Source organism: Halomonas sp. AOP7-E1-9, from assembly GCF_052376035.1.
In the GTDB taxonomy this organism is placed as follows: Bacteria; Pseudomonadota; Gammaproteobacteria; order Pseudomonadales; family Halomonadaceae; genus Vreelandella; species Vreelandella citrativorans.
The window spans coordinates 1-46,035 of the sequence record NZ_JBQSVC010000030.1; the positions used below are offsets into that span (position 1 = coordinate 1).

Here is a 46,035-nt window from a genome sequence, read left to right on the forward strand (position 1 = left end):
GCTGGAGGCGACGAAAACGACGCATCATGGATAACCAGGTATATGTTATCCTTTTAAGTTCAGCAGACAATTTATCGCAATGATGTGTCTAGCCACTTGCGACTACAACTCATCCTGAGTTCGACCAACTTTATGCCCAACTTACCTACCTACTGCTTCTTAAAAGTACATACTTCACACCAAGGCATATAACTTACAATTAATCGTCATCACTAACATATAACCATCAAAACCTTCAACCTCTACCTTTAACTACTCTCTTAAACCTTACCTTTTAAATTCAATTTTCTAGAAAGTAATTCGAGAAACACTCAACACTTTAATCCTACATGAAGGAAAGTAATTAAAAAAAATAATACTTCAACACTCACCAATACTACTTAGACGTTCGGCATTACGACCTATTATTACCGGCTTCAATATCAACCTTTATCCTGGTTCAACCTATTAGATACTCCTATACACTGAATATACACGTTTTTCTTAGCAATAGCGTTTGCTACTACGCCTCAGTGTAGGAATAACACTATGCACGGTCATCCTCGCGCCTTATTACCCATTTGCTTATTCGCTTGTTTAAGCGTAGATACGGTGTATGGGCAAACCACTATAAACGCACAGCGGGAAGCCCTGGTTATAGAGGCACGCCAGGGAGCACCGGGGCCGTCAATTGATGGCTTACAATCCCTTTATTATCGAACACAAAACAGTCGTGTTCGTGAGGATTTGATAGCCCTGCTGGTACGTGCAACAAGGTATGAAGAAGCGCTGGCAGTTTGCTCAGCGTGTCGACCCCAGGATTACAGCGACTCTGAACTTGCCAATCTGGGCAGTGCAGCGCGTAGTGCAGGTGATTACCCTAAAGCGCTCTCGCTATTTCAATCGCTTACCTATCGCAGCCCTACCTATGCAGAAGGTTGGCTTGGGCAAGCGTTAGTTCACACCGACACGGCTAATTATACCTTGGCCGATATCGCCTTACAGCAATATAGCCAAGTGGCAGGCACGACGACCGCCGGCCTGGAAGCCAAAGGCTATTTGGCCGCAAAAACAATGAATGCCGTTCAAGAGCTACAGGTTCGGCAAGCACTGGTAGAGCAAGACCCCGCCAATACCAGCGAGTTACAGGCACTCTACCGCTTGGCAGTGGGTTTAGGCGCCAGCTCCGCCGCCCGTAACATCATGCAGGACAACCCAACGGTTTTCTCTGAAAGTGATCGCCTTTGGCTTATCTACTACGAAGCAGTTACTGATATACGCTTGGGCATTCAGACGGATCAGCCACCCAGAACGCGCAGTGGCCTGGCCCAGCTAAACCAGGTACTGGATTCGCCAGCGGTCCCCCAGGAATTAGCCAAGCTTGCCGAATATGACAAAGTCGTCGCACTTGCCCAGCTAAGGCACTTTTCCGAAGCGGAGGTCCTCGCCGTTAGGCTCCAACATCAGCATGGCCCGTTGCCAAGTTACGTGAGCCGGGCCAAAGCGTACGCCTTGAATGGCCTGGGCACTGAGGCTGCATTTCAACCATTCATACGAATGCGTTTGGCGAGGAAATGCCAGTGAATGAACGCTTGCAGCTTCGTCTAAATCAGCGCTGTTCATTGACCTTATTTTCATTAAAAACCTCATCAATTTATTGATAGCATATCGGCTGCGACTAGCCTTTCAGTGCCAACCCTATTAGCCTGCTAATTCACTTTAAGGGTTTAGCATGCAAGAAACGACTTTTCGGCAGCGCTTGGCGGGTGTGCTGATTCTGCTTGGGTTGATCGCACAGATTCTTGGGTTTACCGGTCTGATAAACACGGCGCACGCAGTGAGCTATGTGTTGTGGCTCGCCGTGATATTGCTGTGGAAGGACATTCCCAAGCGCTCACGTTTTCAGGCCGGCGTGTTGATGGTTTTGGGCATATTAATGCTGCTGGTGGCGCGTTTTTATTACCATAACCACGTAGATTGGCCCGCTATGCTGCAGGGCAATGCTTTTGTAGTGGCCATGCTGGTAGGCGTCAGCTTTATTTCCCTGGTAGGTAAACAGCAAGGGCGAAAAAAAGCACCAGGCAAACGCTTAACGGGCAGTGGCGGCGTATTACGTACCTGGCTTGGCGTGCATTTTCTGGGCACGATTTTGAATATATCAACCGTTATTATGGTCGGTGACCGATTGGCACGAACGGCTCCTTTAACGATTCCACAGTACCTGGCATTGAATCGAGGGCTTTCAAGTGCCGCGCTGTGGTCACCGTTTTTTGCTTCCATGGGAATAGTGATCGCACTCGCACCGCAGATGCAGTACTCCTACGTGGCACTCTTTGGATTCCCATTAGCAATGATTTCCGGGTTGCTAACGACGCTTGAACTTGGCCGTCGATTTGATTTACGTGAGGTGTATGGCTTTTCTCTGGCACCGCGTAGCCTGCTAATGCCCGTGATCATGGCCTTGTTGGTCATGGTGTTTCATTTCTGGCTAACGCCCAGGCTCTCAATCGTTGGCATTATTACCTTTTTGATCCCGGCCATTGCCTTGATCTATAACCTGCGCGGAGGCACCGGCTATACGTTGTGGCGTATTCGCCAACACACCACCACACGGCTCCCGGCCATGCGAGGAGAAGTCTCACTGTTTTTAGCGGCGGGGCTTTTTACGCTGGGGCTTTCAGCACTTGTGGCTGCCGTAGCGGGCAATGATTGGACGCTATTCGAAACCTTTGGCGCGCAGCAAGGCATGATCAGTTTTCTCAGCATTGTGCTGAGTGCGCTGGTGGGGCTCCACCCAATTATTGGGGTATCGGTGCTGGCCTCTATCGTAAGTTTGCACGGTGGAGAGCACACTCTGTTTGCGTTTGTCTGTTTATGTTCATGGGCCGTGGGCACCAGCGTCGGGCCTTTATCAGGGATTAACCTAAGCCTTCAGGGCCGCTACGGGATCAACGGTTACCACATGATGAAGAACAATCTTCTTTATGCAGCGGTGATGAGTCTACTTTCGCTAGCCTCAATCACGGCGATGAGCTATCTGGTGACATAGCTCCCCCGCCTGCTGCATCACACGGAATTACCAACGCAACAGGGGCAGCACCCTCCGGCGAGCCCCTGCTCTGACCCGCCCTCGCTGCCCACACCGTTTGTTAGCGGTTAGAGAGATGCTCAGGTTTCGATAATCTTACTGGGAAACCGATAAAAGTAGCGATGACCACATTGATGGCAAGGCTCAAGGCGCGCCACATGGGGCAGCATTACCTGAGCATCACAGTGGACACAGGCCATCAAACCTGGTGCTGCCATTTCACCTTCGCAGTAATCTGCCCGAGCCGCCTCAAGATCGTCATCAAAGCGCTCACGCTCTACAATGCTTCGATCCGCGATGGAAAGTAGTGACTCCGCAACGCGACGTGAAAGCCCGCTGATATCGACACCCAACCAGGTAGCGACCTGCATCCCGGTATCTGCCAGGTAGTGGCGCATATCTTTTAAGTCGCGCTCAACCCAAGCTCGCAGCAGGGCCAGCTCATCTTTCGTGTACTCTTCAAGCTCCGCTTCAAAAGCGACTGCGTCGTCTAAATCCTTTTGCAGGTTGTCCCAGGTTAAGTCATTTGCGCCATGCTGCATGCGCTCCAGCAAGCGCTCATAGCCTTCGCGCAAGCGGTGGTCATTGTGTTGTTCACTCATGATGCCTCTCCTTTTGTCGACGCAGGTGTTTCCTATCATCAGCTTGCCGTTCAAGGATACCCCTTCATAGGATACAATCGACACTACTTATCTGACAGTCGTCATCTACCATTCACTTTGCGCCCTATTGGGCGAATACGCCAAGGCATTAAAAAAACCGATGGACGCACACTATAGCCCTCGTGAAATTGAACGTGACGCCCAGCAGTACTGGGACAAACATCAGTGCTTCAAAGCAGTAGAAGACGCGAACCGCGAGAAGTTTTACTGCCTATCCATGTTCCCCTACCCCAGCGGCAAGCTGCATATGGGCCATGTGCGTAACTATACTATCGGTGACGTCGTTTCACGTTTCCAGCGCATGCAAGGTAAAAATGTGATGCAGCCCATGGGCTGGGACGCGTTTGGCATGCCTGCGGAAAACGCAGCGATCCAAAACCAGGTGCCGCCTGCGGAATGGACGTACCAAAACATTGATTACATGCGCAACCAGTTGAAGGCGCTAGGCTTTGCCTACGACTGGAGCCGCGAATTCGCCACCTGCGATACCAGCTACTATCGCTGGGAGCAGTGGTTCTTTACCAAATTGGTCGAGAAAGGCCTGGTTTACAAGAAGATGTCCACAGTGAACTGGGACCCGGTTGACCAGACCGTACTGGCCAATGAGCAGGTCATTGACGGCCGCGGCTGGCGCTCAGGTGCGCTGGTTGAGCGTAAGGAAATTCCGCTGTGGTTCTTGAAGATCACCGACTACGCCGATGAGCTTTTGACCGACCTGGACAAAGTAGAATGGCCTGAGCAGGTCAAAACCATGCAGCGCAACTGGATTGGTAAATCGCGTGGTGTTGAGCTGACGTTTGATATCGAAGCAGCAGACGGTAGCGCGGCTGAACCACTAGCCGTTTACACCACTCGCCCGGATACGCTGTCAGGGGTTACCTACGTCGCGGTAGCCGCTGGCCACCCGCTTGCCAAACAGGCGGCAGAACAAAATACAGAGCTGGCAGCCTTCTGTGAAGAGTGCGCCAAAGGCGGTACCTCAGAAGCTGAAATGGCCACTAAAGAGAAACTCGGCATGGCCACCGGTCATGTCGCCATTCACCCGCTTAGCGGCGCTAAAGTTCCGGTGTTTGTGGCCAACTTTGTACTTATGGAGTTCGGCACCGGCGCTGTCATGGCAGTACCTGCCCACGACCAGCGCGACTGGGAGTTCGCCACCAAGTACGGTGTCGATATTAAACCTGTTATTGCCGATGAAAACGGCAATACGCCCGACCTTTCCGAAGCCGCGTATATTGAGCATGGTGCGCTGATCAACTCCGGTGAGTTCGATGGCTTGGAGTTTGAGCAGGCCTTTGACGCGATTGCCGCAAAACTTGCCGAAATGGGCCGTGGCGAGGTTAAAACCAACTATCGCCTGCGCGATTGGGGTGTTGCCCGCCAGCGGTATTGGGGGGCGCCGATTCCGGTTAAATACGGCCCGGAAGGCCAGACCGTTCCGCTGACCGATGAAGAGCTCCCGGTATCACTGCCCATGGAAGTGACGGTTGACGCCTCCGGCTCACCGCTCAAGAAAATGCCTGAGTTTTCCGACCTGGGCGATGGCTGGGTACGCGAAACCGATACGTTTGACACCTTTATGGAGTCCTCCTGGTACTTTGCGCGCTTCTGCTGCGCCGATAACCATGACGCCATGCTGGATGATCGCGCCAACTACTGGTTACCGGTCGATCTTTATATCGGCGGTATCGAGCACGCCATTTTGCACCTGCTATACGCACGTTTCTTCCATAAGCTGATGCGCGACTTTGGCCTGTTGGATTCTGATGAGCCCTTCCAGCAGTTGCTTACCCAAGGCATGGTCATCGCGGAAACCTACTATCGCCATACCGATAACGGCGGCAAACAGTGGTTCAACCCGGACGATGTCGACGTTCAGCGTGATGAGAAAGGCCGTCCGCTAAGCGCTATCCTGATAAGTGATGGTCAGCCGGTTGAGATGGGCGGCATCGAAAAAATGTCCAAATCGAAAAATAACGGCGTTGATCCGCAGTCGATGATCGACAAGTTCGGTGCTGATACTGTCCGCTTGTTCATGATGTTTGCGGCCCCGCCCGAGCAGTCGCTGGAATGGTCTGACTCTGGTGTTGAAGGTGCGCACCGCTTCATCAAGCGCATTTGGCGCCAAGTGAGCGAGCATCTTGAAGCCGGCACACCAGGTGAGCTGAAGGTTGATGCGCTTAATGATGACCAAAAAGCACTGCGTCGAAAAACGCATGAAACCATCAAGAAAGCCAGCGACGATATTGGCCGCCGCACCACCTTTAATACCGCTATCGCGGCAGTCATGGAGCTTTCCAACGCACTTGGCAAGTTTGATGACACCTCTGAGCTTGGTTTAGCGGTAAGCCGTGAAACGCTGGAAGCATGTATCTTGCTGCTTTCTCCAATCACTCCGCACGTGTGCCATCAGTTGTGGCAGAACCTAGGGCATTCAGAACCCGCTATTGAAGTGCAGTGGCCAGTGCTTGATGAAGCAGCGCTTACTCGCGATAGCATTGAACTTGTCGTGCAAGTAAACGGTAAGTTGCGTGCACGCCTGGAAGCACCGGCTAGTGCAGATAAAGCAGCCATCGAGAAACTGGCGATGGAAAACGAAAACGTCCAGCGCCACCTGGAAGACAAAACGGTCCGTAAAGTGATCGTCGTGCCAGGCAAGCTGGTAAACATTGTGGTAAGCGGATGAATCGACGCACATTTTTGACAACCAGCATCGCCGCTTCAGCGGCGGTGCTACTCAGCGGTTGTGGCTTTCATCTGCGCGGCCATAGCGCTATGCCCAGCCTGCCCGCACTGACGCTGGAAGGAGACATTAATAGCACCACGGCCCAGCAACTACGTGCACGCCTGACACAGTTAGGAACCGAGATTAGACCTGACGCGCCCTGGCGCGTCACGTTAGGCACCCCTTCCTTACTGGAGCGACGTATTGGTAGCGATAGTCGCGCCAGCCGTGAACACGAGCTGGTGCTAAGCACAACGCTCTCGGTGCAACAGCGCCAGACCAATGCCTATGCGCTTAACGGCAGTAACGTATCTGTCAGCAGAACCATACGTGTTAACGATGATGATTTGCTCAATCGTGAAACCTTGTTCAATGAAGCAGAGCGATCGCTTGCCCGGGAGCTAGCACAACGTATTGTGGAACGCCTGGTTAACATTAAGGGTGTTGAGTGAAGGTTTTTGCCGACCAATTGCCGGGTGCCTTAAGTAAAGCGCTGCCTAAGGTCGTCATCGTAGCGGGCGATGAGCCGCTCCAGCACCGCGATGCCTGTGATGCAGTACGTGCCGCCGCACGCCAAGCCGGTATTGAAGAGCGCGAAGTACTGGACGTAGATGCCAACTTTGCCTGGGGCCGCTTACTTGAGGCCGCCAGCAACCTTTCATTATTTGCAACCAGCAAGTTGATGGAAGTTCGCTTGGGCACCCACAAACTGGGCCAGGAAGGCAGCAAAGCACTAGCGCAGTACGCTGAAACCATCGCAAACAGCGACGACCTACTGCTACTCAGCATGGGTAAGCTGGATGGCAAACAGCAGAAAAGTGCCTGGTTTAAAGCCCTTGATAAGCACGGCCTGTTTGTCCCCGTATGGCCCGTAGATAATGCTCGCCTGGGCTACTGGTTACGTGATCGAGCATCAATGCATGGCTTGCAGATTGACCTTGAGGCTGCGCGCCTACTGGGTGAGCGCACTGAGGGGAACCTGCTGGCCGCTGATCAGGAGCTTCAAAAACTCTCGCTGATTCATCCGCAAGGTACCCGCTTAAACGTTGAGAGCATCGCCCAGGGCGTAGAGGATAGCTCGCGCTTTGATGTGTTCAACCTGGCAGATGCCTGCTTGAAAGGTGAGGTTAGCCGCGCCTCACGCATAGTGCAGGGGCTGCGCAGCGAAGGGGTCGAAGCGCCCATTGTGCTATGGGCATTAAGCCGCGAGTTGCGCACGCTACTCTCTTTGCATCAGCACCTGGATCAAGGGCAAAGTTTTGAGCACGCCTGCAAAACCCAAAAGCCAATGATTTTTGACAAGCGCCGCCCCGCTTATCAAAAGGCCATAAAGCGTCTTCCCATGAAGCGTTTGCACAAGCTGCTTTTGATGGCCCAACGGCTGGACTTAGCCGTTAAAGGGGCCGCTAACGTGCCCTTATGGCCAGGCCTTCATGACTTGGCGATGACCATGGCAGGCGGAAAAGGTATTCTTGCTGAAACAGCCTGGACCTATCGCATTAGTGCAAATAATTAGCATATTGGACAATAGACTTAAAGCCTGTCCTCTTTATTCCTATACTAGTGATTAGAGCAGCACAATGCTCGATACCCCTGACCAGTCTCTAAGGAAGAAGACGATGAAAACATTGCGCGCTTACCTCTCTACCCTCTTGATCGCGGCGCTAGTGATCACCAGCCTGCCCGTCGCTGCTGCGCCTGCCGCCCCCCAATCCATGGATTTAGTTTCAACTCAGTCTGTTTTAGCAGGTGATCGTGTCGGCGCTGACCGTGAGCGGATAAACGAAATTCTGGCCCGTGCCGATGTACAGGACCAACTGCTAAAGCAGGGTGTGGATCTTGATGAGGTAGACGCCCGCGTTGCCGCTCTGAGCGATGCCGAAGCACAGCAAATGGCTCAGCAGCTTGATCAGTTGACTGCCGGTGCAGGCGGCGGTGTTATCGGTGCCCTGTTTGCCGTTTTCATCATTTTGCTGATTACTGATATTCTCGGTTTAACCGACGTTTATCCGTTTACCCGCTAAGCCAGTCACTATGAAAACATTGCTACCCTACGCCCGCTTTGCGGGCGTTTTTATGCTCGCCCTACTGCTTTCTGCCTGTGCCCGCAGCCCCATTTTACTCGACAGCACCTACGAAGCCTTGACCCCTCAGGTAGAAAATCGTGCCGTGCCGTTTTTTGCCCAAAGCGAGTACCAGTGTGGCCCGGCAACGCTTGCCATGGTGTTGAACTACCAAGGCGTTGAGGTGGGCGTTGACCAGCTGATTCCGCAAGTATTCTTGCCAGGGCGTGACGGTAGCGTTCAACCTGAAATGCTGTCCACCGTTCGCCGCCACCAACAGCTTGCCTACCCCATTCGCGGTACCATGGATGCACTGTTAAATCATTTGGCTAACGGCGACCCAGTCGTGGTGATGCAGAACCTGTCACTGCCTATTTATCCCATGTGGCACTACTCGGTGGCTATCGGATTTGATTTGCCTGATGAAACGCTCATCCTGCGCAGTGGTGAACGTGAGCGACATATGTTGTCGTTTAGCCGCTTTGATGCGACCTGGGCGCGCAGTGGTCGCTGGGGATTTATTGTGGCCAACCCCGGCACTCTGCCGGAAGGCATTAGTGCCCCCGTAATGCACTGGAGGCTATTAGCGCTTACGAAGAAGCGCACGGCCCCAAAGAAGCTCTAAGCAGTTGGCAAGCCCTGGTTAACCGCTACCCAACTGACCCACTGGCGCAGTTTGCGCTGGGCAACGCGCTGTACGCCGACAGCCAGCCCAAGGAAGCGATGACAGCCTTTGATGCAGCGACCCAGCACGATGCACACATGGGGGCCGCTTGGCTCAACCTGGGTATTTTGCTGCTGCAACAGGATAAGCCCGACGAAGCACGCAACGCCTTGATGCAGGCAGCATCAATAGACGGCAGTTGGCAGGCACGCGCGCAGCAGTTACTGGATGAATATTAAGTATGCAAAAGGGGCCACGCAATTTCTGGTGGCCCCTTTCACACAGCGATGTATGACACTACACCTGCGCTTTACACTACCCAAAACGCGTTAAAACACTCTGTTCAAGCCATTTTGTGCTGCCACTCGGTACGCTTCTGCCATCGTTGGATAGTTAAAGGTTGTGTTCACAAAGTACTTAAGCGTATTGGCTTCACCCGGCTGCTGCATAATGGCCTGGCCGATATGTAGAATCTCGGAGGCCTGGTCACCAAAACAGTGGATCCCCAGGATTTCCAACGTATCCTGATGGAAGAGAATCTTCAGCATACCCACGACATCGCCGGTTATTTGCGCACGCGCGGTATCTTTAAAGAACGCTTTTCCGACTTCATAGGGCACTTTGGCTTCAGTCAACTCGCGCTCGTTAGGTCCAAACGAACTAATTTCGGGAATAGTGTAAATGCCGGTGGGTACATCGTTGACGAAGCGATACTCTTTATCGAGCAGCTCGTTGCAAAGGTTTAGCCCCTGGTCATACGCGGCACTGGCAAGGCTTGGCCAACCGATCACGTCACCGGCGGCATAAATATGCGGAATTGTCGTACGGTAGTGTTCATCAACGCTGAGCTGGCCGCGCCCATTGGCTTCTAATCCAATATTCTCAAGCCCCAGGCTATCGGTATTGCCCGTGCGACCATTGGCCCATAAGAACGCATCAGCGCGGATCTTCTTGCCCGACTTAAGATGCACGACAACGCCAGACTCATCACCTTCTACACTCGCGTATTCCTCGTTATGACGGATCAATACGCCATGTTTACGCAGGTGGTAAGAGAGCGCATCACTGATTTCATCATCAAGAAATGAAAGCAAGCTGTCACGGTTGTTGATGAGATCTACCTTGAGGCCTAATCCTGAGAAAATTGACGCATATTCACAGCCGATAACGCCAGCGCCAAAAATCACTAACGTACGCGGTGTATGAGAAAGGCTTAGAATGGTGTCAGAGCAGTAGATACGTGGGTGGCGGAAGTTGATGTCCGCGGGCCGATAGGGCCGTGAGCCGGTAGCAATCACAATTTTTTTGGCGACCAGCTCTTCCATTCCTTCATGCTGGTCGCGCACAACCACGGTATGCGCATCTTTAAAGCGCGCAATACCATGAAACAAGTCGATTCGGTTACGAGCATAAAAGGTAGTACGCATTTCTACCTGTTTATCAATCGTGCCGCGCGAACGCTCCATCACTTTAGGGAAAGAAAACCAGCGCGGCTCACCAATATCGCGAAACATTCGGTTGGTGTTAAACGCCATGATTTGCTTAACCTGGTGGCGCAACGCTTTTGAGGGAATAGTGCCCCAATGGGTACAGTTACCGCCTACCTGTGCCTGCTTTTCGATAATCGCTACACGCTTACCGTGCTTGGCGGCGTTAATAGCCGCGCTTTCACCTGCAGGGCCTGTACCAATAACCACGACATCGTAATTGTGAACCGCCATACTCTCTGCGTCTCCTCGTTCCCCAATAATAAGGCGCAGCTGATCTCTCGGCTGCGCCCTGCACTCTTTCTCTTTCCGATACGGTTACGGATTGTGCTAGCGCCGTGTAGCGTCGTAGCCCAAGTCCGCTCCGCGGCTTTCATCACTGCGGCGACGCACATTTCCTCGCTTGCGGTTCTCCTCTTCGCATACGTCATCTTTACCGCCACAAATATCGCAGCCGTCTTTCATACCAATCTGGTTTAAACCGCCACATGAACCTGCGATAGGCTTACGACCCATTAAAACGCCAACCGCCATTGCGCACATTATCAACGCCATAAAGCCAAATACCAGTAGCCAAATCGCCATGTTAACCTCCCCGCATTGCTATGGATGCACCACCTACCGACAACAGCTTAGGCAATTAGTGCCTTCCAGATACTCGCTATACCTTAATTGTACCTTAGCTGACACATACTTATTAGCTGCCACGTACTGATAACTGCCAAGCACTTATTCACCGCTCAGCACCTATTAGCGAAGGTAGCGTAGGCTTGAGTCTATTCAAAATAAATGGGGCCAACCTTACGGCCAGCCCCAAATGTGCCCGAAGGCTACTTTCGATTACCAGAGCGCTTACCCGCCGAAGTCATCCAGCATGATATTTTCAGGCTCAACCCCCAGATCAAGCAGCAGCTTAATCACGGAAGCATTCATCATGGGCGGCCCACACATGTAGTATTCACAATCTTCAGGCGCCGGATGGTCCTTCAGATAGTTTTCATACAGTACATTATGGATAAAGCCCGTCGGCCCTTCCCAATTATCTTCAGGCTGCGGATCAGAAAGCGCCAGATGCCATTCAAAATTCGGGAACTCTTCTGCCAACTGATCGTACTCTTCGTTGTAGAAGGTTTCACGCCAAGAGCGTGCACCGTACCAGAAAGACATTTTACGCTTAGACTTAAGACGCTTAAGCTGATCGAAGATATGGCTACGCATCGGCGCCATACCCGCACCACCACCGATAAAGATCATTTCGGCGTCGGTATCCTTGGCGAAGAACTCACCAAACGGACCCATTACGGTCACCTTGTCACCAGGTTTCAAGTTGAAGACGTAGGTAGACATTAGGCCCGGCGGATGACTGCTGCCTGGGGGCGGTGTAGCAATACGAATGTTGAACTTGAGGATACCCTTCTCTTCCGGGTAGTTCGCCATAGAGTAGGCGCGAATCACTTCCTCATTGCTCTTATGGGCAACCTTGAAAATTCCAAACTTGTCCCAATCGCCGCGATACTCTTCCTCGATATCAAAATCGGAGAATTTAATATCGTAAGGCGGTGCAACCAGCTGAACATAACCACCCGCGCGGAAGGCAACTTCTTCGCCTTCAGGCAGTTTTAGGTTCAGCTCCTTGATGAAGGTCGCGACGTTAGGGTTAGCGATAACTTCGGTTTCCCACTTTTTAACGCCGAACACTTCCTCAGGTACTTCGATCTTCATGTCTTGCTTAACGGGCACCTGGCAAGAGAGCCGCCAGCCCTCTTTCTTTTCACGCATGGTGAAATGCGACTCTTCAGTCGGCAGAATGGAACCACCACCCTCTTCCACACGGCATTTACATTGGGCGCAAGAACCACCGCCACCACATGCCGAGGAGAGGAAAATACCATTTGCCGCCAAGGTGTTTAAAAGCTTACCACCGGCCTGAGTCGTCAAGGTGTGCTCAGGGTCGTGATTAACTTCAATCGTCACGTCCCCGCTACTCACAAGCTTGCTGCGCGCTGCCAGAATGATCGCCGTTAAGCTAATAACGATGATCGTGAACATGACAACACCGAGCAAGATGACAGATGTATCAACCATGTCGGTTTCCTATTGCTGAGGTTTCCTGTAACCCGGCAGCGCAGAACGCCGCCGAGAAAAACCGGCTCCGTTTAGAGCTGAATGCCCGAGAAGGACATAAAGCCCAACGACATCAGACCTACGGTGATGAAAGTAATACCCAGCCCTTGCAAGCCACCAGGCACATCGCTGTATTTCAGCCTTTCACGGATACCTGCCAAGGCCGTAATAGCCAACGCCCAACCAACACCGGATCCAAAACCATAAACGAGGGATTCACCGAAGTTGTAGTTACGCTCAACCATGAACAGCACGCCACCCAGGATGGCACAGTTGACAGTAATAAGCGGCAGGAATACGCCAAGCGCGTTATACAGTGCAGGCACGTACTTATCCAAGAACATTTCAAGGATTTGCACTAGTGCTGCAATGACGCCGATATAGCTCAATAACCCAAGGAATGAGAGGTCAATGTTCTCAGCACCGCTAATACCGGTCCAGGAAAGTGCACCTTGCGCAAGCAGAAGGTTGAATACCAGGTTATTAACAGGCACTGAAATAGTCAGGACGACAATAACCGCAATGCCCAGGCCAAACGCGGAGGAAACCTTCTTGGAGACCGCGAGAAAAGTACACATCCCCAGAAAGAATGCCAAGGCCAGGTTTTCAACAAAAACCGAAGCGACGAAAAGGCTTAAATAGTGTTCCATTTTACACAGCCTCCTGTGGCTTGGAGTTTTCCTTCATCTTGAACTCAGTCTCTTCTACCTGCCCTGGATCGATTGAGCGCATAACCCAAATCATCAGGCCGATAATAAAGAAGGCGGACGGAGGCAACAGCAGCAGACCGTTAGGCACATACCAGCCACCATCTTGAACGGTAGGCAGGATAGTAAAACCGAACACACTACCCGCACCCAACAGCTCACGGAAGAAGCCAACCACCAGCAACACGAACCCATAGCCCAAACCATTCCCGATGCCGTCTAGGAAAGACATGCCGGGGGTGTTGGACATGGCAAAGCCTTCCGCACGACCCATTACAATGCAGTTGGTGATGATCAGACCCACAAATACCGACAGCTGCTTGGACATTTCATAAGCATAGGCTTTGAGGATCTGGTCAACCACGATTACCAATGAAGCAATAATCGTCATCTGCACAATAATACGGATCGAAGAAGGAATATGATTCCGAATCAATGATACGAAAAAGCTTGAGAGCGATGTTACGAAAATAACAGCTAACGCCATTACCAACGACACGCTCATGCTGGTCGTTACTGCCAGCGCAGAACAGATCCCCAATATCTGAAGTGCAATGGGGTTGTTCTGAAAAATAGGCGCTATTAAAACGCTTTTTGCATTTACGTCCGCCATGATTAAGCCCCCTCACCGTCTTCGAAGTCGGTATCGGTGTTGTCGGCATCTTCCGGATCAGCACCACTGCGGAATGTCGCAAGGTACGGACCAAACCCTTCTTCGCTTAACCAAAATTGCAGCATATTGGTCACACCATTACTGGTGAGGGTAGCACCGGATAACGCGTCAACTTCATTTTCGTTACTCGCGCCGCCTTTGGTTAAGTGGATGGCTGGCGAAAGAGAACCTTCTTCAGCGTAAATTTCTTTGCCTTCCCACTGCGCTTGCCAACGCGGGTTGTTCACTTCAGCACCCAGACCCGGCGTTTCACTGTGGTCATAGTAGGTAATACTGATGATAGTATTACCGTCACCTTCGATCGACAAAAAGCCCATCATCCGGCCCCACAGGCCTTGCCCACGAATCGGCAATACGATTTGGTCTGGGTCGTCTGCATTACCGACCAAATAAACAGTCGCGTAATTTTCAACCCGAGAAAGCCCGGCGATATCGCGGTCTCCGGACAGCGTGCGGCCGGTTGCCGGATCACGTGATGCTTCAAACCCATCAAACGTTTCAGGGTCAAACTCATCGGTATACTCACCGGTTTCAAGCTCAACCACACGCGCCGTAATTTGGGTCCGGAACGCTTCCTCTACATCCATTCCCGGCTCGTATAAACGCGCCACGTTAAGGATGTTGGTTTTACGATCTAATTCCTGATTGAGCTGCTGCGCAGGACGTAGTGCCACGGCGGCCGTCGAAACGATTACCGAACACACGATACACAATGAAAACGCGACAATCAGGATCTTCTTGATTGAGTTATTACCTTGTGCCATTAGGCAGTCTCCTCGGCCGGAACGCCAGTACGCTTGATACGGCGTTTTATATTGGCCTGGACGAAGAAGTGGTCAATCAATGGTGCAAACAGGTTAGCAAAGAGAATTGCCAACATGATGCCTTCGGGGAAGGCAGGGTTAACCACGCGAATCAGTACCGTCAGTACACCAATGAGCGCACCAAATATCAAACGGCCCTGGGTCGTCATGGAAGCAGAGACGGGGTCAGTAGCCATAAAGACCATACCGAATGCAAACCCACCTATCACGAAGTGCCAATACCACGGCATGGCAAACATGGGGTTGGTATCGGAGCCAATCAGATTAAACAACGTACTGGTGGCTACCATTCCAAGGAACACGCCAAGCATTATTCGCCACGAGGCAATACGCGTGTAGAGCAGCACCAATGCGCCGACAAGGATCGCAAGCGTCGACACCTCACCTACTGAGCCTGGAATAAAGCCAATGAAGGCATCCCACCAGCTAAACGCATTAGTGACTGCACCCATGCCGTCCTGGAACGCCATCGAAAGTACCGTTGCACCCGTATAACCATCAGCGGGCACCCAAATGGCGTCGCCGGAAATTTGCGCAGGATAGGCGAAGTAGAGGAAGGCACGACCAGTAAGCGCCGGGTTCAGGAAGTTTTTGCCCGTACCGCCAAAAATTTCCTTACCGATCACGACACCAAAGGTGATACCCAGCGCTACCTGCCAAAGCGGAATAGTGGCCGGAAGAATCAGCGCAAAGAGCACTGAAGTAACGAAGAAACCTTCATTAACTTCATGGCCACGCTTGATGGCAAACAGTACTTCCCAGAAACCACCAATGGCAAAAGTGACCAGGTAGATAGGCAGGAAGTACGTGGCACCAAGAACAAAGTTGGACCACAAGCTACCCGCATCATGCCCGCCAGCCAAGGTCATCAGGATCGCTTCACGCCAGCCACCCATGGAGGCATAGCCTGCATCAATAGCCACGTTGGCTTGCCAACCCGCGTTCCACATACCAAAGAACATTGCCGGGAAAGTACACAGCCAAACGGTGATCATAATGCGCTTCAGGTCGATACCATCGCGCACGAACGACGTTGTTTTGGCAACGCTTGGGGGTGAGTAGAAAATCGTATCTACGGCTTCATAAAGCGGGTAGAACTTTTCGTACTTACCGCCTTTATGGAAATGCGGCTCGAGATTATCGAGTGTTTGTCGAATACCCATTATCAGGCCTCTTTCTCGATCATGGCGAGGTTGTCACGCAGGATAGGGCCATACTCATATTTGCCGGGGCAAACGTATGTGCACAGCGCCAGATCCTCTTCGTCTAGCTCCAGACACCCAAGTTGCATGGCAACTTCAATGTCGCCCACGATCAGCGAGCGCAGCAGCTGAGTCGGCATGATATCCAGCGGCATTACCGTCTCGTAAGTACCAATCGGCACCATGGCACGTTCAGAGCCATTGGTCGACGTGGTAGGCGCGTAGTTACGCAGGCCTTTAATACGCGAGAGGTAAATACCCAGAATCGAGTGACGATCGGCCCCAAGAGAAAGCCAGCCTAACAAGGCACGCTTGTTGCCCTCTTCAAGCAAGCTAATCTGATTGCTGAAACGCCCCAGGTAGGTCAGGTGACCTTCCGCCGAGAAGCCCGAAAAAACCGAGCCGGAAATTACTCGGGTGTCATCGGGTTTGATGACTTCATCTGCCAAAAACTCTTGGGTACTTGCTCCCAAGCGGGTCCGCAGAAGACGAGGTTTTTCAGCGCGTGGGCCGCCAACAGCGACAACACGAGTTGTATGCAGCTTGCCTTCGGCAAAGAGCTTACCAAACGCGATCACATCCTGATAACCGATATGCCAGACTTGTTTGTGCAGCGCGACTGGCGAAAGATAATGGATATGCGTACCCACTAGACCCGCAGGATGCGGACCGGCAAAACTTTCGGTTTTCACACCGTCAATATCCTCGCCAGGGATATTGGCATCAGACCCCGTGCACAGAAAAACGTTGCCCTCGGTCAGGCGTGTTAGCACCTTGAGGCCGTCTTCAAATGCCTGGGTTTCTTCATTGATGACAATTGCTGGATCAGCGCTTAACGGGTGGGTATCCACGGCCGTTACAAAGATATCAGCAGGAATGCTATCAATAGCTGGCGTGCGAGAGAAAGGACGTGTGCGTAACGCTGTCCAAAGTCCCGACTCAACGAGCTGGTCAACGACCAACTGTCGGTCAAGCTGCGCTAAAGAAGCGCGATCATGAGAAGCAAATGCCATCGCTTCTTCATTCTCGTCAACTTTAATAACGACAGATAGCAGGCGACGCTTTTCGCCACGGTTAATGGATACTACTTCACCGCTTGCAGGTGCCGTAAAACGGACACCCTCAATTTTTTTATCGGTAAAGAGCAGCTGGCCCAGTTTGACCTTATCCCCTTCCTGAACTTCCATGGTTGGCTTCATGCCAACGTAGTCAGTGCCCAGGATTGCCACGTAACGCACAGGCTGCGCATCTTCAATACGCTGCTCGGGCGCTCCCGTGATGGGGAGATCCAGGCCTTTTTTGACTTCGATCATAGTCTCGCCCAGTTGATGGATCGGATATACGAAGGTAAGGGGTTCGAATGCTTATTTTCTGTTCAGTGAATTGTTGTTTTCTGTCAGATCGTTACCAGTCAGGCCCAAGCACGCTTGAACCACCCCGAAAAATCTACAACATTATAAAGATAAGCGCGGACAATGACCACATCCCTGATGCCCACATAAAGTGTTACATGCCATCCATGACACTTGATTTTACAATTAAAAACGCCACCCGAAGGTGGCGTTAAGCAATCCAGACGCGATGGAAAAAGCTATTCCGCAGCTAATTCACCGGCATAGAGGCACTATGCGTGGCGTGGCAGTTTTAAAAACTGTACGTTCGACATTTGCTGCAGGATGCGAATAACCTGGCAGCTGTAACCAAACTCATTGTCGTACCACACGTACACAACCACGTGATTACCGTTAGCAATCGTTGCTTTTGCGTCCACGATGCCTGCATGGCGGTTGCCAACGAAGTCCGATGAAACCACTTCAGCAGAGTCCACGTAATCAATCTGCTTCTGATAAGACGAATCAATGGACATACGGCGCAAATAGTCATTCAGCGCGGCAGCATCGGTTGGCTTATCTAATGCCAGATTCAAAATGGCCATCGAAACGTTCGGCGTCGGCACGCGAATCGCATTGCCCGTTAGCTTGCCTTCCAATTCAGGTAGCGCTTTTGCTGCGGCTTTGGCCGCACCCGTTTCGGTTAACACCATGTTAAGCGCCGCACTGCGGCCACGACGATCACCCTTATGATAGTTATCAATCAGGTTCTGGTCGTTGGTGTAAGCATGAACAGTTTCCACATGACCGGTGGTGACCCCGTACTGATCATTGAGCACCTTTAGAACGGGCACAATGGCATTGGTGGTACAGGAAGCCGCCGATACAATACGGTCATTCTCACCAATGGTCGCGTGGTTAACACCGTAAACGATATTTTTAATATCGCCCTTACCTGGCGCCGTTAGTAGCGCCTTGGCCACGCCTTTACACTCCAGGTGCTGACCCAAGCCAGCCTCATCGCGCCAAATACCGGTATTATCAACAATGACCGCGTTTTTGATGCCATAAGTGGTGTAATCGATTTCGCTGGGCGAGTCAGCGTAAATAACCTGAACCACATTGCCATTTACAGTAAGCGTACGCGCTTCGGCATCAACAGAAATAGTGCCTTCAAACGGGCCATGCACCGAGTCACGACGCAGTAAGCTGGCACGTTTTTCAAGGTCTTTACCCACATCGCCACGCCCACGCACCACAATCGCGCGCAAACGCAACAGGTTTCCGCCACCGGCTTTTTCAACCAGCACGCGCGCCAGCAGACGACCAATGCGCCCAAAACCGTAAAGCACAACATCCTGCGGCTCGCCTTTACTGGCTCCCGGCTGATAACCGCCAATAATATCCTGCAGTTCGTTATGCAAGAATGCGTTTACATCACCACCGCCCTGCTTTTTAAGCATGACCGCCAGCTTACCCACATCAACATGAGCAGGCCCCAGATTAAGCGCGCTCATCGCTTCAACGATGGGAAAGGTGTCCTCAACCGACAGTTCTGTCCCTTCAATTTTGCGCACAAACCGATGATCTTTCAGGATACGAATAACGGACTGATTGATCAGTGAGCGCCCAAACATGGTAGCCACAACATTGTTATGCCGATAAAGGCGCCCAACAAGCGGGATCATCTGTTCGGCCAGAGCCTGGTTGTTCTGCCATTCCTCAAAAACGTTTTCGAGAGCTTGCTGACTCACATGCGGCCTCATTGGGTAATGATAAGGTAGTGATAAAAGGTTTCAGGCGCATTATCCCGGCCTTATTAGCTACTCGCAATGGAAGGATGGTCGCACACGTTGTAGGGGTATTACAGGAATAGAGGTTTGACTACAAACACAAAATAGGCTCTCACAGTAACAGTAATGTTTTGGCCCTCTAACTGAAAGAGGCGATCGTGTATGATCCAATATCCGTTTCAGCGCAAAATGACCTGACTATGCCCTCATTCTCTCTGCTCGAACCGCCTCAGCCACACGGGGCCCGCGACACGCTTTTCTGGACCGCGCCCCCGGGTAGTGCGTCTGCACTGGCGTTAGCCCAGGTAGCTTCTAGCGCCCCGCTGCTGGTAATTACCCCCAACACGGCCAGCGCTCAACGCTTGGAACAAGACCTTGCGTTCTACAGCGATGTCCCTGTACTGCCATTCCCTGATTGGGAAACCCTCCCCTACGACAGTTTTTCTCCGCATCAGGATATCGTCTCAGCACGCTTGCGCACATTACGCCAGCTACAAGATGGTGTTCGCGGCATTGTATTGGTGCCTATTAATACACTAATGCAGCGCCTTCCCCCCGTCTCGTATATCGCAGGACGCGTGATGACGCTGAACGCGGGCGCCAAGCTTAATCGGGATACCTTTAGGGAGTCGCTTACCCGAGCAGGGTATCGCGCCGTTGAAACCGTGTACGAGCCTGGCGAATACGCCATACGCGGCGCACTCATTGATCTTTTTGCGATGGGAATGGATGAGCCGATTCGTATCGACTTATTTGATGATGAGATCGACACACTTCGTCATTTTGACCCCGGCAGTCAACGTTCAACGGACAAGATAGACACGTTGGAACTACTTCCTGCCCATGAGTACTCGCTTAGCCGCAGCGCAATCGCCTGCTTTCGCGAGCAATTTGAAACCCTGTTCGATGTCGACCCTCGCCAGTGCCCGCTCTATAACGACGCTCTTAAAGCCATCCCCTCGCCTGGGCTCGAGCACTATTTGCCGCTATTTTTTGACGAAACGGCGTCTTTATTTGATCACGTAACCGATGATACGCGGGTGGCACTGCTACCCGGCGTTTTTCAGGCCGCCGAACAACACTGGCAATCCATTGAGGCACGCTACATCAACCTGGGCGTTGACCCTACCCGCCCACTACTGCCGCCTGGCCGGGCATTTTTCCCGGTTAACGATGTCTTTTCAGCGATCAAATCACGCCCTCGCATTGAACTCACTGAAGACGAAGCGCATCGCCATGCCTTAATGCCGGAAGCAAAAGCGCTTCCGCCGCTGGCCATCAATGCACGCGCCAAACAGCCACTGAGCGAATTGGAAGGTTTTTTAAATAACGAACCTGATACGCGGGTCCTGTTTGTCGCTGAGTCACACGGGCGTCGCGAAGCATTAGAGGAAGTGCTTGCACCGCTCACCCTGTCGCTGCCTTATGTTGATAGCTTTCAGTCATTTCTTAAAAGCCAACACCCCTTCGCGATCACGGAAAGCCTGGTAGATAGCGGCTTATGGCTTACTGACCCTAGCCTTGCCATTATTAGCGAAACGGAACTGTTCGGCGAAGTCGTTCGCCAAAGCCGGCGGCGTGAAAAAGCCACTGATGATAATGAATTGGCGGTTCGCCACCTTTCGGAACTACGCGAAGGGGCACCCGTTGTTCATCAGGCACATGGGGTAGGACGTTACCTGGGGCTAGAAACCCTCGCAGCCGGCGGTCAGGCCAACGAATTTTTAGCCCTCTCTTACGCCGATGGCGCCAAGCTTTATGTACCCGTTGACAGCCTTCACCTTATTTCACGCTACAGCGGCGCTGATGATGAGCTGGCACCGCTGCATAAGCTTGGTTCTGATCAGTGGGAAAAGGCGCGCCGTAAAGCGGCCGAAAAGATTCGCGATACTGCCGCTGAATTGCTGGATGTTTACGCAAGACGAGAAGCCCAGCAAGGGGTTGTCTATGAAGCGCCAAACGATGAGTACGTGCGCTTTTCCGCCAGCTTTCCGTTTGAAGAAACGCCTGATCAACAAGCGGCCATTGAAGCCGTCATTGAGGACATGGTTTCTCCGCAGCCCATGGACCGCGTGGTATGTGGTGATGTTGGGTTTGGTAAAACCGAAGTGGCCATGCGTGCCGCGTTTCTGGCCGTGCAGTCAGGTCGCCAGGTCGTCGTTCTCGTGCCGACCACACTGCTCGCCCGCCAGCACTTTGAAAACTTCCGTGACCGCTTTGCCGATACGGCCGTCAATATCCGTTTGATCTCGCGCTTTACGGCGGGCAAAGAGATGACCCAGACGCTCGAAAGTATCAAAAACGGTCAAACCGATATCGTGATTGGCACCCATAAGCTGCTCTCCAAAAGTGTTGAGCTACCTCAAATGGGTCTACTAATTATCGATGAAGAGCACCGCTTTGGCGTCGCGCAGAAAGAAAAGCTCAAAACCCTGCGTGCAGAGATTGATATCCTAACCCTCACTGCCACCCCCATCCCGCGTACACTCAATATGGCGATGAGCGGCATTCGGGATCTTTCTATTATTGCGACACCGCCCGCTCGCCGCCTGTCAGTTAAAACATTTGTACAGCAGCGTGATAACAGCATTATCAAAGAAGCCCTACTACGGGAAATACTTCGCGGCGGCCAGGTCTACTTCCTTCACAACGAAGTAAAGACGATTGAAAACGCGGCTCAACAGATCCGCGAGCTGGTGCCAGAAGCTCGCGTAGCTGTGGCGCATGGCCAGCTCCCTGAACGCAGCCTTGAACGCGTAATGTCGGACTTTTACCATCGCCGTTTTAATGTATTGGTATGCTCAACGATCATCGAAACCGGCATTGACGTACCCAGCGCCAATACCATTCTCATAGAACGAGCCGACAAGTTTGGCCTGGCGCAGCTGCACCAACTACGAGGGCGCGTAGGCCGCAGCCACCACCAGGCCTATGCTTACCTGCTTACGCCTCCCCCCAAGGCCATCACGCGCGATGCGGTTAAACGCCTTGAGGCTATAAGCGCCTCTGATGACCTTGGCGCTGGGTTTACTCTGGCAAGCCACGACATGGAAATTCGTGGCGCAGGTGAACTACTAGGAGATGAACAAAGCGGCCAAATGGAAACTATTGGCTATACTCTTTATATGGAAATGCTGGATCGAGCAGTGAAAGCAATTCGTGCTGGCAAAACACCTAATATTGAGGCGCCCTTCAATACTGGCGTAGAAATTAGTCTGAACCTGCCCGCACTGATTCCAGATGACTATATTCATGATGTACAGCAGCGGCTTGTTATGTATAAGCGCATTGCCAATACACAAAGCGATAGTGAGCTTAAAGAACTACAGGTCGAGCTCATTGACCGCTTCGGCCTCCTGCCACAGCCGCTGAAGAACCTGATACGTCAAACAAAGCTACGCCAACGCGCAGAGCAGCTGGGTATTAGCCGTATTGAAGCAGGCGAAAGCCGTGGCCGGGTGCTGTTTGATGGTACAACGAAGGTCGACCCACTCACCCTGGTTACGTTGATTCAAACATCGCCCAAGCACTATCGCCTGGATGGTTCAGACACCTTGCGGTTTGAATTTACCATGGAAAACAGTGATCAGCGTTTCGAGCAAGTTGAAGCACTTATAACGACCCTTAATCAAAAAGTAGCGGCGGCGTGAACCTTGGGGCAAACTGACGGCAAGCAACCATTGTTTGCCCGTTTACGCGTACTAGCAGTGCACTAACTTATTAGGAAAGATCATGAACATTCGTCACAAATTCAACCTTTGGGGTCCTACTAGCCTGGCAGTATTGTTGGCAGCTTCCCTTACTGGCCCTGCTTATGCGCAAACCGCATCTGAACAAGCGGAAAACGCGCCTGCGATCGCCGATGAATCCGTGGCAAGCGCTGAGCAGGTTGCCGACACGCGTGAACTCCCCCGCGGGCATTTCCGGCTTCCTGACCAAGGCGACATTATCGGTGAGTCGTATACCATCACGGTTGACGACCCCGCTGAGACTCTCATTGATATCGCTCGTCGTCATAATATCGGCTACGAAGAAATTCGCATGGCCAACCCCGGCGTCAGCATGTGGGTGCCTGGCGAAGGAACGGAAATCGTTATTCCCGCCCAATATATTTTACCGCCTGCACCACGTGAAGGGGTTGTTGTTAACCTTTCCGAGCTGCGCCTGTATTACTACCCTGCCGACAACCCGGGCATCGTTGAAACGTATCCGGTGAGTGTGGGCCGTGAAGAGTTTGCAACCCCCGTTGGCATTACACGCACGACCATTAAAGTAAAAGACCCGGCGTGGGCCCCTCCTGCCTCCATGCGTCGTGAAGCGGCCGCTCGCGGCGAGCCAGCACCCTCCGTAGTGCCTGCTGGGCCGAACAACCCTTTGGGCGAACATGCCATCCTGCTTGCCATGCCGAGCTACTTGATTCATGGCACCAACCGCCCTGATGGCGTTGGCATGCGCGCCAGCCGCGGTTGCATTCGCATGTACCCTGAAGACATTAAGTCTCTCTACGAGCGCCTGCCAAGCGGTACCCAAGTAAACCTGATGGATGCGCCTTTTAAAGCTGGCTGGGCAGCGGATGGCACGCTATTCGTGCAGTCCTACCCGCAGCTTGAAGAGAACGTGGGTGACTTTGAACCGCTCCTGGATGCCATTGATCGCGTTGATGCGCTAACGGAGGACCAGGTAGCTGTCGACTATGCCAAAGTAAAAAGCGCCGTAGAATCACCTGACGGCCGTTTTGTAGCCCTTTATGGCCCTCAGGCACAGCCGACCGTAGAAGAGGAGCCTGCCAGCCGTAACAGCCTGCTGGAGGAGATAGAACTTAGCCACCTACGAGCGGCTGAAGAAGATGCTTAACCTAAAATAGACAAGCAATAAAAAAACCCCGCCGAGGCGGGGTTTTTTTACATCTTCAGCAACCGCTGAGTCAAACATCAACCCAGTGGTCCAAGCAGAATTACTTCTGCATGGAGCGCTGGAACATGCGGTTCATTTCTTCACGGTTTTGCTCAGTCATCTGCAGTGCAGCATTCGCGTCACGCTGTGCCTGGTTTGCAGTGTTCAGAGCTTGTGAAGCCATGCTGCGTGCTTCTGCGGCATCAGCCTGTGCAGATTCAGCAGTCATGCGAACTTCTTCCAGAGCGCTGGTAGAAGCACAGCCAGCCAGGATTGCCAGAGAAGCGGCAGCGGCGGTCATTTTCAGAGTCGTTTTCAAAGTCATAATGTTCTCCTTGAGTCTTCCTTGGGTACAACGTTAAGGGTATGACAAACCTAGGCTAATTGCTTAGCTGCGCTTTGTCTACCTGCGGTGCAGGTTCTTTTCAGTGACTTGTGCATGAGCACGCTAGTCAAACGCTGTTTTATAATAGACCACAACGCTTGTCTATAGCCACTTGTAGAAAACCTCTTACTTCCTTCAACAACATAAGACTAGCCGATCACGACGCGAGTGCCAATATCAACAAGCTGCACAACTCGCTCAATTTGCTCATTTGTTACCGCCACGCACCCTTGAGTCCAGTGGTAACGGCTATGAACATCAGGGTCTGCACTGCCGATACCATGAACACCAATGGCTCCACCCAGCGCCGTATTTTGCGGAGGATGGCCATAACGGCGGTAATAGTCGAAATAGGCTTCATAATCGCGTTGCGAGTATATGCCATTTTCTAACGCCATCCGCGCATGGGCCGGCGTAGGATAATCGATACCAATAAAGATATGCCATCGACTTTCGTAATTAAAACGATTAATACGAAATTCGCCCAGCGGCGTAACGTTATCCCCCATTACCCGCTGCGTTTTCGCACCTGAGCGACCCAGCGAAACCGGGCTAAAAAGCTCAACCAGCGTATCGCCACGATACACGCTAAGTGTAGATTCTTGATCATTTATCAATAACCATACTTCGTTGCTGTAGCGGGGCAAATGAGCCCGAGACAGTAACGTCTCAACCAGGTCTATCGGCTGTGAGTTTAGCGTAGCATTTGACGTAGCAGCGCTGGCCACTACTGGCCAGCCAAGCGCCAGCGCTAAAAAGCGGCGACGGTTTAAAGGCATAGGTTAGCTCTCAAAAACAGGTTAGCTCAGCACTGGCCAACTAAGCATTTCTTGAAGGTGTTATACCTTATATACACCGCGTCTGTCAGCGATTTTGAGAACAATTTAACCATGTGGACACGCCAAGCCCTGCCAATGAAACGCTATTCAACGCAGCGCTAAATATCGTCAAACTTTTGCATACTGCTGACCAGCTTACGAATTTCTGCTTCGTGCCCCTCTGCCAGCGCCTTAAAAAACTCTGCTTCTGGCGGTATAGCGGCTCTGGAAGCGCGATGCTCATAGAGCGCTTGAAGCTTTCGATTGGACTCAACAGCCATGCGCGCTATTTCATCGACTGAATTCCATTCAGACTTTTCCGTAAGGCGCTCAAGCTCAGGCGGCTGAGGAAACTCACTTGACTCATCAAACCAGGTCTCCAACACATCTCTGTGATCAGAACCGTCGTGAAACAAGTCATCAAGCCCCTGCTGCATTCGAAGCTCTCGGCTGGCTAGATAAGTCAGCACCATGGTCAAACGCTCATTATCTGTCTTATCGGCCGCCTCGCTGTACTGACGAGCCATACGCTGGTGAAAACCTTCAGCCCATACGACTAAGTCCTTGACCTGGTTGTAGCGCATCCGTGTCTCCTTTTCAGTCGTTCTATCATCTCGGCAACAGTATGCTGCTTTATGAGCGTAGCCGGTCAGGATAGATTCGTCATGTGGCAGCTTACCACTCCTGGCTTGTCTCCCTTAGGGCGGCTATTTCCTGCTTGGCATCGCTTATGTAATCAAGCAATTGCTCTCCCAGGCGTTTCTGACTCCCCATGGCGATCATGGCGGGATTAGTGACGGTACGTCGTGCAGCCCCGTCGCTGCTGTGCAACTGCTCTAATTTGAACGCCAGCCAGTTTAGCCAACTACCCGGCTCGCGCCTCACATCACGCAGCCGCTGAAGCTCTGCCATGGGCGGGCCATCAAGGGCTAATAACTCACGCCAGGCATGGCTTTCCAGACGCGCATGTTCGGTGACTTCTTTCAGCAGCGAACATAACGCCAGTTCAAACAGGGCCAAGGCGCTCTCTTCGAGCGCCATGTGACGAGCGACCGCATGCTCGTCCTCACCAACAGGCATACTTACCAGCAGCTCGGCCTGATAGAGCAGTTGATTAGTACGGGAGCGGTCGCTCATTTACGCTTGTCCTCTACGTGCCATTTGCCTGCATCAAACGTTGCTTTCCACCCCGTGGCTTTGCCTTCTTCATCGGTCATCACGTACTGCTCTTTGCTTTTACGCGAAAAACGAATTTGAGTTGGACGGCCGTCCGGGTCTTCGCTGGGCGCTTTGAGAATGAAGTGATACTTCTCAGGCAGCTCGTCAGCATGAGCTTTCAGCTCCTTCACCAACGGCGGACGCGTTTCACGATTTTTGGGGAATTTACTGGCCGCTAAAAACAGGCCGCTTGCTCCATCGCGCAATACGTAGTGGTCATCCACTTTCTGACAGGCAAGTTCCGGCATCGGAATCGGGTCCATCTTGGGCGGCGCCACTTCACCACTTTTCAATAGCTTACGAGTGTTTTTACACTCGCTGTTGGTACAGCCAAAGTACTTGCCAAAGCGGCCGGACTTAAGCTGCATTTGTGAACCGCACTTATCGCATTCGATAACCGGGCCGTCGTAGCCTTTGATCTTGAACTTGCCCTGCTCTACCTCATAACCATCACAGTCAGGGCTATTACCGCAGATATGCAGCTTGCGGGTTTCATCAATCAGGTAGTTATCCATTGCCGTGCCGCACTTATCGCACCGATGCTTGGCACGCAAGGCGTTGGTTTCGGCCTCTTCACCGGCATCTGCCGCCACGGCTTCCTCACCCGGAATCAAATCGATCGTGGTTTTGCAGCGCTCTTTGGGTGGCAGGTTATAGCCACTGCAACCTAAAAACACGCCGGTAGATGCAGTACGAATCTGCATCTTGCGGCCACACGAGGGGCAGTCAATATCGGTTGGCACGGGCTGGTTGGGGCGCATCCCGTCATCGCTTTCTGCCTTGGCAAGCTCTTCACGAAATTCACCATAGAAGGCATCGAGTAGCGCTCGCCAGTTGCGTTCGCCTTCAGCGACCTCATCCAGGCTATCTTCCATACGTGCGGTAAAAGAGAAGTCCATCAAGTCAGGAAACGACTCTTTCAGGCGCTCGGTAACGATATCCCCCAGTTTCTCGGCATAAAAACGCCGATTTTCCAACTGCACGTAGCCGCGATCCTGGATCGTCGAAATTATCGACGCGTAGGTAGAAGGACGACCAATCCCTTGTTTTTCAAGCTCTTTAACCAAGCTTGCCTCGGTATAACGCGCCGGGGGCTTGGTAAAGTGCTGCTGAGGGTCCAGCGTTTCCATCGCCATCGGCGTGCCTTTGGGCAAATCGGGCAGCGTCTGGTCTTCATTTTTACCGCTCGGCTTCATGACCCGCGTATAGCCGTCAAACTTCAGAACACGTCCTTTAGCGCGTAGGTCGTAGCCATCCACTTCAACGCTCAATGTGCTCGACAGATATTCGGCCGGCGTCATCTGGCAGGCGACGAACTGACGCCAGATCAACTCATACAAACGCTCAGCATCGCGTTCCATACCCACTAAATCGGTTGCCTTGCGCTCAACGCTGGATGGGCGAATCGCTTCGTGAGCTTCCTGAGCGCTCTCTTTGCTGCTATAGCGATTGGGCGCCTCGGGCAGGTAGCGCTCGCCGTACTCGCTGCCAATAAACTCACGCGCACTTTCAACCGCATCTTTCGAGAGGTTGGTGGAGTCGGTACGCATATAGGTGATATAGCCCGCTTCATACAACCGCTGGGCCATGGTCATGGTTTTCTTGACCGAGAAGCCCAGGCGCCCACTGGCCGCCTGCTGCAGCGTAGAGGTAATAAACGGCGCCGTTGGTTTGGAGCTGGTCGGCTTATCTTCGCGCGAGGTAATCGCAAGCTTTGCATTACGCAACGCCGCAATACGCGACATCGTGTCTTGCTCAGACGTTGGCTTGAACGCCTTGCCATCCTGCTTGGCGAGCGCAAAGCGTACCAGTTCGCCGTCTGGTGAGACTAAATCCGCGTGCACATCCCAAAACTCTTCAGGGATAAACGCGCGAATATCCCGCTCGCGCTCAACAATAAGGCGCACTGCGACAGATTGAACGCGGCCAGCGGAGAGGCCACGGGCCACTTTGGCCCACAGCAGCGGCGACAGCATAAAGCCCACCACGCGGTCCAAGAACCGCCGCGCCTGCTGAGCTTCTACACGAGGAATATTGAGCGCACCAGGGGCTTTAAACGCATCCTGAATCGCATTTTTAGTAATTTCGTTAAAGACCACACGCTTGTAACGGCTGTCGTCTCCACCAATGGTTTCCCGCAAGTGCCAAGCAATGGCTTCCCCTTCGCGGTCCAAATCCGTTGCCAGGTAAACGGCGTCTGCCTTTTCAGCAAGCTTCTTTAACTCAGCCACTACCTTTTCTTTGCCCGGCAGCACTTCATACTGGGCTTCCCAGCCGTTGTTGGGATCAATACCCATACGCCGAATTAACTGATCGTGGCTCTTGCGCTTTTTATACTCTGCCTTCTCTTCCGCCGACATTTTACGTGTTGCCGCGGCTTGGCGAGCGCGCTCCTTGGGGTCGGAAGCAGCCTTGCCCGAGCCGCTGGTCGGCAGGTCACGAATGTGACCCACGCTCGACTTGACGATGAAATCGTTGCCGAGATACTTATTAATCGTCTTCGCTTTCGCTGGCGACTCGACGATGACCAGTGACTTGCCCATAGTGCTCCACTTTTCTATTGCTTGGGCCGAGAGCCCGCGCTCTGAATACGGTACCGCATGGTTTTGAGTTTGCGGCGTTATTTCACTCGCCGAGACAAACATACGGATGAAAAAATGCGCCTACCCTACCCCAGGCCTCCACTTAGCGCCAGTGTCAACCGAACAGTAGTGAGAAAAGCTTACTTTTTTATACCGAAGTAGCTAGACACTAGACTGACGTTACGAGATCAGCAACCTACTATTTCTTTCATAAGCAGAACGCCCCTACGGTAAAGTAGAGGCGTTCTTTTTCAATCAGGATCCGATTAACGTTTGCGGGAGACCTTGCCTTGGCTCACTGACGTGTCGGTCTTTTTGGCCTCACTCGGTGGGCTCTCAACCGTGGTTGCCTTATTGACGGCCGTTTTTTTGACCGCAGGCTTGGCCGGACGTGCTTTATCAAACAACGCTTTTACCTGTACAAAACGTTCTGCCGCGTGTTCAGTAAGCTCACCGCTTGCTGCAAACACCTGCTCCAGGTTTTTAATATAGCCATCAATCGCACTGTTGCTTTCACCGGCCAGTAACTCAGGTAGCGTATTCAGCGCCCTTTCACGATCAAGTTTTAAAATAAAGAATTGCTCGCGCACCAAGCGCTTGAATTCGCAAAGCTCGATGTCTGACTCAAGCTTCGTCCTTGTGGCACGTAACTGCTTGAAGTTGCGCTCATCGGTGGAGGGTGCTCCACCCAACACGTAGATTAATGAACGCATAATCGCTTCATGCGCGCCCCCTTGAGCAATGCGCTTACCTAACTCTTCCCGGCGCCGCGCCAGGAAGCGACGATGCTCAGGCTCAGCGCCCGGCCTCCGACGGTGTACATGCGCATCACCATAAAGCCCGACAGCCGCCTGTAGCAGTGGCTGGCCATAGACATCCATAAACAGACGCTCTGTACTGCTATCACGCAGATCGCGCCAGGCACTCAATGCGGCGACGATCTGGTCAGAGTGCATCGTCTCTAGCGCTTTAAAGAGATTGTCTGGACCAATTTCCTGACGGTTCTTGCGTATTGCTTCCGCCATTACCGGCAGGGGGACAGATAAAGGATTGCGGTCCGACAGCAGCTTGTAGCCCAAGCGGATAGGATGCATACGCCGAATAAAGCGCGCTGCTTCTGGCGTCATTATGGCCTGCAACCAGGGCTGCACATACAAACGATACACGCCCAAATTTATCTCGGAAATTCGGGCAACCGTCGCGAAACGCCGGTCATCGTCCGCATCATGCTGCACTTCACGATCCAGCTCTTCAAAGTTACGCGGCGTAAATTCCAATAAGTAGTCACGCTCGTACAGCGCGGCATCGCTACCCTCTGGCGCCTCGGTAACCGAGGTTTCATACAGCCCCGGTGGCAGCACATCGATGTAGTCCATATTGGCGGTAAACTCAGAGTGCTCTTTGCGGGATACGCTGCCGGATACAAAGATCCCCAAATGGCCGGTCGTATCATGCATGCAGTAGACGATGGTTTGGTCGTTGGCGATGATATCGTCGGTATCTTCGTATAAATCACGGATCCAGCCCAGCGCCTGAGGGGGCGGGGTAATGTCGTCACCACGCGAACAGAACACCACCACCGGTGAACGTAGATTACGCAGATCAATCCGCCGCCCGTCACGGGTTACCAGTTGGGCCGTCGACAGCCGGTTACCGACAAATAAATTATCGACGATGTACTGGATTTCTTCGCCACCCAGAACCACGTGCCCGCCCCACCAGCGCTCAAAATCAAGATAACGCTCAGTTTCTGTGTCGATGTTAGCGTACAGGTGGTACTGCTTTTTCCAGTACGTATTGGCAGGATTCAAGCGCTCAAAGTTTTGCACCAACCAAGCGCCATCGAATAAGCCGTTACCCATATCACTGGTGAATGCGGTGATCCAGCTCCCCCCCGTCATGCCGCCGGTATAACGCATGGGCGCATTGCCATGCTCCCCCGCCCAGTAAGAGAGCGGCGCCCCCGCGATCAAGATAGGCCCAAAAACGTCCGGCTCAAGTGCGGCCGCCATCATCAACTGCCAGCCCGCTTGGCAATTGCCTACCACCATGGGCTTTTCGCTTATATCAGGATGCAGCTCAATCACATGGCGTAGAAAAGCAACTTCTGCCTCGACAACGTCCTCAACCGTTTGCCCCGGTTCAGGGAAGGGCAAGAAGCCGATAAAGTAGCAAGGGTGCCCTGCTTTTAACGCCACGCCTAACTCACTGTCAGGCTTAAAGCCACCAATACCAGGACCGTGCCCTGCACGCGGGTCAACCACCACGAACGGGCGCTTGCTGGGGTCAGTGACGGTATCTTCAGGGGGCAATACACGCAGCAATTCATAGTTGGTCGGCTGGGCAAGCGTGCGACCATCAAGTAGCACTTCGGTTTTAAACCCAAGCACACTCGGCTTGGTTTGTTCCATGTGCTCCAGATACTGGTTGCCACGCTCGCGCATTACATCCCAATAGAGCACGCTACGCTCAACGCTATCTCGCCAGTAATCGGCCGCGGCACGTCCAAACCCAAAGGGGTCCATGAAAGAGGACAGCGTCTCACTGCCCGGTAGCAGCGTGGAGGAGTCGTTTGACTGCCCCCAAAAGGTACGTGTTAACGAGTTAGCGGTAAGCAAAGGGTTGGCGAGAAAATTCATAGAGTCTCCCTAGGGTGAATGCGCTGGCGATCAACCTAAAAACCATGATGCTGCGATGCAATATAGCTTAAGCCACTTCTCAACAGACGTCGATGGGTAACACCACTGATTTACCGCAAGCGCTGCAAACTAGCGACACGGCAGGCATAAACAGTGGTAGCATTTTTAGGCAGCGTTAGTCATTCGTCGCGCTCGCCGTCTTATTCGCCGCCGGAGGGCAATTCTCTTGAGGTTGTTATGTCATCCCCTAAGCTGCTCAATCGCCTAACGTTTCGTCAATTACAAGTCTTCCAGGCGGTATATCGCCAACGCTCTTACTCACGCGCAGCAGAACAGCTAGGGCTTACCCAACCCGCCGTCAGCGCTCAGATACGCCAACTGGAGCAGGCACTTGGCCAGCCGCTGTTTAAATATGCGGGAAAAACGCTGCATGTGCTGCCTGCCGCCGATACGCTGGCGCTATCAACAAGAGAAATCTTTAGCCAGCTCTCCCGGTTGCAGATGAACCTGTCAGACATCAATGGAAAAATTTCCGGGGAGCTCAACCTGGCCGCCGTGTCGTCAGCGCAGTATATCGTGCCGTATATACTGGCCCGCTTTCGCGCAAGCTACCCTGATATTCATGTGCGCTTAAAGGTGTGTAACCGTAGCCAGGCGCTTGAGCGCTTGGCCGAACAGCAAGATGACTTGGTGATTATGGCCATGGTGCCCGAGGATGATCGCTTAGTCGTGACGCCCATCATCGATAATGAACTAATAGCAGTGGTATGGCCTGACCACCCTTTACTCGCCATGCTGACGCCTACTCTGGCTGATTTTTCCCGCCATTATGTGTTAATGCGCGAGCCAGGCTCCGGCGTGCGCAATGCCTTTGAACAGCTTGCTGCTTATCAAAAAGTCGCGCTGCCGCATCGTATTGAACTCGGTACTAACGAAGCCATCAAGCAAGGGGTTATGGCGCATTTAGGCGTGGCCGTGCTGCCACGGCTTGCCGTACAGCTAGAGCTTGAGCAGGGTCTTTTGTTTGAACTTCCGCTACCGGATTTTCCCATTCGCCGAGCATGGTGCACGGTTTATCGCCTTGAACGCTTTCCCACACCTGTGGCTGAGCTTTTCATGCGGTTTATTCGCGAGCATGTCACTGAGTATCAAGACTACTTTGCAGCATCTCCTAGCCCCTTACCAAGCCACGGTGTTGCCTGTTTGCCCATGCCTGTAAGCTAAGTTGACGGTGTCTTGTTAATCACCAGATATGTTACATTACACCTACTACCTATGTATTAATTAGTAATCTGTTAATTGGCAACGTATTAATCGGCATGATTGGGGGGCAAGCGCTTAAGTTTCTATGATAAGCCTTGCCTGCCGCACAGTAGAGAGGCTCTATTCCTATGAGCAACAACCCCACACAGCGTGTACCCAGCGGCCAGAAATTCCGTAATGAACACGGCACAACGGCGATCAAGGATGGCATGAAGGTGCGCAGCGCGCAGGCTGAAGCCCCGTCTCTTGAACGCAAGCCCAAATGGCTGCGCGCTCAAATTCCCGGTGGCGAGCGCTTTGAAGCCGTTAAGCGCAATGTCTCTGAGCATCGTCTAAGTACCGTCTGTGCTGAATCACACTGCCCTAACATGGGCGAGTGTTGGAGCAATGGAACTGCCACCATCATGCTGATGGGGTCTGTGTGTACCCGCGCATGCCGTTTCTGCGCCGTTGATACGGGCAACCCCAAAGGCTGGCTGGACCACGAAGAGCCCGAAAACACCGCCAAGTCCGTCGAATTAATGGGGCTTCGCTATATCGTCCTAACATCGGTTGATCGCGATGATCTGGACGATGGCGGTGCGAGCCATTACGCAAGCTGTATCCGTGCTATTAAAGCGCGTACACCAGACGTGGTCGTTGAAGCGCTGACGCCTGACTTCGATGGTGAACACGCAGCCATTGAGAGCGTTGTGGATTCGGGCCTTGAAGTGTTTGCGCAAAATGTCGAAACCGTTGAACGCCTGACCAGCCGGGTTCGCGACCCCCGTGCAGGCTATCGTAAAACACTCGACGTTCTGGCCTACGCGAAAAAGCATCGCCCCGATGTCATTACCAAAACCAGTATTATGCTGGGCCTTGGCGAAACCGATGAGGAGATCCTGCAAACGTTTGATGATCTTCGTGAAATTGGTGTCGATATTGTGACACTCGGCCAGTACCTGCGCCCCACGAAAAACCACTTGCCGGTTGAGCGCTGGGTAAGCCCTGAAGAGTTTGATCGCTACCGTGTGCTAGGGCTTGAAAAAGGCTTTATGGAAGTGCCTTCTGGCCCGCTGGTTCGTTCAAGCTATCGCGCTGACCGAGTGTTCGAAAAGAACAACCTCGGGCTGGCCTCACCGGCAGCGATCCCCGGCCAGGAGTCTGACCCTAATATTATTCCCGCCCTAAATGTAGGCTGAAACAGAATTAAGCACGGGCTTGATCAGAGTAAGTTTAAAACAAGAAGCCGCCACGAATATTAACTATCGCGGCGGCTTCTTTTTATGTACTACCATTGTCTGCTCTATAGAAACCACTGCGATTAGCCGATAGTCACCAGCTCTCTGTTTAACTTTAGTGCCAGCGCAGATGCCAGTTGTTGGCCTACGTAATGCTCATTAGGCAAAGAAACAAGATCAGCCAAGCGAGTGACCGCCATACCTGCGTAGCCACAGGGATTGATGCGCTGAAAAGCAGAAAGGTCTCCATCCACATTCAACGCGACGCCGTGGTAACTGGCTCCCCGCCGAATTCGCAAACCCAACGACGCTATTTTGGCCTCGCCCATCGGGCTTTTGACATACACACCCGGTGCATCTGGGCGCGCATGTGCACTGACGCCATAGTCGGCTAACACCGTAATGACTGCATTTTCCAGTGCAGACACCAGGTCACGCACGCCTATTTTACTGCGCCGAACATCCAATAGCGGATACAGCACTATCTGCCCTGGGCCATGATACGTTACTTGCCCACCACGGTCGGTTTGCACCACCGGTATGTCGCCTGGCATCAATAGATGTTCAGGTTTGCCTGCCTGCCCTTGGGTGAAGACAGCGTCATGCTCTACCAGCCAGAACTGATCCGGCGTCTCACTGTCACGAGAATCCGTCAAGGCGCGCATTTCTTCCCAAACGGGCAGATACGGCCTGCGACCCAAGCAGTGCAGCTCAACAGGTGCAGAACGACTCACTCACACCACCATATGAACACGGCCAGTGGCTTTTAGCTCTTCAAACAGCTGGCTAATTTGCTGCTCGCTGGTCGCATTAATCGTGATGCGAACGGATTGAAAACGACCGTTTCGACTATCCACCACTTGCAGCGTCGATTCATCAAAATCCGGTGCGTGACGCACCACGATTTGACAAACACAAGCCGTAAAATCCTCAGCAGCATCACCCACTATTTTTAAAGAGTAGTCACAAGGAAAAGTGATCTTGGGGGTTTCTTCTGCCACCGGCTCGCGCAGGTCTCGAAATCCCTTTTTCGTATCCTTAGTCATAACGCGCCTTTTATTGAAGGTAAAAAAGGCCCAGGACGCACCTGAGCCAAATCACTTAGTCAGTGAAGTTCGCAATTAAACCGCTGAAGAAGCGCTGAACCTGATCAAAAAGGCGTTTAAACAGCCCGCCCTCTTCCACATTTTCAAGCGCTACCAACTGGCGTTCGCCAACCATCTCTTCACCCAAGTAGACCTCTAGCGTGCCCACATCATCACCTACCGCAATAGGTGCTTGTAAATCAGAGTGTAGATTAAGACGAGCACGCAGCTCTTCATTACGGTTACGCGGAAGGGTCATAAACACTTCTTCATCCACCCCCGCACGCAATTCGTTAATGTCACCACCCCAAACACGCGGCGTTGCAAGCACAGCACCACGCTCGTAGAGGTTCATGGTTTCGTAGAAACGAAAACCATAGCTTAAAAGCTTCTGAGTTTCCTGTGCGCGCGCTTCATCCGAATTGGTGCCCATCACAACCGAAATAAGCCGCATGCCATCGCGCTCAGCTGACGACACCAGGCAGTAGCCCGCAGCATCTGTCCAACCCGTTTTCAAACCATCTACTGACGGGTCACGCCACAACAGGCGGTTACGGTTGGGCTGATCAATTCCACCATAGGAAAAGTGGCGCTGCGAGTAGATCGCATAGTGTTCAGGGTAATCATTGATGATATGACGTGAAAGTCGCGCCAAGTCATGCGCTGTTGAATAGTGATTATCAGAAGGAAGACCCGTTGCATTTTCAAAGTGGGTATTTTCCATCCCCAGTCGAGCCGCATGCTGGTTCATTAAGTCAGCAAAAGGAGCCTCCCCACCAGCCAAGTGCTCTGCCATAGCCACGCTGGCATCGTTACCTGACACAATAATAATGCCGTGCAGCAACTCCTCGACGGGGACCTGGTTACCCACTTCAATAAACATTTTTGAGCCACCAGTCCGCCAGGCATTTTCACTGACATTGACCAGATCATCCAATGCGATGGTATCGCGATCCAACTCACGCTCGACAAGGTAGGCGGTCATGAGCTTGGTCAAGCTTGCAGGCGCCAAGCGTTCGTCTGCGTTGTGTTCAACCAGAATTCGCCCGCTATTGGCATCCATTAAAATCCAGGAACTGGCAGCGAGCTGCGGGGCGGCTGGAATAATCGTTTGCGGCTGAGGTATGACTTGAGCCGCAGCAGGCAACGCAACAGCCGTCATGGCCGCAAACAAACATAATTGGGCAGAGCGGCGAATCGACACGAATACATTCATCACTAACATCTCACTTGCAAGAAAGTGGCGCTAAGCACCAAAGAATATAAAAAATGAATTATCTCACGATAAAAACTTGAGGAAACCCCGCTTGACGAAGCGCTTCCCGGGCCTGGGTCTCTTGAGCCGGTGTTACTGGCCCCACCTGCACACGATGCACGTTAGCCTCATTCATTACACGAACGCTGTGAGGCAATTCGTCTGTCAATCGCTGGCTAAGCTTACGAGCGCTATCAGCGCTTCCCAGCGCAGCAATCTGAAGGTAATAGCCGCCTGAAACCTCACCCTCAGAGGGGTTATTAGAGGACACAGACGGGGCTGTTTGCGGTACGGCTGCAGGCGCACGTTGCGTAGCGGCTGACGATGCGGACTCGGCAACGGGCGCAGCACTCGCGGGCGCCCCGCCGCGCTCAGCTAGCCAACGATCAGGCTCAATGGCCTCGACTTTTACTCGTCCTGTACCATTATCCAATATACCCAACCGGGCGGCGGCTGCGTATGAAAGATCTATCTCTCTATCGCTATGAAAAGGACCACGGTCGTTAACACGGACAATCACTGACTGCCCGCTGTCCAGGCTGGTAACGCGTGCAAAGGTGGGCAACGGTAGCGAGCGATGCGCCGCCGACATTTTATACATGTCGTAAATCTCGCCATTTGAGGTCGCATAGCCATGAAATTTTTCGCCGTACCACGAAGCTAAACCTTGCTTGGCATAGCCAGAAGCATCCGGCATTACATGGTACTTTTCACCCCATACTTCATAGGTTGGACGGTTGCCTCCTGCAGAACGCGGTTCATTACGTGGTACAGCATCCGGCACGGTGGATACATCCGGCGGCGCAACAGGATACGCATCCCCATGCATGGCATAGCGCCCACCTCCACTGGCAGTAGTACTTGCGGCGGGTGCAGCAGCGTCAGGGTGAGTTTGAGATGGCGTAGCAACGCGCTGAGCTTCACGGTTCGCGCAACCGCTTACCAATATTATCAAGGCGATCATACTGCCTACTTGCCAGGTCCTTGGTTGCAACATGCTCATCCTTGTTCCTCAGCCTGCTGTTGAATGGCCTCAGCTAACTCTGTCACTGCCATGGCGTATAAATGACTGTGGTTATAGCGTGTAATAACATAAAAGTTGTTTTCACCCAGCCGATAGCGTAGCTGTCCATCATCCATCTCAAACACCAAGGGCATCACAAACAAGGTATCAGTAAGCGCTTCTTGCGGTTCAATCCCTTGCTGGGCTGTCTCGGCCACACTCATGGTCGGCGAAGACGTTTGGTTAAACGTCAGCGCTTGGGGCAACACTTCCGGTCCCGTTGCTTCATGATAAATGGCATCATCACGCCGCCAGCCATGCTCAGCAAAATAATTCGCGACGCTACCGATGGCATCCACTGGGTTTTCCCATAAATCACGAATGCCGTCATCGTCAAAATCAACAGCATAGGCCTGGTAACTAGTGGGAATAAATTGAGGATACCCCATTGCGCCTGCATACGAGCCATAAAGTTCAGCCGGATCGACCTTTTGCTCATGGGCGATCTGCAAAAAAGCAGCTAGCTCACCACGGAAAAAATCCCCTCGACTGGGATGATAAAACGCCAGCGTAGCCAGTGAGTCCAGCACGCGATGGCGCCCTTTATGGCGGCCATAGTACGTCTCTACGCCAATAATGGCGGTAATAACATTACCCGGCACGCCATAAACATCTTCCGCACGCGCCAAGGTCTCAGCGTGCGCTTGCATAAAGGCAGCGCCCTCTTCGATACGCTGCTCCGTTAGAAATATATCGCGGTACTCGTGCCACTTTAGGCGGCGCTCTGCCGCGCCCTCCATGGCATCCAGCACCGCTTGAGAATATGCGGCTTGAGAGAAAGCCTCACGTAACCACGCTTCCGGTATGCCTTGGGCGATTAACTCATCTACCAATATCTGGGTGCGTTCATTATGTTGCAGGTCCACCCCTTCCGCCGAGTGCTCCTCTGCGAATACGGCAGGCATCGAACACGCTATTAGCGCGGCAACAAGACAACTGCCAGCTTTATTTCGGGCCCTTTTTATCAACTCACCACTCCTTTGAAAACACACCGTCCTGACTGAAATACTAACGTGGCAATAGCCGACGATGGGCATGAATAGACATGAGAATACCGAACCCTGCCAACAAGGTCACGCTAGAGGTGCCGCCATAACTCACCAAGGGCAGCGGCACGCCTACCACGGGTAAAATACCGCTAACCATCCCTACGTTGACAAACACATAAATGAAAAAGGTGAGAATGATACTACCGGCAAAAAGACGTCCAAACGTATCCTGTGAAGAAGCCGCCAACCAAATACCGCGACCTACGATCATCAAGTAAAGCGCCAATAAAACCAGCATCCCGATAAGCCCAAACTCTTCACCCAATACGGCAATAATAAAATCAGTATGCCGCTCAGGCAGAAATTCAAGTTGCGACTGCGTGCCCCCCAGCCACCCCTTTCCCCATAGCCCTCCACTACCAATGGCCGTGGTTGACTGAATAATATTCCAACCCGAGCCTAGTGGGTCGCTTTCTGGATCAAGAAAGGTTAATACCCGCTGACGTTGGTAAGTGTGCATGTTCATCCACAAAAGCGGCACGCACGCAGCCAACAATCCACCAACAAATCCAATCAAGCGCCATGAAAGACCCGCGAGCAAAACCACGATGACAGCCGCACTGGCCACCAGTAACGATGTACCCAGGTCCGGCTGAATAGCGGTCAATACAACCGGCACACCAATGATCACCGCGCACACCACAATATCCTTTAATCGCGGTGGAAGCTGGCAACGATTCAAATAGGCAGCCACCATTAACGGAACCGCTAGCTTCATCATCTCTGAGGGCTGAAATCGGATAACGCCTGGGATCTCAAGCCAGCGCTTAGCCCCCATGCCAATATCACCGGCAATTTCCACTGCCAATAACATGATGACCCCTGCGCCATAGGCAAAGGGTGCCCAGCGTAAAAACGTGGTCGGTGACAGCTGCGCCAATAATGCCATCACTGCCAGCGCAACGCCAAACCGCATCGCCTGAGCGATTACCGACTCAATACGCTGGCCAGACGCACTATATAAAACCAGTAGGCCACCCACCATTAAGACCAATAAAAGGCCTAATAACCAAGGGTCAATATGGATGCGTTCCCAAATACTTTTACGTCGCGCGATACCGCTATCGGGCGGTCGAACGGGATAACGACGCAATGGGCGGGTAAGCGTCTGCCAGGGCATAGGTCAGTTCCCCTCCACTTGAGCGGTATCTTCTTCCAACACGTCGCGTACATCATCTGCGTCAGGCGCTTCATCTTTTAAAAGCCATGCATCGGTCATGGCGCGCGCCAAATGCGCTGCATGGGTACTACCGCCGCCCGCATTTTCAACGATAACCGACACGGCAATTTGGGGGGAATCAACCGGCGCAAACGCTACAAACAAGGCGTGATCTCTCAGGCGTTCCTCAAGCTCATCGGCGTTATAGCGCTGGTCCTGACCCAAAGAAAACACCTGAGCCGTACCCGATTTGCCGCCCATTCGATACTCAAGGCCAACGCCAGTCCGCCGTGCAGTGCCTTCGCTACCGCTGAGCACTTTCTCCATACCGCTAAATACCCGGTCCCACCAGGCATCATTTTCCAGCTGAATATCGTCCAGCGTGTCGGGTAAATCTTCACGAAGCAGCGTATCGCCCACCTGGAGAGCTAAGCGGGGTTTTACCCAGTGGCCCCGGTTGGCAAGCGTTGCCGTTGCGCTTGCCAGCTGCAACGGCGTTACTTGCCAGTAACCTTGGCCAATACCTACTGACAAGGTTTCGCCGGGATACCACGGCTGGTTAAAACGCTCCCGTTTCCATTCGCGAGACGGCATCAGCCCAGTGCTTTCACCCTGAACATCGTAGGCGACTCGTCGCCCGAATCCGAACCCATTCATCCGTTCATGCAGATTATCGATACCTAAATCATGGGCCAATGTGTAGTAGTAAGTATTATTAGACACAGCTAATGAGCGCTCTAAATCCACACGACCGTGCCCCCAGCGCAACCAGTTCCGGTAACGTCGGGAGTCATTAGGCAGTTGATAATAGCCTGGGTCGCTAATCGTGCTGTCTGGGGTAATAACCCCCTCAGCCAGTCCCGCGAGGGCTAAAAAGGGTTTAATGGTCGAACCAGGTGGATAGTGACCACGAATAGAGCGGTTAAAAAGAGGTAAATCCAGGTCGTTCTGCAAGCCGCGATAGGAGGCGACATCGATCCCGGTCACAAACTGGTTGCTGTCAAACCCAGGCGTCGACACCATGGCCAGAATCTCGCCCGTTGCAGGCGCAATAGCGACGATTGACCCACGCCGCCCATCCATTAATTCATAGGCAAGCGTTTGTAGAGACTTATCAATCGTCAGCGTTATGTTCTTCCCAGGCACAGGGTCGGTGCGACCCAGCTCTCTTAATACTCGCCCTCGGGCGTTGGTTTCGACTTTACGCAGGCCTGCTTCGCCATGAAGCTCCTCTTCATAGAAGCGTTCAATGCCGGTTTTACCAATAAAGTGGGTGCCGGCATAACGGCCGGCATCCAAATTTTGCAGCTCATCAACATTAATACGCCCTACATAGCCCAGCGTATGGGCCATAACGTTTGAATCGGGATAGTAACGTAGCAGTTGGGCTTCGACTTCAACGCCTGGCAGGCGGTGGCGATTAATCGCGAGCCGAGCAATTTGGGCTTCACTCAGATCGCTCATTAAGAGCGCAGGTTGGAAAGGACGCTGTCGCTGGCGTGAACGTACGTTAAAGGCCTCGATATCTTCTTCTGGCAGTTCCAGCAATTCCACTAATAGGGCCAGCGTTGCATCAAGGTCATCAACACGCTCACGCACCAGCGTCAGGTTATAAGTAGGCCGGTTTTCAGCTAACAGCACACCATTTCGGTCATAAATCAAACCTCGATTAGGTGGCAGCGGCTCAACACGCACACGGTTTTTTTCTGACCGCGTGGTGTAAATTTCATGTTGAACAATTTGTAAGTAGCCTAAACGCCCTACCAGAAGACCGGTAAGCGTTATAACGACCAGAACGGCAAGAAGTGTTCTGACACGAAAAATGCGCAACTCTTGCTCAGAATTTTTTAGCGTGTCACGGCGCTGGGGCATGGCAACAGATGACTCTCAAATCAGACGATTGACGCAACACAGCCAACAAATACCACCACCTTTTGAGCCGTTAACGGTGGTAGGGGTGACCAACCAATAGCGTCCAGGCACGATAAAGCTGCTCGGCCAGCATGATACGAACTAACGGGTGCGGCAGCGTTAACGGTGACAATGACCACGCTTTATCGGCTATCGCAGAGAGGGAAGGTTCAAGACCATCAGGCCCACCGACCAGCAATACAATATCGCGGCCCTCCATACGCCAGCTATCCGCTTCCTGGGCCAGTTGTTCGGTTGTCCAGGGTTTGCCTTTTACTTCCAGCGCAACCAGATACTCATCACCCCGCAGTTTATCGCGAATGCGTTGAGCCTCTTGAGCACGCGCTTTGGCAATATCTGCATTTTTACCGCGCTGGCCAAGCGGGATTTCTTCTATTTCAAGGCTGAAATCCCGAGGGAGCCGTTTACGGTAGGTTTCAATGCCCTCTTCAACCCAAGCAGGCATTTTCGTACCTACCGCCAACAGCCTTATTTTCATGACATCGTGGCTCGCTCTTCAAAAAGCGTGCGTGCCTCATCCGTCATGCTTGCATCGCTAGGCAGGTCTGCCCAGAGGCGTTCAAGGTCATAAAGTGTACGGGCTTCCGGCATCATGATATGAACAACAATGTCACCCAGGTCGACCAATACCCAATCCGCATTATCACCGCCTTCAACACCGCGCGGCGCAAGACCGGCTGCCTTGGCTTTTTCTACGACGTTTTGCGCAAGTGCCGCAACATGCCGGGTAGACGTACCACTAGCAATCAACATAAGGTCGGTAACCTCAGTTAAGCTGGAAACGTCCAGTTGAGTGATATCGCGTGCTTTAAGGTCTTCTAACGCATCAAGCGCTAGGCTTTTCAGTGTATCGATGTGCATGACTCCTGCAGATAACCTCGTATGGTGTTCTGGTATTCGGCTAGCAAAGCGGGCCATTGTAACGGCTTCTTGCGTGACTACCAGCGCTATTCAACGTCCTGGTAAAAGCCTTTATGCAAAATGGCCTCTTCAACCGCTTCCGGGAGCAAATAACGAACGCTTTTTCCCTCACGCAGCCGCTGACGAATATAGGTCGCTGAAATTGCCATCATCGAAGGGAGCGACAGCAGTAAAACGCCACCACTGGGGCGCTGCATCAGCGAGTCCACGCCTTCGACTTCACGTTGCCCTACCAGTTCCCTTAATTCATCAGACCAGGGTGTTTGATAGCCAGGTCTGGCCATCACTACCAAGTGAGCGAGGGAAAACAACGTGTCAACCTGCTGCCACTGAGGAAGGCGTAAAAAGGCATCAAACCCAATCACCATGACTAAACGTGCCTGTTCACCATATTCAGCCCTCAGTTCAGCAAGCGTATCAACGCTGTAGGATGGCCCTTCGCGGCGCAGCTCACGGTTATCCGCGTAAAGCCCAGGCGTAGTGCCAATCCCGGCTTGTAACAACGCCATTCGTTGCTCTGCCGACACTTGTGGTGCACCACGTAAAGGTGGTTTTGGCGCCGGTATCATATGCAACTGGTCAAGGCCCAATGCTTCTCGCACTTCCAAAGCACTGCGCAAATGGCCATGGTGAATAGGGTCAAATGTCCCTCCCAGCATGCCTGCTTTTATGGGTACTGAATTCATATCGACCTACCACTCATAGCGCTGCAAAACTCATAGCGTACACGCCTTATTGGCGAACCTGGCCATCGCCGAATACAACGTATTTACGCGTGGTAAGGCCTTCCAAACCCACCGGCCCTCGTGCATGCAGCTTATCGGTCGAAATGCCAATTTCAGCACCTAACCCATACTCGAACCCATCGGCAAAGCGGGTTGAGGCATTCACAATCACAGAGCTTGAGTCCACCTCGGCCATAAAACGGCGCGCCAGAGAGTAGTCCTGGGTCACAATAGCGTCGGTATGGTGCGAGCCATAGCGCTCAATATGCGCAATCGCCTCTTCCACGCCATCCACTATTTTGATCGCTAATACCGGAGCAAGATATTCGGCGTACCAATCTTCCTCGGATGCCGCCAAGGCCTGAGGAAGCAGCGCTTGAGTGCGTTCACAGCCTCGTAGCTCAACCTCATGTCCTGCGTAAGCCCGCGCCAGCTCTGGCAACAGCAAATCAGCCACTGGCGCATCAACCAGAAGTGTTTCCATGGTATTGCAGGTGCCGTAACGGTGCGTTTTAGCATTGACCGCGATAGCCAAGGCTTTAGCTGGATCCGCCGTGGTATCAATATAGACGTGACAAACACCATCAAGGTGCTTGATAACGGGCACTGTAGCGTCACGCGAGATTCGCTCAATCAGCGATTTCCCACCACGCGGAATAATGACATCCACGTAATCAGGCATGCTGATCAATGCGCCGACAGCGGCACGGTCGGTCGTCGCCACCACCTGAACGCAGTTAGCAGGCAGCCCCACATCCAGCAGTCCTTGCGTAATGCATTCGCCAATGGCTTGATTGGACGCGCTCGCCTCTGACCCGCCGCGTAAAATGCAGGCATTGCCCGATTTTAAGCACAAACTGGCCGCTTCAAGCGTTACATTGGGGCGTGATTCGTAAATGATGCCAATGACCCCTAAAGGCACGCGCATTTTGCCTACCTGGATGCCACTGGGACGGTAGCTCATATCGTCTATCTCACCCACCGGGTCAGGCAAGGCGGCCACTTGACGCAGCCCTTCAATCATCGCATCAAAACGGGCGTCATCAAGCGCCAAGCGGTCAAGTAACGCACTATCCAGACCATTTTCCTTACCGCGCTGCATATCCTGAGCGTTGGCGTCTAAAATACGCGCGCGAGCCGTCATCAGCTGCTGCGCTATTGACTCAAGGGCACGATTTTTAATGCCGGTATCGGCACGACGTAGCTCACTTGCGGCTGAACGAGCTGCCTTTCCAAGCGCCTGCATGTATGCGGGAACATCACCGGCGGTGAGTTGCTGTTGAGCCTCATCTTGTAAGGGCGTTGAAACGCTCATGCTGTCTCCCTTTATCATCATGCACGCCGCCATCATTTTATCTGGTCAGGCGCGTCGTAATTGTGTCCAGTAATAGGCAATATATTACGCTACTTAAACGTTATAATGAGCATTTTAAGTTTCACACTTGGTCCTGTCACCGCTGATTAGACGACGGGGAACGTACATGGAGTTCGTGAAGGCGAATAGTAAGCCACCATGCAAAGCAAATACAAAATTCACTTGCTTAGAGCCAATTTACTCGCCGCAGCGGCTGCACTAGCGTTCTGGACGTTGGGCGCACAGCCCATGGCCATCCTGCTGCTTTGGCTCTCCGTCAGTTGGCTTTGCATTACGGCGCTGCTTCTGGACTTTAGTCATCGTCACTCCAGAGGGCTGCCCTGGCAAGTGCTGCCGGGCTTATTACTGCTGGGATTAATTGCCAGCGCACCAGAACAGCATGATATGTTGATCTGGGCGTGGGCGGCCATATTCATGCTACCCCAGGCGCGCTGGATTCTTGTACTTAATGCCATGGCCGCACTACTTAGCGGCGCCTTAATAGCGCCACAATTGTCCTTTCCAGCCGGGGGGCTAATAGTGCTGTTATTGGGCATACTGTGCTTACTGGCGGTTTCTAGCGCACGCCAATTGGTTGATATGAATGGGGCTATCGGCCAGCGTTTGCGGCTTATCCCAAAGGTTAATCTTTGGGCTGGCGAACAGTTGCTGCGCGATCTTCCTCGTGAGCAAACCCGTTCTGAGCGCGAGGCTATCTACGCAGAGCTATTTATATTGCAGGTTAAGCGGCGCCAGCTTTGGCCCACCGCAAAAAAGCTTTGTGAGCTAACCTACTCCTTTGAGAACACCTATCGTCTGAATAGCACAACGCTTGCCGCCTTGATGCTTTCTCGCTCGCCACAAGAAGCCACACGCCGTCGCACGCAGCTCCAAGCAGCACTTCCTGAAAATGTGGTGAGCCATCATGAGCCGCTAATGGATATTGAGTCTTCAACCTTAACGCTTGAACACCTCTGCAATACCCCCAAGACGCTGGGTTCCTCATGAACAGCTATCCGTTCTCCAAGCGGCTAATGATCATCACTTACAGTACCAGCCTGGTAGTAATGATGGGGTACGCGTTATGGCTCTATAAAATGGGCAGCTACCAGAGCTTATGGGTACCCGCGTTTGTTACCCTGGTGCTATTAG

The 46,035-nt window shown here is 52.6% G+C and carries 38 protein-coding genes and 1 pseudogene; 12 read left to right on the plus strand and 27 right to left on the minus strand.

Annotated elements, in window-relative coordinates:
• Positions 1-528: 528 nt before the first annotated feature.
• Positions 529-1,563 carry a PgaA family protein gene (locus ACT3R4_RS14580; RefSeq protein WP_441679446.1) on the plus strand — a complete coding sequence of 345 codons (1,035 nt, stop codon included), beginning with the start codon at positions 529-531 and terminating at the stop codon, positions 1,561-1,563.
• Between the two features lie 148 nt (positions 1,564-1,711).
• The gene (locus ACT3R4_RS14585) at positions 1,712-3,028 is read left to right on the plus strand and encodes a hypothetical protein (RefSeq protein ID WP_441679447.1); all 1,317 of its coding nucleotides are present in this window, start codon (positions 1,712-1,714) and stop codon (positions 3,026-3,028) included.
• A gap of 119 nt (positions 3,029-3,147) precedes the next feature.
• Here the strand turns inward: ACT3R4_RS14585 and ACT3R4_RS14590 are convergent, their stop codons facing one another.
• Positions 3,148-3,669 carry a zinc ribbon-containing protein gene (locus ACT3R4_RS14590; RefSeq protein WP_172118391.1) on the minus strand — a complete coding sequence of 174 codons (522 nt, stop codon included), beginning with the start codon at positions 3,667-3,669 and terminating at the stop codon, positions 3,148-3,150.
• Between the two features lie 160 nt (positions 3,670-3,829).
• On the opposite strand from ACT3R4_RS14590, the gene leuS reads away from it, so the two are divergent.
• The 5 genes and pseudogenes from leuS to ACT3R4_RS14615 all read left to right on the plus strand — a co-directional run bounded on the left by leuS (position 3,830) and on the right by ACT3R4_RS14615 (position 9,420).
• Positions 3,830-6,415 carry a leucine--tRNA ligase gene (leuS, locus tag ACT3R4_RS14595; protein WP_441679448.1) on the plus strand — a complete coding sequence of 862 codons (2,586 nt, stop codon included), beginning with the start codon at positions 3,830-3,832 and terminating at the stop codon, positions 6,413-6,415.
• Positions 6,412-6,906, plus strand: a complete 495-nt coding sequence (locus ACT3R4_RS14600; RefSeq protein WP_441679450.1) for an LPS-assembly lipoprotein LptE — start codon at positions 6,412-6,414, stop codon at positions 6,904-6,906. Before leuS ends, ACT3R4_RS14600 begins: the two co-directional genes overlap by 4 nt.
• On the plus strand, positions 6,903-7,970 hold the full coding sequence (gene holA / locus ACT3R4_RS14605) for a DNA polymerase III subunit delta (RefSeq protein ID WP_172118388.1): 1,068 nt from the start codon (positions 6,903-6,905) through the stop codon (positions 7,968-7,970). The genes ACT3R4_RS14600 and holA overlap by 4 nt, the downstream gene beginning before the upstream one ends.
• A 103-nt stretch (positions 7,971-8,073) precedes the next feature.
• Positions 8,074-8,478, plus strand: coding sequence for a PA2779 family protein (locus tag ACT3R4_RS14610; RefSeq protein ID WP_441679452.1), 405 nt, complete (start codon positions 8,074-8,076; stop codon positions 8,476-8,478).
• A gap of 10 nt (positions 8,479-8,488) precedes the next feature.
• Positions 8,489-9,420: pseudogene (locus tag ACT3R4_RS14615) on the plus strand (PA2778 family cysteine peptidase).
• A 90-nt stretch (positions 9,421-9,510) separates the two neighbouring features.
• Here the strand turns inward: ACT3R4_RS14615 and sthA are convergent.
• The 9 genes from sthA to ACT3R4_RS14660 all read right to left on the minus strand — a co-directional run bounded on the left by sthA (position 9,511) and on the right by ACT3R4_RS14660 (position 19,283).
• A complete protein-coding gene (gene sthA / locus ACT3R4_RS14620; RefSeq protein ID WP_172118387.1) occupies positions 9,511-10,902 on the minus strand; it encodes a Si-specific NAD(P)(+) transhydrogenase in 1,392 nt (463 codons plus the stop codon).
• 96 nt (positions 10,903-10,998) lie between these two features.
• The gene (nqrM, locus tag ACT3R4_RS14625) at positions 10,999-11,253 is read right to left on the minus strand and encodes a (Na+)-NQR maturation NqrM (protein WP_087107496.1); all 255 of its coding nucleotides are present in this window, start codon (positions 11,251-11,253) and stop codon (positions 10,999-11,001) included.
• Positions 11,254-11,520: 267 nt separating this feature from the next.
• Positions 11,521-12,753 carry an NADH:ubiquinone reductase (Na(+)-transporting) subunit F gene (nqrF, locus tag ACT3R4_RS14630; protein ID WP_193053118.1) on the minus strand — a complete coding sequence of 411 codons (1,233 nt, stop codon included), beginning with the start codon at positions 12,751-12,753 and terminating at the stop codon, positions 11,521-11,523.
• A gap of 71 nt (positions 12,754-12,824) precedes the next feature.
• The gene (nqrE, locus tag ACT3R4_RS14635) at positions 12,825-13,442 is read right to left on the minus strand and encodes an NADH:ubiquinone reductase (Na(+)-transporting) subunit E (RefSeq protein WP_087107500.1); all 618 of its coding nucleotides are present in this window, start codon (positions 13,440-13,442) and stop codon (positions 12,825-12,827) included.
• Position 13,443: 1 nt separating this feature from the next.
• Entirely contained in the window at positions 13,444-14,112 is a 669-nt protein-coding gene (locus tag ACT3R4_RS14640) for an NADH:ubiquinone reductase (Na(+)-transporting) subunit D (protein WP_087107502.1), read from the minus strand.
• Between the two features lie 2 nt (positions 14,113-14,114).
• Positions 14,115-14,936 (minus strand): Na(+)-translocating NADH-quinone reductase subunit C, encoded by an 822-nt coding sequence (locus ACT3R4_RS14645; protein ID WP_441679454.1) that lies wholly within the window; start codon positions 14,934-14,936, stop codon positions 14,115-14,117.
• Positions 14,936-16,159, minus strand: coding sequence for an NADH:ubiquinone reductase (Na(+)-transporting) subunit B (locus ACT3R4_RS14650; RefSeq protein WP_193053120.1), 1,224 nt, complete (start codon positions 16,157-16,159; stop codon positions 14,936-14,938). Before ACT3R4_RS14650 ends, ACT3R4_RS14645 begins: the two co-directional genes overlap by 1 nt.
• 2 nt (positions 16,160-16,161) lie before the next feature.
• A complete protein-coding gene (locus ACT3R4_RS14655; protein ID WP_441679455.1) occupies positions 16,162-17,511 on the minus strand; it encodes a Na(+)-translocating NADH-quinone reductase subunit A in 1,350 nt (449 codons plus the stop codon).
• A gap of 311 nt (positions 17,512-17,822) precedes the next feature.
• The gene (locus ACT3R4_RS14660) at positions 17,823-19,283 is read right to left on the minus strand and encodes a glyceraldehyde-3-phosphate dehydrogenase (RefSeq protein ID WP_441679457.1); all 1,461 of its coding nucleotides are present in this window, start codon (positions 19,281-19,283) and stop codon (positions 17,823-17,825) included.
• Between the two features lie 239 nt (positions 19,284-19,522).
• Between ACT3R4_RS14660 and mfd the strand changes: the two genes are divergently transcribed.
• The gene (gene mfd, locus ACT3R4_RS14665) at positions 19,523-22,972 is read left to right on the plus strand and encodes a transcription-repair coupling factor (protein ID WP_441679459.1); all 3,450 of its coding nucleotides are present in this window, start codon (positions 19,523-19,525) and stop codon (positions 22,970-22,972) included.
• Positions 22,973-23,054: 82 nt separating this feature from the next.
• Positions 23,055-24,176, plus strand: coding sequence for a L,D-transpeptidase family protein (locus tag ACT3R4_RS14670; RefSeq protein WP_441679460.1), 1,122 nt, complete (start codon positions 23,055-23,057; stop codon positions 24,174-24,176).
• A gap of 100 nt (positions 24,177-24,276) precedes the next feature.
• On the opposite strand, the gene ACT3R4_RS14675 is transcribed toward ACT3R4_RS14670, so the two are convergent.
• The 6 genes from ACT3R4_RS14675 to ACT3R4_RS14700 all read right to left on the minus strand — a co-directional run bounded on the left by ACT3R4_RS14675 (position 24,277) and on the right by ACT3R4_RS14700 (position 31,857).
• Positions 24,277-24,540, minus strand: a complete 264-nt coding sequence (locus ACT3R4_RS14675; RefSeq protein WP_087107516.1) for an Lpp/OprI family alanine-zipper lipoprotein — start codon at positions 24,538-24,540, stop codon at positions 24,277-24,279.
• 209 nt (positions 24,541-24,749) lie between these two features.
• On the minus strand, positions 24,750-25,379 hold the full coding sequence (locus ACT3R4_RS14680) for a L,D-transpeptidase family protein (protein ID WP_087107518.1): 630 nt from the start codon (positions 25,377-25,379) through the stop codon (positions 24,750-24,752).
• A gap of 158 nt (positions 25,380-25,537) precedes the next feature.
• Entirely contained in the window at positions 25,538-26,002 is a 465-nt protein-coding gene (locus tag ACT3R4_RS14685; protein ID WP_441679462.1) for a ferritin family protein, read from the minus strand.
• A 91-nt stretch (positions 26,003-26,093) separates the two neighbouring features.
• Positions 26,094-26,555, minus strand: coding sequence for a DUF6586 family protein (locus ACT3R4_RS14690; RefSeq protein ID WP_441679464.1), 462 nt, complete (start codon positions 26,553-26,555; stop codon positions 26,094-26,096).
• On the minus strand, positions 26,552-29,179 hold the full coding sequence (topA, locus tag ACT3R4_RS14695; protein WP_441679466.1) for a type I DNA topoisomerase: 2,628 nt from the start codon (positions 29,177-29,179) through the stop codon (positions 26,552-26,554). Before topA ends, ACT3R4_RS14690 begins: the two co-directional genes overlap by 4 nt.
• Before the next feature lie 305 nt (positions 29,180-29,484).
• The gene (locus ACT3R4_RS14700) at positions 29,485-31,857 is read right to left on the minus strand and encodes a DUF3141 domain-containing protein (protein ID WP_441679467.1); all 2,373 of its coding nucleotides are present in this window, start codon (positions 31,855-31,857) and stop codon (positions 29,485-29,487) included.
• 237 nt (positions 31,858-32,094) lie between these two features.
• Between ACT3R4_RS14700 and ACT3R4_RS14705 the strand changes: the two genes are divergently transcribed.
• Positions 32,095-33,081 carry a LysR family transcriptional regulator gene (locus ACT3R4_RS14705; RefSeq protein WP_172118374.1) on the plus strand — a complete coding sequence of 329 codons (987 nt, stop codon included), beginning with the start codon at positions 32,095-32,097 and terminating at the stop codon, positions 33,079-33,081.
• A 167-nt stretch (positions 33,082-33,248) separates the two neighbouring features.
• Positions 33,249-34,301, plus strand: coding sequence for a lipoyl synthase (gene lipA / locus ACT3R4_RS14710; protein ID WP_441679469.1), 1,053 nt, complete (start codon positions 33,249-33,251; stop codon positions 34,299-34,301).
• Positions 34,302-34,423: 122 nt separating this feature from the next.
• Here the strand turns inward: lipA and lipB are convergent, their stop codons facing one another.
• The 11 genes from lipB to ACT3R4_RS14765 all read right to left on the minus strand — a co-directional run bounded on the left by lipB (position 34,424) and on the right by ACT3R4_RS14765 (position 44,844).
• Positions 34,424-35,074 (minus strand): lipoyl(octanoyl) transferase LipB, encoded by a 651-nt coding sequence (gene lipB / locus ACT3R4_RS14715; protein ID WP_441679471.1) that lies wholly within the window; start codon positions 35,072-35,074, stop codon positions 34,424-34,426.
• Complete coding sequence (locus ACT3R4_RS14720; protein ID WP_193053132.1) at positions 35,075-35,386, minus strand: HP0495 family protein; 312 nt, start codon at positions 35,384-35,386, stop codon at positions 35,075-35,077.
• Between the two features lie 55 nt (positions 35,387-35,441).
• Entirely contained in the window at positions 35,442-36,641 is a 1,200-nt protein-coding gene (locus tag ACT3R4_RS14725; protein ID WP_441679484.1) for a D-alanyl-D-alanine carboxypeptidase family protein, read from the minus strand.
• A 58-nt stretch (positions 36,642-36,699) separates the two neighbouring features.
• On the minus strand, positions 36,700-37,644 hold the full coding sequence (locus ACT3R4_RS14730; protein ID WP_441679473.1) for a septal ring lytic transglycosylase RlpA family protein: 945 nt from the start codon (positions 37,642-37,644) through the stop codon (positions 36,700-36,702).
• 35 nt (positions 37,645-37,679) lie between these two features.
• The gene (gene mltB, locus ACT3R4_RS14735; protein ID WP_441679474.1) at positions 37,680-38,648 is read right to left on the minus strand and encodes a lytic murein transglycosylase B; all 969 of its coding nucleotides are present in this window, start codon (positions 38,646-38,648) and stop codon (positions 37,680-37,682) included.
• Positions 38,649-38,751: 103 nt separating this feature from the next.
• Entirely contained in the window at positions 38,752-39,912 is a 1,161-nt protein-coding gene (rodA, locus tag ACT3R4_RS14740; RefSeq protein WP_441679475.1) for a rod shape-determining protein RodA, read from the minus strand.
• Between the two features lie 3 nt (positions 39,913-39,915).
• Positions 39,916-41,823 carry a penicillin-binding protein 2 gene (mrdA, locus tag ACT3R4_RS14745; RefSeq protein ID WP_441679476.1) on the minus strand — a complete coding sequence of 636 codons (1,908 nt, stop codon included), beginning with the start codon at positions 41,821-41,823 and terminating at the stop codon, positions 39,916-39,918.
• Positions 41,824-41,893: 70 nt separating this feature from the next.
• Positions 41,894-42,361: a 23S rRNA (pseudouridine(1915)-N(3))-methyltransferase RlmH gene (gene rlmH / locus ACT3R4_RS14750; protein WP_172118366.1), complete on the minus strand. Its 468-nt coding sequence runs from the start codon at positions 42,359-42,361 to the stop codon at positions 41,894-41,896.
• Positions 42,358-42,744, minus strand: coding sequence for a ribosome silencing factor (gene rsfS, locus ACT3R4_RS14755; RefSeq protein ID WP_172118365.1), 387 nt, complete (start codon positions 42,742-42,744; stop codon positions 42,358-42,360). The genes rlmH and rsfS overlap by 4 nt, the downstream gene beginning before the upstream one ends.
• An 86-nt stretch (positions 42,745-42,830) precedes the next feature.
• Positions 42,831-43,490 (minus strand): nicotinate-nucleotide adenylyltransferase, encoded by a 660-nt coding sequence (gene nadD, locus ACT3R4_RS14760; RefSeq protein ID WP_441679478.1) that lies wholly within the window; start codon positions 43,488-43,490, stop codon positions 42,831-42,833.
• Positions 43,491-43,536: 46 nt separating this feature from the next.
• Positions 43,537-44,844 carry a glutamate-5-semialdehyde dehydrogenase gene (locus ACT3R4_RS14765; protein WP_441679480.1) on the minus strand — a complete coding sequence of 436 codons (1,308 nt, stop codon included), beginning with the start codon at positions 44,842-44,844 and terminating at the stop codon, positions 43,537-43,539.
• Positions 44,845-45,042: 198 nt separating this feature from the next.
• Here ACT3R4_RS14765 and ACT3R4_RS14770 point away from each other — a divergent pair, with 198 nt between their 5' ends.
• Complete coding sequence (locus ACT3R4_RS14770) at positions 45,043-45,891, plus strand: hypothetical protein (protein WP_441679481.1); 849 nt, start codon at positions 45,043-45,045, stop codon at positions 45,889-45,891.
• The last annotated feature ends 144 nt before the right edge of the window (positions 45,892-46,035 follow it).

Coding starts and splice junctions, on each gene's coding strand:
- ACT3R4_RS14580 (WP_441679446.1), top strand. CDS start 529: ATGCACGGTCATCCTCGCGCCTTATTACCCATTTGCTTATTCGCTTGT.
- ACT3R4_RS14585 (WP_441679447.1), top strand. CDS start 1,712: ATGCAAGAAACGACTTTTCGGCAGCGCTTGGCGGGTGTGCTGATTCTG.
- ACT3R4_RS14590 (WP_172118391.1), bottom strand. CDS start 3,669: ATGAGTGAACAACACAATGACCACCGCTTGCGCGAAGGCTATGAGCGC.
- leuS (WP_441679448.1), top strand. CDS start 3,830: ATGGACGCACACTATAGCCCTCGTGAAATTGAACGTGACGCCCAGCAG.
- ACT3R4_RS14600 (WP_441679450.1), top strand. CDS start 6,412: ATGAATCGACGCACATTTTTGACAACCAGCATCGCCGCTTCAGCGGCG.
- ACT3R4_RS14610 (WP_441679452.1), top strand. CDS start 8,074: ATGAAAACATTGCGCGCTTACCTCTCTACCCTCTTGATCGCGGCGCTA.
- sthA (WP_172118387.1), bottom strand. CDS start 10,902: ATGGCGGTTCACAATTACGATGTCGTGGTTATTGGTACAGGCCCTGCA.
- nqrM (WP_087107496.1), bottom strand. CDS start 11,253: ATGGCGATTTGGCTACTGGTATTTGGCTTTATGGCGTTGATAATGTGC.
- nqrF (WP_193053118.1), bottom strand. CDS start 12,753: ATGGTTGATACATCTGTCATCTTGCTCGGTGTTGTCATGTTCACGATC.
- nqrE (WP_087107500.1), bottom strand. CDS start 13,442: ATGGAACACTATTTAAGCCTTTTCGTCGCTTCGGTTTTTGTTGAAAAC.
- ACT3R4_RS14640 (WP_087107502.1), bottom strand. CDS start 14,112: ATGGCGGACGTAAATGCAAAAAGCGTTTTAATAGCGCCTATTTTTCAG.
- ACT3R4_RS14645 (WP_441679454.1), bottom strand. CDS start 14,936: ATGGCACAAGGTAATAACTCAATCAAGAAGATCCTGATTGTCGCGTTT.
- ACT3R4_RS14650 (WP_193053120.1), bottom strand. CDS start 16,159: ATGGGTATTCGACAAACACTCGATAATCTCGAGCCGCATTTCCATAAA.
- ACT3R4_RS14655 (WP_441679455.1), bottom strand. CDS start 17,511: ATGATCGAAGTCAAAAAAGGCCTGGATCTCCCCATCACGGGAGCGCCC.
- mfd (WP_441679459.1), top strand. CDS start 19,523: ATGCCCTCATTCTCTCTGCTCGAACCGCCTCAGCCACACGGGGCCCGC.
- ACT3R4_RS14670 (WP_441679460.1), top strand. CDS start 23,055: ATGAACATTCGTCACAAATTCAACCTTTGGGGTCCTACTAGCCTGGCA.
- ACT3R4_RS14675 (WP_087107516.1), bottom strand. CDS start 24,540: ATGACTTTGAAAACGACTCTGAAAATGACCGCCGCTGCCGCTTCTCTG.
- ACT3R4_RS14680 (WP_087107518.1), bottom strand. CDS start 25,379: ATGCCTTTAAACCGTCGCCGCTTTTTAGCGCTGGCGCTTGGCTGGCCA.
- ACT3R4_RS14685 (WP_441679462.1), bottom strand. CDS start 26,002: ATGCGCTACAACCAGGTCAAGGACTTAGTCGTATGGGCTGAAGGTTTT.
- ACT3R4_RS14690 (WP_441679464.1), bottom strand. CDS start 26,555: ATGAGCGACCGCTCCCGTACTAATCAACTGCTCTATCAGGCCGAGCTG.
- topA (WP_441679466.1), bottom strand. CDS start 29,179: ATGGGCAAGTCACTGGTCATCGTCGAGTCGCCAGCGAAAGCGAAGACG.
- ACT3R4_RS14700 (WP_441679467.1), bottom strand. CDS start 31,857: ATGAATTTTCTCGCCAACCCTTTGCTTACCGCTAACTCGTTAACACGT.
- ACT3R4_RS14705 (WP_172118374.1), top strand. CDS start 32,095: ATGTCATCCCCTAAGCTGCTCAATCGCCTAACGTTTCGTCAATTACAA.
- lipA (WP_441679469.1), top strand. CDS start 33,249: ATGAGCAACAACCCCACACAGCGTGTACCCAGCGGCCAGAAATTCCGT.
- ACT3R4_RS14720 (WP_193053132.1), bottom strand. CDS start 35,386: ATGACTAAGGATACGAAAAAGGGATTTCGAGACCTGCGCGAGCCGGTG.
- ACT3R4_RS14725 (WP_441679484.1), bottom strand. CDS start 36,641: ATGAATGTATTCGTGTCGATTCGCCGCTCTGCCCAATTATGTTTGTTT.
- ACT3R4_RS14730 (WP_441679473.1), bottom strand. CDS start 37,644: ATGATCGCCTTGATAATATTGGTAAGCGGTTGCGCGAACCGTGAAGCT.
- mltB (WP_441679474.1), bottom strand. CDS start 38,648: ATGCCTGCCGTATTCGCAGAGGAGCACTCGGCGGAAGGGGTGGACCTG.
- rodA (WP_441679475.1), bottom strand. CDS start 39,912: ATGCCCTGGCAGACGCTTACCCGCCCATTGCGTCGTTATCCCGTTCGA.
- mrdA (WP_441679476.1), bottom strand. CDS start 41,823: ATGCCCCAGCGCCGTGACACGCTAAAAAATTCTGAGCAAGAGTTGCGC.
- rlmH (WP_172118366.1), bottom strand. CDS start 42,361: ATGAAAATAAGGCTGTTGGCGGTAGGTACGAAAATGCCTGCTTGGGTT.
- rsfS (WP_172118365.1), bottom strand. CDS start 42,744: ATGCACATCGATACACTGAAAAGCCTAGCGCTTGATGCGTTAGAAGAC.
- nadD (WP_441679478.1), bottom strand. CDS start 43,490: ATGAATTCAGTACCCATAAAAGCAGGCATGCTGGGAGGGACATTTGAC.
- ACT3R4_RS14765 (WP_441679480.1), bottom strand. CDS start 44,844: ATGAGCGTTTCAACGCCCTTACAAGATGAGGCTCAACAGCAACTCACC.
- ACT3R4_RS14770 (WP_441679481.1), top strand. CDS start 45,043: ATGCAAAGCAAATACAAAATTCACTTGCTTAGAGCCAATTTACTCGCC.